Source organism: Pusillimonas sp. DMV24BSW_D (genome assembly GCF_011388195.1).
In the GTDB taxonomy this organism is placed as follows: Bacteria; Pseudomonadota; Gammaproteobacteria; order Burkholderiales; family Burkholderiaceae_B; genus Neopusillimonas; species Neopusillimonas aestuarii.
In genome coordinates, this window is the sequence record NZ_CP049990.1 from 2,220,539 (window position 1) to 2,276,387 (window position 55,849).

General features: G+C 53.3%; 57 protein-coding genes (2 of these 57 cut by a window edge). 40 read left to right on the forward strand and 17 right to left on the reverse strand.

From position 1 onward, the window contains the following. The 3 genes in view from glnA to ntrC are tightly spaced (at most 10 nt apart) and all read left to right on the forward strand, a layout consistent with a single transcriptional unit that may run on beyond the window. Positions 1–417: the end of a type I glutamate--ammonia ligase gene (gene glnA, locus G9Q38_RS10800; RefSeq protein WP_114421624.1), read on the forward strand. The gene continues 996 nt to the left of window position 1, outside the view; only the last 417 of its 1,413 coding nucleotides appear in the window; the start codon falls outside the window, past its left edge; it ends in the stop codon at positions 415–417. A 10-nt stretch (positions 418–427) separates the two neighbouring features. Continuing rightward, positions 428–1,510: a nitrogen regulation protein NR(II) gene (glnL, locus tag G9Q38_RS10805; RefSeq protein ID WP_228276116.1), complete on the forward strand. Its 1,083-nt coding sequence runs from the start codon at positions 428–430 to the stop codon at positions 1,508–1,510. Then, positions 1,507–3,006: a nitrogen regulation protein NR(I) gene (gene ntrC / locus G9Q38_RS10810; RefSeq protein ID WP_166130825.1), complete on the forward strand. Its 1,500-nt coding sequence runs from the start codon at positions 1,507–1,509 to the stop codon at positions 3,004–3,006. The genes glnL and ntrC overlap by 4 nt, the downstream gene beginning before the upstream one ends. A gap of 1 nt (position 3,007) precedes the next feature. On the opposite strand, the gene smpB is transcribed toward ntrC, so the two are convergent. After that, complete coding sequence (gene smpB, locus G9Q38_RS10815) at positions 3,008–3,466, reverse strand: SsrA-binding protein SmpB (protein ID WP_114421626.1); 459 nt, start codon at positions 3,464–3,466, stop codon at positions 3,008–3,010. Positions 3,467–3,526: 60 nt separating this feature from the next. On the opposite strand from smpB, the gene G9Q38_RS10820 reads away from it, so the two are divergent. From G9Q38_RS10820 to G9Q38_RS10830, 3 genes are read left to right on the forward strand one after another with little or no spacing between them, the layout of a single operon-like run. Beyond that, the gene (locus tag G9Q38_RS10820) at positions 3,527–3,958 is read left to right on the forward strand and encodes a type II toxin-antitoxin system RatA family toxin (RefSeq protein ID WP_166130828.1); all 432 of its coding nucleotides are present in this window, start codon (positions 3,527–3,529) and stop codon (positions 3,956–3,958) included. Beyond that, positions 3,951–4,283 (forward strand): RnfH family protein, encoded by a 333-nt coding sequence (locus tag G9Q38_RS10825; RefSeq protein WP_166130831.1) that lies wholly within the window; start codon positions 3,951–3,953, stop codon positions 4,281–4,283. Before G9Q38_RS10820 ends, G9Q38_RS10825 begins: the two co-directional genes overlap by 8 nt. Then, complete coding sequence (locus tag G9Q38_RS10830) at positions 4,264–5,391, forward strand: enoyl-CoA hydratase/isomerase family protein (RefSeq protein WP_166130833.1); 1,128 nt, start codon at positions 4,264–4,266, stop codon at positions 5,389–5,391. Before G9Q38_RS10825 ends, G9Q38_RS10830 begins: the two co-directional genes overlap by 20 nt. 16 nt (positions 5,392–5,407) lie before the next feature. Here the strand turns inward: G9Q38_RS10830 and ygfZ are convergent, their stop codons facing one another. After that, positions 5,408–6,406, reverse strand: coding sequence for a CAF17-like 4Fe-4S cluster assembly/insertion protein YgfZ (ygfZ, locus tag G9Q38_RS10835; protein WP_166130836.1), 999 nt, complete (start codon positions 6,404–6,406; stop codon positions 5,408–5,410). Positions 6,407–6,535: 129 nt separating this feature from the next. Here ygfZ and mltG point away from each other — a divergent pair, with 129 nt between their 5' ends. The 5 genes from mltG (at position 6,536) to G9Q38_RS10860 (ending at position 10,936) form a co-directional block, all read left to right on the forward strand. Next, positions 6,536–7,546 carry an endolytic transglycosylase MltG gene (gene mltG / locus G9Q38_RS10840; protein ID WP_166130839.1) on the forward strand — a complete coding sequence of 337 codons (1,011 nt, stop codon included), beginning with the start codon at positions 6,536–6,538 and terminating at the stop codon, positions 7,544–7,546. A 2-nt stretch (positions 7,547–7,548) separates the two neighbouring features. Beyond that, a complete protein-coding gene (gene tmk / locus G9Q38_RS10845; protein ID WP_166130842.1) occupies positions 7,549–8,184 on the forward strand; it encodes a dTMP kinase in 636 nt (211 codons plus the stop codon). An 11-nt stretch (positions 8,185–8,195) separates the two neighbouring features. Further along, a complete protein-coding gene (holB, locus tag G9Q38_RS10850) occupies positions 8,196–9,230 on the forward strand; it encodes a DNA polymerase III subunit delta' (protein WP_166130844.1) in 1,035 nt (344 codons plus the stop codon). Between the two features lie 61 nt (positions 9,231–9,291). Next, entirely contained in the window at positions 9,292–10,086 is a 795-nt protein-coding gene (locus G9Q38_RS10855) for a TatD family hydrolase (protein ID WP_166130847.1), read from the forward strand. Then, positions 10,079–10,936 carry an ankyrin repeat domain-containing protein gene (locus G9Q38_RS10860; protein WP_166130850.1) on the forward strand — a complete coding sequence of 286 codons (858 nt, stop codon included), beginning with the start codon at positions 10,079–10,081 and terminating at the stop codon, positions 10,934–10,936. The genes G9Q38_RS10855 and G9Q38_RS10860 overlap by 8 nt, the downstream gene beginning before the upstream one ends. Before the next feature lie 24 nt (positions 10,937–10,960). Here G9Q38_RS10860 and trxA read toward each other — a convergent pair whose 3' ends face one another. After that, a complete protein-coding gene (gene trxA / locus G9Q38_RS10865; RefSeq protein WP_166130853.1) occupies positions 10,961–11,350 on the reverse strand; it encodes a thioredoxin in 390 nt (129 codons plus the stop codon). Between the two features lie 107 nt (positions 11,351–11,457). Next, positions 11,458–12,753 (reverse strand): NCS2 family permease, encoded by a 1,296-nt coding sequence (locus G9Q38_RS10870; RefSeq protein WP_166130855.1) that lies wholly within the window; start codon positions 12,751–12,753, stop codon positions 11,458–11,460. A gap of 144 nt (positions 12,754–12,897) precedes the next feature. On the opposite strand from G9Q38_RS10870, the gene tsaD reads away from it, so the two are divergent. Further along, positions 12,898–13,935, forward strand: a complete 1,038-nt coding sequence (tsaD, locus tag G9Q38_RS10875; protein ID WP_166130858.1) for a tRNA (adenosine(37)-N6)-threonylcarbamoyltransferase complex transferase subunit TsaD — start codon at positions 12,898–12,900, stop codon at positions 13,933–13,935. Between the two features lie 8 nt (positions 13,936–13,943). On the opposite strand, the gene plsY is transcribed toward tsaD, so the two are convergent. Continuing rightward, on the reverse strand, positions 13,944–14,606 hold the full coding sequence (gene plsY / locus G9Q38_RS10880) for a glycerol-3-phosphate 1-O-acyltransferase PlsY (RefSeq protein WP_166130861.1): 663 nt from the start codon (positions 14,604–14,606) through the stop codon (positions 13,944–13,946). A gap of 119 nt (positions 14,607–14,725) precedes the next feature. Between plsY and surE the strand changes: the two genes are divergently transcribed. From surE to rlmD, 6 genes are all read left to right on the forward strand, one after another. Continuing rightward, complete coding sequence (surE, locus tag G9Q38_RS10885; RefSeq protein WP_119442739.1) at positions 14,726–15,484, forward strand: 5'/3'-nucleotidase SurE; 759 nt, start codon at positions 14,726–14,728, stop codon at positions 15,482–15,484. Next, positions 15,469–16,308: a protein-L-isoaspartate(D-aspartate) O-methyltransferase gene (locus tag G9Q38_RS10890; protein WP_166130864.1), complete on the forward strand. Its 840-nt coding sequence runs from the start codon at positions 15,469–15,471 to the stop codon at positions 16,306–16,308. Before surE ends, G9Q38_RS10890 begins: the two co-directional genes overlap by 16 nt. Before the next feature lie 10 nt (positions 16,309–16,318). Then, entirely contained in the window at positions 16,319–17,116 is a 798-nt protein-coding gene (locus G9Q38_RS10895) for a peptidoglycan DD-metalloendopeptidase family protein (RefSeq protein ID WP_166130867.1), read from the forward strand. A gap of 14 nt (positions 17,117–17,130) precedes the next feature. Continuing rightward, positions 17,131–17,904: a 3'-5' exonuclease gene (locus tag G9Q38_RS10900; protein WP_166130869.1), complete on the forward strand. Its 774-nt coding sequence runs from the start codon at positions 17,131–17,133 to the stop codon at positions 17,902–17,904. Positions 17,905–18,011: 107 nt separating this feature from the next. After that, positions 18,012–18,569: a hypothetical protein gene (locus G9Q38_RS10905; protein WP_166130872.1), complete on the forward strand. Its 558-nt coding sequence runs from the start codon at positions 18,012–18,014 to the stop codon at positions 18,567–18,569. Positions 18,570–18,633: 64 nt separating this feature from the next. Then, a complete protein-coding gene (gene rlmD, locus G9Q38_RS10910; RefSeq protein WP_166130875.1) occupies positions 18,634–19,947 on the forward strand; it encodes a 23S rRNA (uracil(1939)-C(5))-methyltransferase RlmD in 1,314 nt (437 codons plus the stop codon). Here rlmD and argH read toward each other — a convergent pair. Beyond that, complete coding sequence (argH, locus tag G9Q38_RS10915) at positions 19,944–21,365, reverse strand: argininosuccinate lyase (protein WP_166130878.1); 1,422 nt, start codon at positions 21,363–21,365, stop codon at positions 19,944–19,946. The genes rlmD and argH overlap by 4 nt on opposite strands. Before the next feature lie 72 nt (positions 21,366–21,437). Here argH and G9Q38_RS10920 point away from each other — a divergent pair, with 72 nt between their 5' ends. The 6 genes from G9Q38_RS10920 to G9Q38_RS10945 all read left to right on the forward strand — a co-directional run bounded on the left by G9Q38_RS10920 (position 21,438) and on the right by G9Q38_RS10945 (position 25,787). Further along, positions 21,438–21,776, forward strand: a complete 339-nt coding sequence (locus G9Q38_RS10920; RefSeq protein WP_114421643.1) for a P-II family nitrogen regulator — start codon at positions 21,438–21,440, stop codon at positions 21,774–21,776. Between the two features lie 52 nt (positions 21,777–21,828). Further along, the gene (locus G9Q38_RS10925) at positions 21,829–22,728 is read left to right on the forward strand and encodes an amino acid ABC transporter substrate-binding protein (protein WP_166130881.1); all 900 of its coding nucleotides are present in this window, start codon (positions 21,829–21,831) and stop codon (positions 22,726–22,728) included. A gap of 26 nt (positions 22,729–22,754) precedes the next feature. After that, complete coding sequence (locus G9Q38_RS10930; protein WP_166130884.1) at positions 22,755–23,495, forward strand: amino acid ABC transporter permease; 741 nt, start codon at positions 22,755–22,757, stop codon at positions 23,493–23,495. A gap of 9 nt (positions 23,496–23,504) precedes the next feature. Continuing rightward, complete coding sequence (locus G9Q38_RS10935; protein WP_166130886.1) at positions 23,505–24,194, forward strand: amino acid ABC transporter permease; 690 nt, start codon at positions 23,505–23,507, stop codon at positions 24,192–24,194. 15 nt (positions 24,195–24,209) lie between these two features. Beyond that, a complete protein-coding gene (locus tag G9Q38_RS10940) occupies positions 24,210–24,944 on the forward strand; it encodes an amino acid ABC transporter ATP-binding protein (RefSeq protein ID WP_166130889.1) in 735 nt (244 codons plus the stop codon). Between the two features lie 84 nt (positions 24,945–25,028). Beyond that, the gene (locus tag G9Q38_RS10945) at positions 25,029–25,787 is read left to right on the forward strand and encodes a pseudouridine synthase (RefSeq protein ID WP_166130892.1); all 759 of its coding nucleotides are present in this window, start codon (positions 25,029–25,031) and stop codon (positions 25,785–25,787) included. On the opposite strand, the gene G9Q38_RS10950 is transcribed toward G9Q38_RS10945, so the two are convergent. After that, positions 25,760–26,662: a 23S rRNA (adenine(2030)-N(6))-methyltransferase RlmJ gene (locus tag G9Q38_RS10950; RefSeq protein WP_166130895.1), complete on the reverse strand. Its 903-nt coding sequence runs from the start codon at positions 26,660–26,662 to the stop codon at positions 25,760–25,762. The two genes, G9Q38_RS10945 and G9Q38_RS10950, sit on opposite strands and share 28 nt — an antisense overlap. A gap of 168 nt (positions 26,663–26,830) precedes the next feature. Here G9Q38_RS10950 and G9Q38_RS10955 point away from each other — a divergent pair, with 168 nt between their 5' ends. Then, positions 26,831–28,804, forward strand: coding sequence for a SurA N-terminal domain-containing protein (locus G9Q38_RS10955; protein ID WP_166130898.1), 1,974 nt, complete (start codon positions 26,831–26,833; stop codon positions 28,802–28,804). On the opposite strand, the gene G9Q38_RS10960 is transcribed toward G9Q38_RS10955, so the two are convergent. Further along, positions 28,774–29,448, reverse strand: a complete 675-nt coding sequence (locus G9Q38_RS10960; protein WP_166130900.1) for an arylesterase — start codon at positions 29,446–29,448, stop codon at positions 28,774–28,776. The genes G9Q38_RS10955 and G9Q38_RS10960 overlap by 31 nt on opposite strands. On the opposite strand from G9Q38_RS10960, the gene G9Q38_RS10965 reads away from it, so the two are divergent. The 3 genes from G9Q38_RS10965 (at position 29,447) to G9Q38_RS10975 (ending at position 31,923) form a co-directional block, all read left to right on the forward strand. Beyond that, positions 29,447–30,118 carry an ABC transporter ATP-binding protein gene (locus tag G9Q38_RS10965; protein ID WP_166130903.1) on the forward strand — a complete coding sequence of 224 codons (672 nt, stop codon included), beginning with the start codon at positions 29,447–29,449 and terminating at the stop codon, positions 30,116–30,118. The two genes, G9Q38_RS10960 and G9Q38_RS10965, sit on opposite strands and share 2 nt — an antisense overlap. Before the next feature lie 75 nt (positions 30,119–30,193). Continuing rightward, entirely contained in the window at positions 30,194–31,066 is an 873-nt protein-coding gene (locus tag G9Q38_RS10970) for a DMT family transporter (RefSeq protein ID WP_166130906.1), read from the forward strand. Beyond that, the gene (locus tag G9Q38_RS10975; RefSeq protein ID WP_166130909.1) at positions 31,063–31,923 is read left to right on the forward strand and encodes a peptidoglycan DD-metalloendopeptidase family protein; all 861 of its coding nucleotides are present in this window, start codon (positions 31,063–31,065) and stop codon (positions 31,921–31,923) included. Before G9Q38_RS10970 ends, G9Q38_RS10975 begins: the two co-directional genes overlap by 4 nt. Positions 31,924–31,927: 4 nt before the next feature. On the opposite strand, the gene G9Q38_RS10980 is transcribed toward G9Q38_RS10975, so the two are convergent. Genes G9Q38_RS10980 through G9Q38_RS10995 form a run of 4 tightly spaced genes read right to left on the reverse strand, consistent with a single transcriptional unit; the run spans position 31,928 to position 35,466 of the window. Further along, positions 31,928–34,213, reverse strand: a complete 2,286-nt coding sequence (locus G9Q38_RS10980) for a RelA/SpoT family protein (protein WP_166130912.1) — start codon at positions 34,211–34,213, stop codon at positions 31,928–31,930. A gap of 20 nt (positions 34,214–34,233) precedes the next feature. Then, positions 34,234–34,437 (reverse strand): DNA-directed RNA polymerase subunit omega, encoded by a 204-nt coding sequence (gene rpoZ / locus G9Q38_RS10985; protein WP_114421656.1) that lies wholly within the window; start codon positions 34,435–34,437, stop codon positions 34,234–34,236. A gap of 32 nt (positions 34,438–34,469) precedes the next feature. After that, complete coding sequence (gene gmk / locus G9Q38_RS10990) at positions 34,470–35,105, reverse strand: guanylate kinase (RefSeq protein ID WP_166130915.1); 636 nt, start codon at positions 35,103–35,105, stop codon at positions 34,470–34,472. 34 nt (positions 35,106–35,139) lie between these two features. Further along, positions 35,140–35,466 (reverse strand): hypothetical protein, encoded by a 327-nt coding sequence (locus tag G9Q38_RS10995; protein WP_166130918.1) that lies wholly within the window; start codon positions 35,464–35,466, stop codon positions 35,140–35,142. Between the two features lie 64 nt (positions 35,467–35,530). On the opposite strand from G9Q38_RS10995, the gene G9Q38_RS11000 reads away from it, so the two are divergent. The 11 genes from G9Q38_RS11000 (at position 35,531) to G9Q38_RS11050 (ending at position 48,665) form a co-directional block, all read left to right on the forward strand. Further along, positions 35,531–36,328, forward strand: coding sequence for an exodeoxyribonuclease III (locus G9Q38_RS11000; RefSeq protein WP_166130921.1), 798 nt, complete (start codon positions 35,531–35,533; stop codon positions 36,326–36,328). 1 nt (position 36,329) lies between these two features. Next, positions 36,330–37,103: a class I SAM-dependent methyltransferase gene (locus tag G9Q38_RS11005; RefSeq protein ID WP_166130924.1), complete on the forward strand. Its 774-nt coding sequence runs from the start codon at positions 36,330–36,332 to the stop codon at positions 37,101–37,103. 44 nt (positions 37,104–37,147) lie between these two features. Next, entirely contained in the window at positions 37,148–38,116 is a 969-nt protein-coding gene (locus G9Q38_RS11010) for an ABC transporter substrate-binding protein (RefSeq protein ID WP_166130927.1), read from the forward strand. 13 nt (positions 38,117–38,129) lie between these two features. Beyond that, positions 38,130–39,023, forward strand: a complete 894-nt coding sequence (locus G9Q38_RS11015) for an ABC transporter permease (RefSeq protein WP_166130930.1) — start codon at positions 38,130–38,132, stop codon at positions 39,021–39,023. Between the two features lie 2 nt (positions 39,024–39,025). Next, positions 39,026–39,820 (forward strand): ABC transporter ATP-binding protein, encoded by a 795-nt coding sequence (locus G9Q38_RS11020; protein ID WP_119515655.1) that lies wholly within the window; start codon positions 39,026–39,028, stop codon positions 39,818–39,820. 157 nt (positions 39,821–39,977) lie between these two features. Continuing rightward, the gene (locus tag G9Q38_RS11025; RefSeq protein WP_166130933.1) at positions 39,978–41,228 is read left to right on the forward strand and encodes an efflux RND transporter periplasmic adaptor subunit; all 1,251 of its coding nucleotides are present in this window, start codon (positions 39,978–39,980) and stop codon (positions 41,226–41,228) included. A 63-nt stretch (positions 41,229–41,291) separates the two neighbouring features. Then, positions 41,292–44,462 carry an efflux RND transporter permease subunit gene (locus tag G9Q38_RS11030; RefSeq protein WP_166130936.1) on the forward strand — a complete coding sequence of 1,057 codons (3,171 nt, stop codon included), beginning with the start codon at positions 41,292–41,294 and terminating at the stop codon, positions 44,460–44,462. Then, complete coding sequence (locus G9Q38_RS11035; protein WP_166130938.1) at positions 44,459–45,913, forward strand: efflux transporter outer membrane subunit; 1,455 nt, start codon at positions 44,459–44,461, stop codon at positions 45,911–45,913. The genes G9Q38_RS11030 and G9Q38_RS11035 overlap by 4 nt, the downstream gene beginning before the upstream one ends. Further along, positions 45,910–46,641 carry a pyridoxine 5'-phosphate synthase gene (locus tag G9Q38_RS11040; protein ID WP_166130941.1) on the forward strand — a complete coding sequence of 244 codons (732 nt, stop codon included), beginning with the start codon at positions 45,910–45,912 and terminating at the stop codon, positions 46,639–46,641. The genes G9Q38_RS11035 and G9Q38_RS11040 overlap by 4 nt, the downstream gene beginning before the upstream one ends. A 36-nt stretch (positions 46,642–46,677) precedes the next feature. Then, positions 46,678–47,250, forward strand: a complete 573-nt coding sequence (locus tag G9Q38_RS11045; protein WP_166130944.1) for a nitroreductase family protein — start codon at positions 46,678–46,680, stop codon at positions 47,248–47,250. Then, positions 47,247–48,665 (forward strand): dihydrolipoyl dehydrogenase, encoded by a 1,419-nt coding sequence (locus tag G9Q38_RS11050; RefSeq protein WP_166130948.1) that lies wholly within the window; start codon positions 47,247–47,249, stop codon positions 48,663–48,665. Before G9Q38_RS11045 ends, G9Q38_RS11050 begins: the two co-directional genes overlap by 4 nt. 5 nt (positions 48,666–48,670) lie before the next feature. Here the strand turns inward: G9Q38_RS11050 and G9Q38_RS11055 are convergent, their stop codons facing one another. The 5 genes from G9Q38_RS11055 to G9Q38_RS11075 are packed head-to-tail and all read right to left on the reverse strand — an operon-like array spanning position 48,671 to position 54,660. Further along, positions 48,671–49,330 (reverse strand): SCO family protein, encoded by a 660-nt coding sequence (locus tag G9Q38_RS11055; RefSeq protein WP_228276117.1) that lies wholly within the window; start codon positions 49,328–49,330, stop codon positions 48,671–48,673. 2 nt (positions 49,331–49,332) lie between these two features. Continuing rightward, positions 49,333–51,399 (reverse strand): M3 family metallopeptidase, encoded by a 2,067-nt coding sequence (locus G9Q38_RS11060; protein WP_370523854.1) that lies wholly within the window; start codon positions 51,397–51,399, stop codon positions 49,333–49,335. 2 nt (positions 51,400–51,401) lie between these two features. Continuing rightward, complete coding sequence (folD, locus tag G9Q38_RS11065) at positions 51,402–52,274, reverse strand: bifunctional methylenetetrahydrofolate dehydrogenase/methenyltetrahydrofolate cyclohydrolase FolD (protein ID WP_114421672.1); 873 nt, start codon at positions 52,272–52,274, stop codon at positions 51,402–51,404. Further along, positions 52,271–52,900 carry a response regulator transcription factor gene (locus tag G9Q38_RS11070; RefSeq protein ID WP_114421673.1) on the reverse strand — a complete coding sequence of 210 codons (630 nt, stop codon included), beginning with the start codon at positions 52,898–52,900 and terminating at the stop codon, positions 52,271–52,273. The genes folD and G9Q38_RS11070 overlap by 4 nt, the downstream gene beginning before the upstream one ends. Beyond that, positions 52,897–54,660: a PAS domain-containing sensor histidine kinase gene (locus tag G9Q38_RS11075; protein ID WP_114421744.1), complete on the reverse strand. Its 1,764-nt coding sequence runs from the start codon at positions 54,658–54,660 to the stop codon at positions 52,897–52,899. The genes G9Q38_RS11070 and G9Q38_RS11075 overlap by 4 nt, the downstream gene beginning before the upstream one ends. A gap of 272 nt (positions 54,661–54,932) precedes the next feature. Here G9Q38_RS11075 and aceE point away from each other — a divergent pair, with 272 nt between their 5' ends. Further along, positions 54,933–55,849, forward strand: the 5' portion of a protein-coding gene (gene aceE / locus G9Q38_RS11080; RefSeq protein WP_166130951.1) for a pyruvate dehydrogenase (acetyl-transferring), homodimeric type. The gene runs 1,798 nt beyond the window's last position; only the first 917 of its 2,715 coding nucleotides appear in the window; it begins with the start codon at positions 54,933–54,935; its stop codon lies beyond the right edge, outside the window.

A 55,849-nucleotide genomic window follows, 5' to 3' on the forward strand; every position in this document is an offset into this window, starting at 1 on the left:
AAGTTGGCTTATTCAGCCCGCAACCGTTCGGCTTCCATCCGTATTCCTTACGTGGGAAGCCCGAAAGCGCGCCGTGTTGAAGCCCGTTTTCCGGACCCTTTGGCGAACCCATATCTGGCTTTCTCCGCGTTGCTGATGGCCGGTCTCGATGGTGTGCAAAACAAAATCCATCCCGGCGATCCGGCCGACAAGAACCTTTATGATCTGCCTCCCGAGGAGGACGCAAAGATCCCAACGGTGTGTGCATCGCTTGAAGAGGCTGTTGCTGCGCTGGATGCTGATCGTGAGTTCCTGACACGCGGTGGCGTGTTCAGCAACGACATGATCGACGCGTATATCGATCTCAAGATGGCTGAAATTACGCGGTTGCGCATGACGTCTCATCCGGTTGAGTTCGACATGTATTACAGCCTATAAGGGATAGGAAATGGCAAGTCGTGACAAAGCCATGATCGACAGTTACGACTTGCTTGCCACCGCCGTTTTGTTGCTGGATGACAAAGGGGAGGTGGTCCATGCCAACAACAGCGCCGAGGAGCTGTTCGGCCTGTCTCGAAGGCAACTTAAAAGCTTATCGGTAGCGGTGCTGTTTGGTCCTGATCCCATTTTGCAAGGGCGTTTTCAGGAAGCCTTGCAAGGGCGGTTCGGGATTTTGCGGCAAGACAGCACGATTCGGGCACCGGGAGGCCAGTCGATATCGGTCGGTTTGGCCTTGGTGCCGCTTGATCATCAACCATGGGCGGCCTTGCTGGAGGTTCGGGGTTTTGATCAGCACGACACGCTCGATCGCACGCTTCAGCTTACCCGTGAGTTAAGCGTCCAACGAGAATCCCTTAGAAACCTGGCCCACGAGGTCAAGAATCCCTTGGGGGGGATTCGTGGAGCGGCGCAATTGCTTGAGAGCGAGCTGGGCGATTCTTCACTGCAGGAATATACCGGCGTTATTGTGGCCGAGGCGGATCGCCTGGGTGCCCTGATTGATCGTTTGATTGCGCCGCAAGGTGAAGGCTTGGTCACGACGCAATTTAATGTGCACGAAGTGTGTGAACGCGTCTACACCCTGGTGAAGGCGGAATACGCTAATCAGATTGAGTTCGTGCGCGATTACGACGCGTCGGTACCGGATATTGAAGGAGATCAGCCGCGTCTGGTACAGGCTTTTTTGAATGTTGTGCGAAACGCGGCACAGGCTTTAACTGAACAACGTAACCCAGACCCTGAAGCACCGCCTTGCCTGACATTACGCACGCGTATTGGTCGTCAACTAACCCTGGCGCGGCAAACGGTCCGGCTTGGAGTCATTGTGTCGGTGATCGACAATGGGCCGGGTATCGCAACAGAGTTACGGGAAAAAATTTTTCATCCGCTGGTAACGGGTCGCGCCAGCGGCAGTGGCCTTGGCTTAAGCCTGGCTCAAGAGTTTGTACAGCAGCATGGCGGCGTGATCGAGTTTGACTCCCGTCCGGGGCATACGGAATTTCGCCTCATTCTACCGTTGGAGCAGTCATGAAACCGGTCTGGATAGTTGATGATGATCAAAGCATTCGCTGGGTGCTTGAAAAGGCGCTGGCACGCGAGGCCATCCCCACGCAAGCGTTTTCCAGTGCCGATGAAATGCTGGATGCGCTAGCAGGTCAGGCGCCGTCGGTTTTGGTCACTGATGTGCGCATGCCGGGGAAAGACGGATTGGCTTTATTACAGGAAATCAAAGCGCGCTATCCCGACTTGCCCGTGATTGTCATGACGGCGTATACCGATCTGAGCAGCACCGTGTCGGCATTCAAGAAAGGCGCTTTCGATTATCTGGCAAAGCCTTTTGATATTAATGACGCCGTCGCCTTGATTCAGCGGGCCATGCCGATATCATCGCATTCCGATGCCCCGGCTCCTGAAACAAACATGCCTCACGTCGAGCGCGCAGAGCCTGATACGACGTCGCAGGTCATGATGAAATCGGCATCGGTTGCCATGCAGGAAGTGTTTCGCGCGATAGGTCGTTTGGCGGTGTCACCGGCCACCGTGCTGATTACCGGTGAGTCAGGCACAGGAAAAGAATTGATAGCACGCGCTTTGCATACGCATAGTCCGCGGGCCTCAGGGCCGTTTGTGGCGCTTAATGCCGCAGCGATCCCACGCGACCTGCTTGAGGCGGAGTTGTTTGGTCATGAGAAAGGTGCATTTACCGGTGCCACCCAGCAGCGCCGGGGCCGGTTCGAAGAGGCTAATGGCGGTACGCTATTCCTTGATGAGATCGGCGATATGCCGTTTGAGTTGCAAACACGTTTGTTGCGCGTGCTGGCCGAAGGCAGTTTTTATCGCGTGGGAGGCTCTCAGGCGATAAAAGTCGATGTACGCATTGTCGCCGCCACGCATCAGCCGCTGGAACAACGCGTGGCGCAAGGGCAATTTCGTGAAGATCTTTTCCACCGTCTGAATGTGATTCGTTTGAGGTTGCCGCCGCTGCGCGAGCGTAAAGAAGACATTCCCGCGCTAACGGAGTTATTTCTCGCAAACAGTGCTCGCGCGCTAGGGGTAAAGCCCAGGCGTTTAACGACGTCGGCAATGGAAACGCTCCAGGCGTTTGATTACCCCGGAAATATCCGGCAGCTCGAGAATTTTTGCCATTGGCTTACTGTGATGTCTTCGGGGCAGACGGTCGATATAAAAGATTTGCCGCCCGAGGTATTGTCTGCGGCGGGCCAGGCGGACAACAGCGAGTCGGCGCTGAGTACAACGTCGACTTTTAATGAAGTACAACCTCCGATTACAACAAGCAACGATCAGGCCGATTGGGTGAGTCTGCTTGTAAAAACAGCCCGAAGCAAGCTGGAGCGCAACGAACCTGCGATTATGGCGACGCTAACACGAGAGTTCGAAAGTGCTTTGTTGAAAACGGCGTTAAGCCATTGCCGTGATCGTAAAGCGGAAGCAGCCCAGCGCTTGGGCATAGGACGCAACACACTGACACGTAAGTGTCAGGAATTGGATGTATATACCGATATGTAAGTTAATCGCGATTACGTGTGTCGTGCTTCATTAAACGTTCTTTCTCGCGGGCCCAGTCTTTATCGCGTGCAGTGTCGCGTTTGTCGTGGTGCTTTTTACCCCGGCCCAGCGCAATATCCAGCTTGATGCGACCGTTTTTGTAATGCAGGTTCAAAGGCACCAGCGTGTAGCCCCGCTGTTCGGTTTTACCAATCAGCTTATTGATTTCTTCCGCTTTTAATAGCAGCTTGCGGGTTCGGGTGGCGTTGGGATGGATATGCGTTGAAGCAGTTTTTAGCGGGCTGATATGCATGCCAATAACAAAAATCTCGCCATCGCGCACAATGACGTAGCTTTCCTTTAGCTGTACTTGCCCGGCGCGGATGGCTTTTACTTCCCATCCTTCCAGAACAAGACCGGCTTCAAAGCGGTCTTCAATGAAATAATCGTGCCGGGCCTTGCGGTTTTCAACAATGCTCATGAATAAGTAAAGCTATAGAAGGTAAAATCAACCTTACATTCTAGCGATTAAAAAGATTCAATGCATACAGTTCAAAGATCAGTCCTGGTTCCTTACACGTGCGCGCAAATGTTCGATTTGGTCGCCGATGTTGAAAAGTACCCACAGTTTATGCCTTGGTGTGGCGGGGCGAGTGTTCAGTCGCGCGATGAACATGGCATGCAAGCGTCCATTACCATTAGTTTTGCGGGTATTCGGCAATCGTTCACGACACGCAACGAACACGATTACCCCCGTCAGATTACATTTAATCTGGTCGATGGTCCTTTTTCCGAGCTGACGGGCAAATGGGAGTTCATAGAATTGTCCGCCGATGCCTGCAAAGTGGTGTACACCATGCAATATGCGTTTGCGAATCGGGGCCTGGAGCGTGTTGTCGGCCCGGTTTTCAACCGCATTGCCAGCAGCTTTATCGATTCCTTCACCCAGCGTGCCCAAGCTTGCTATGACTGAATCGCACACCTGCGACGCTTCGTATATTCATGTTGAGGTAGTATTTGCGCAACCCGACACGATCTGGCGGAAAACGCTTCAAGTGCCTATGGGAACCACAGCGCGTCAGGCGCTGGATCAAAGTGGTTTTGACCAGGCATTTCCCAACGGAGTGAGGCAGGTTGGTGCGATGGGTGTCTATGGTCAGCGCTGCCGAGACGATTATATTTTGGCAGACGGAGACCGGTTGGAACTATATCGACCCTTGCAGTTTGATCCCAAAGAATCGCGTCGTCGGCGTGCAATGCATAAACAACGAGTGAAAAATGGAAGCAGTTCTGTTTGAGCAGATCTCCGCCGCCAACGGTAGTGAGGTTGGCGTGATTGTTTTGAATCAGCCCAAATGGCTGAATGGGCTGTCGCTTGAAATGGCGCGGGCGATTACACGGCAATTAGCGCTTTGGCGCGATGATGATCGTGTGCGAGTCGTTCTATTGCGGGGGCAGGGTGAAAAAGCCTTTTGCGCGGGTGGGGATTTGCAATCTTTTTATCGTCATATTCCCGAACCGGGAATGCCGATTTGGTCGTCTGAGTATTTGCGGACCTTTTTTCGAGATGAGTATATTCTCGATTACATGATTCACACGTATCCAAAACCCATCGTCTGTTGGGCAAATGGTTATGTCATGGGTGGCGGTGCGGGCTTGATGATGGGTTGCAGCCATCGGGTTGCCACTGAAACAACTCGATTTGCCATGCCGGAAATCAGTATTGGTGTTGTGCCCGATGTGGGCGCAAGCTGGTTTTTGAACCGTATGCCCGAGTTTTTCGGACGCTTGCTTGGTATGACGGGTATGAGTATCAATGCGGCGGATACGCTTTTTTTGGGGTTAGCGCAGTACGTTGCACACAGCAGTCAGTGGGATCAACTTTTACACGATGTTCAGGCCGAGTCCTGGGGTATGCATCGTGAGGTAAATGATGTTTTGCTTGAGCAGGTAATTCGTCGGTTAACATTCGAAGATATCCCTGACGGTATGATGCAACGCAGTGCAAAGGCGATTCAATCGGCATGCAGCGGGCCGGATTTCTTCACGATTTACGGCAATATTCTGCGGTGGGAGTTGGGGGATGAAGAAGTCCTTGGGCAGGCGGCACAGCGCATGAAAGCGGGCTCTCCCGGTTCCGTGCGACTGACTTTCGAGCTGTTGAAAAAGGGGCGCTTTCTTAGTCTTCCCGACGCTTTCAGGTTGGAATATATTGCGGCGTTGAATTGTGCCGGCAACCCTGATCTAAAAGAAGGGATTCGTGCCCTGTTAATTGACAAAGATCGCTCGCCGGCCTGGATGCCCGCCACCATTAATGAAGCCGATGCGGGCTTTGTCGCGCGTTATTTCGAGCCGCCTTGGCCGCCGGGTGAAGCGCACCCGCTGGCTTCCCTGGGGGCCGGCTAGGCGGGTGCCTTAATTATTATTGTTCGCCGGGCTCAATGCTATAAGGCAAACTTGCCGGCGTTATTACCGGGCCATTGGGTTCGCCCAGCCGATACTGTGCCTGATCCATGTCGGCCAGTTTTACCTCAATCAGTAACTGTGCCTGCGTGTCGTCGTGAGCTGCGTTTATAACGCGCCCTGCGGGCGAGTCGGGGTGTGCCGAATGTGCATCGAATATATCTTGCCCGGCGAGCGATGCGATATGCTCGACTGCCACATGGGCAGTGCCGCGAGCCATTCTGCGTTTGACCGTACCCCGGTAATGACTGCGTGCCACGACTTCCTGGCCCGGATAGCAACCTTTGGTAAAACTTACGCCGTTTATCAGATCAAGATTCAATGTTTGGGGAATAAATGCTTCTTGTGTTGCATGCTCAACCCAGGGCAGGCCGGCCAGAATGTCGGATGTTTGCCATTTGCTTAACGCGTTTGCATTGGGTTCTAACGCAGGGGATTGCGTTTCGGCGGGGATGAACCACCACCTTTGCGACTCCGGATGGCTTTGCGGCGCGGCAATGCTAACGCCGCCGGGGTGTGCAATAACCCGATAAGGCTCAAAGGCATCAGGTAGTGCCCCCAGGTTCAGTCCGTTGATTTCGGGTACGGCGACATTGGCCGCCGTGTTGCCGCTTTCCAGCTTGAGTCCGATCGCTTCAGTGGACAAGCGACGGATTTTTACTTTCGAGCGTAAAACAAACATGGTTAGACGTTTGACCAGAGCGTCGGCAATGTCTGCCTTTACAAGGGCCTGGAATACAGGCTCATTGTTTTCGGTGTCGGGCATTTTCCATAAAACAAGCGTCGCGAGCGTTCTGCCTTTTGGGTTGCAATAAGCGGCCAGCATGGCGGTATTGATGGTAGCGACCATAACATCGTTACTGAGCTGACCCTGCAAAAACACCGGGGTGTCGACACCTGAAAATTCAAGGATAGCCAAGTCGGAAAGTACGGTAGCGGAACTGACGGCAAGATTCATTGCGGGCCCACAAATAATAAGGAAAATGAAGTGTTCAACGCTTTATGATAGCGGTCTTTGTCTTGCGTTGCAGAGCACCTTGCGGTGCTTGCGTACAATAACGCTGGTTATATAACTTATAGTGGCGCCATGTTGAAAATTATCAAGTCCTGGTTGCTTTGGTCGGTAAGTCTTTTAATCATGCTGGCCGGGCTGGTTGCGGGCGCTGCCTGGTATTGGGCAACGTCACCGGTAACGATGCAAGTTGACCCTGTCGATTACCGTATTGAGTCGGGTACGGGTGTGCGCGGCGTGGCGCGCGCCATGAGCGATGCAGGTATTCAGATAAATGAAGATTTATTTGTGATGATGTCCCGTTTAACCGGCCGTGACATCATGATCAAGGCGGGAGCCTATGAAGCGACACGAGGTGATTCGCCCTGGACGCTACTTGAGCGCATGGCCAACGGCGATATGACACAAACGCGTATTACATTGCTGGAAGGCTGGACATACCAGCGCATCCGTGAAGCGCTGGCAGCGCATCCCGATGTTCGTCAAACATTGAGTGGCGTCGATGATGCTCAGTTGCTTGAGAAGCTCGGGGTAGAGTATTCCAGCCCGGAAGGCCTTTTCTTTCCTGATACTTATGTTTTTACGCCGGGTACAACTGATTTCGACATTTTGCGGCGGGCTCATGTCGCGCAAAAAGCTTTGCTCGATAAGTTATGGCCACAACGTAACGCCGATATCCCGCTTAAGACACCTTATGAAGCGCTGATTATGGCATCGATCATTGAAAAAGAGACCGGGCACGCGGCAGATCGCGATCGGGTCAGTGGGGTGTTTGCCAACCGGCTGCGTTTGGGGATGCCGTTACAAACCGACCCTACAGTGATCTATGGCATGGGTGATAAGTACCAGGGCAGAATCCGAAAGCGGGATCTTACTACCGACACCCCCTGGAACACGTATACACGAAATGGTTTGCCGCCTACGCCCATCGCCAGTAGTGGTCGTGCCGCGCTGGAAGCCGCGTTGAATCCCGAGCAGCACAAATTTCTGTACTTTGTTTCAAGGGGCGACGGAACAAGCGAATTTTCAAAGAACTTGCGCGAGCATAATCGTGCCGTTGCAAAATACATTTTGGGGCGAGACTGATCATGGCGCAAAAAAAAGGCATGTTTCTCACGCTGGAGGGCCTGGATGGCGCAGGTAAAAGCACCCATGTTCCCTGGCTGGTTCAGGAATTGTCCCGGCGAGATATCAATGTGTTGAACACACGAGAGCCCGGTGGCACGCAGTTGGGGGAACAACTGCGTGAGATATTGTTGAGTCAGCCAATGACGCTGAAAGCGGAAACCCTGCTGATGTTCGCCGCTCGCGCCGAGCACGTTGAAACTGTTATTAAGCCCGCGTTGGCACAAGGGCAATGGGTGTTGTGTGATCGCTTTACTGATGCAACTTTTGCTTATCAGGGTGGCGGCCGTCAATTAGGTGGCGGAGCGGTGAACGCGCTTGAAGATTGGGTTCACCCCGATCTGCAACCCGATTGCACTTGGTTTTTCGACGTGCCATTGAGTGTGGCGCGAGAAAGGTTGGCCCGGTCGCGCGATCTAGACCGTTTCGAGAAGGAAGGAGCCGACTTCTTCGAGCGAACACGTGCTGCTTATCATGAACGTGCTCGGCAATTTTCGGCTCGCATCAGGGTGGTGAACAGCGCGCGCGCTATTACCGACATTCAAACCGAACTGGCCGAGCAACTGGATCAGCTGCTAACGCGGTGGCGTTCAGGCTGAGGGGCATGGATATGGCGTTGCCGCAGTTCCTTCCCTGGCAAAAAGAGATCGCACGAACATGGCTGGCCGGGCGAAACAATTTCGCCCATGCGTGGCTTATCCATGGCTTGGCCGGTATTGGCAAGCAAAAGTTTGCTTTGGCCGCTGCGGCTGCGCTGCTATGTGAGTCGCCGCAAGAGCAAATGGCCTGTGGTCGTTGCTCAGCATGCCAGTGGGTCGCGGCAGGCAGTCATCCCGACTTGCGGCGTATCCGCCCAGACGCGATTGCCGCCCTTGAAGGGGATGAAACAGAGGATGACGCAGCAACACCTAAAAAGTCATTGTCGCGTGAGATCCGTGTTGAACAGTTGCGGCAGTTGCACCACTGGTTTAACACGGCAACACATCGAGGCGGTTTCCGCGTTGCCGTACTTTATCCGGCAGAGTCGTTAAATATGATTTCCGCCAATGCCATGCTGAAAGTGCTCGAAGAGCCACCGCAGGGCACAGTGTTTTTGTTGGTGTCTGATACACCGGACCGTTTGTTGCCCACGTTGGTATCACGTTGTCGTCGGTTCCCGTTGTCAGTGCCAGCGCCTGAAACGGCGCAAAAGTGGCTTCAACAGCAGGGGCTCGCAGAGCCGCATAGTTGGCTTGCAGCTGCAGGCGGTGCGCCTTTGAAAGCGCTCGCGTTGTCTGTTGAATCCGATACGGCATGTCCGGTATGGTTGCGGGCGCTTGTTGTTGGTTTGACGCAAGACAAGGAAGGCGACCCAGGCGGGGTTGCCGACGCGCTTGAAAAGCAGCCTGTCACTATGTGGGTGGATGCTCTGCAACGCTGGTGGCTTGATTTAATGCTTGTCGCGCAGGGTGTTGAGCCCCGGTATTATCCAGAACTCACCACGTTTACCCGGCAAATCGCATCGCGTGTCAGTGCGTCGACCATGGCTGAAATGGCGCGCTGGCTGGTGCAGCAGAAAGCGGTGTCAACGCACCCATTAAGTACGAAGTTGTTTATTCAAACCGCACTTCAACGAGTGGTTCTGGCTTGTCGGCAGGCCGGCTGATTACGACACGTTAAGCGCGTTAGAATAGTACGTTTCAGTTTTAGAAAACGGGTTGTTATTTATGTACGTTGACTCTCACTGCCATCTGGATTTTCCCGCCCTGTCGGAGAATCTAGATACCATTTTGGCCGACATGAAGCGTAATCAGGTCAGTCATGCACTGGTAGTTAGTGTGAACTTGCCCGACTGGCCACGTCTAATCGAGATGGTTGAGCCGCATCCAGAGCTTTTTGCCTCTGTGGGCGTACATCCCGATTACGAAGATACAACTGAGCCAACCGTTGATGATCTGGTCGATCGGGCCGGTGCCAACGACAAGGTCGTGGCAATTGGTGAAACCGGCCTTGATTATTTTCGTTTAAGTGAGCCTTTGAATTGGCAAAGGGAGCGGTTTCGTACGCATATCCGGGCAGCGCGCACCAGTAATTTGCCTTTGATTATTCATACCCGCGCGTCGCGTGAAGACACGCTGCGTATTATGCGGGAAGAGGGTGCGGCTGAGTGCGGCGGCGTAATGCATTGCTTTACCGAGTCTCTGGAAATGGCGCGTGCGGCAATCGACATGAATTTTTATATTTCTTTGTCGGGGATCGTCACGTTCAAGAAAGCCCAGGAACTGCAAGAGCTTGCCAAGGTACTGCCGCTTGACCGCTTACTAATAGAAACCGATTCGCCGTATCTTGCACCGGTGCCGTATCGCGGAAAAACCAACGACCCCTCCAAAGTCATTCACGTCGCGGAAAAAATAGCCGAACTGAAAGGTATACCGGTCGCGCAGGTCGCCCAACAATCCACCGAGAATTTTTTCCGCTTGTTCGGAAAAGTTCCTCGCCCTGCGGAGCTGACGCATGTCTAAAATCAACCGCCCCCATCATTTCCGTTTTTTAACAAGCCTGGCACTTGCGGGTGTATTGCTTACCGGAACGGTGGTGAATGCAGCATCGGCTAATTGGTGGATTGATATCGCCAATGACCGGGTCGAGGCAGTAAAGACGGAGCTGGCACTGGGTGAGGACCCCAATGTGCGCAACGAAAAGGGGCAACCCGCCATTATGCAGGCCATTCAGGATCAGGCCTGGGGCGTTTATGATTTACTGGCCCGACATCGCGATCTGAATCCTAATATTGCCAATACTTACGACGAAACCCCGTTAATGTATCTGGCCATAGTAGGCGATGTCGAGCGCGCCAGGGCTTTGATCAAACGCGGTGCGAAGGTTAATCGTCTGGGCTGGACGCCGCTACATTATGCCGCGTCGAAAGGCCATATTGAAATGGTGAATATGTTGATTCAGGCAGGGGCCATCGTTGATGCACCTGCACCTGACGGTACAACGCCCCTCATGATGGCGGCCTATTCGGGCGACCAGGAAACGGTAAGGGCGGTTTTGGCTGCAGGTGCCGAACCAACGACTCAAAATCTTCAAAAGCTGGATGCCGCCGATTGGGCGCGAAACAAAGAGTTCACCTCGCTGGCCGACCAGCTTGAAGACCTGATTCAACGTACGTTGGCACAGCGCGGTTCGGGTCGTGCCCGGAGCGCAGTACCCGGTATCGTGGGTACCACACCCCCTAGCAAAGTTCCAAGCGCGCCTTCCGCCGCTAAAGCAACGCTGGAACCTTCCAGTACGCAAGCAGAAACCGGCAGTTCCACTTCACGCTATTTCGACCTCGATCGCTTCGAGCGCGACGACAATCAGTTTTAACTGCGTGCGCCCGGGGCCGGTGAGTTATTGCGGCCCTGGGTTTTGCTCTTGTTGCTGTTGCTGGGCTGCGATTTCAGCGTGAACCTGTTCCATATCCACGCTTTTCACCTGGGTTAATAATTCTTCCAGTTGGCTGGCTGAGAGGGCTCCCGCCTGGTTATATAACAGAACTTGTTCGCGGAAAACCATTAAGGTGGGAATGGAACGAATACCCAAAGCGCCGGCCAGTTCCTCTTCGTCTTCCGTATTCACTTTCGCAAAAGTGATGTCGTCGTGTTGTTCGGATGCTTTATCGAAAACAGGTGAAAAAGTCTTGCAGGGCCCGCACCAGGGCGCCCAAAAATCAACGATAAGCGGTTTGCTATCAAGAACGGCTTGTTGAAAATTATCTTTGGTGAGTTCTATTGTGCTCATGAGACTCCTGAAATAAAAAAGCGGCTATTGAAGCCGCTTGTAAAAATGGGTGTTTTGCGTTTTACCAGTGTACTGGTTTGTTTGCGTTATTGCATCTCTCGTTTGTATTAATGTCCGCCAAAGAAGGCATATTTAATAACAAACAAGATGGCCACGATGAGTGTTGCCATATGGATTTGGTTGAAACGACCACTGAGTACTTTTAAAGCAACGTAGCTGATGAACCCGAATGCCAAACCATTTGCAATAGAGTAGGTGAATGGCATGGCAAGCGCGGTAAGTGCAGCGGGCGTGGCTTCGGTGGCGTCGTCCCACTGTACATCGGCGACTTCGCGAAGCATTAAACCGGCAACATATAACAGGGCGGGTGCTGTCGCGTAGGCAGGTACCGAGCCGGCAAGCGGTGCCAGAAACAAGGCCAGCAGGAACAGAATGCCGATAGTAAGCGCGGTAAGGCCTGTGCGCCCGCCGGCTTGTACACCAGAGGTGCTTTCAATATAGGCTGTAGTGCTGCTGGTACCCAGGAATGAACCGGCCACGATGGCGGTACTGTCGGCCATCAGCGCGCGACCCAGGCGGTTGGGCTTGCCTTCAGGCATGAGGTTCGCACGTTTGGCGACGCCGATCATGGTGCCGGTTGCATCGAAGACCTCGACCAGTACAAGAACCAAAATGACGTGCACAAAACCAAATTGCAGCGCGCCCATGATGTCGAGTTGGAAGAAGGTTGGAGCCAGGCTGGGTGGCATGTCGAAGATGCCGCCAAACTGGGTGTAACCCATAATAATTGACAGAATGGTGATGGCCAGGATACCGATCAGGATCGCGCCGCGCACCTTCAGGGCGTCGAGTGCACCGATAATGAAAAGCCCCAGAATCGCGAACAAAGCTTGCGGTGAGGTTAGGTCGCCCAGTGTTATGAGGGTGGCGTCACTGCCCACTACGATACCGGCGCTTTTTAGTGCGATCAGGCCCAGGAACAAGCCGATACCGGCCACAATACCCGAGCGTAGCGATTTGGGAATTCCTTCAATAATCCAGGTACGAACACCCGTAACCGTAAGAATGACGAAAATAATGCCGGAAATGAATACGGCCCCCAGTGCTTGTTGCCAGGTGTAACCCATGGCACCCACCACAGTAAACGCGAAGAATGCGTTCAAGCCCATGCCCGGCGCCATACCGATAGGCCAGTTGGCCAGGAAAGCCATAATAAGAGAGCCAAGAGCCGCTGCCAGGCAGGTAGCAACAAATACCGCGCCGCCGTCCATGCCTGTGGTGGACAGGATTTGCGGGTTCACGAAAATAATGTATGCCATAGTAAGGAACGTAGTCACCCCGGCTAAAATTTCCGTTCGGACGGTAGTTCCATGTTCACGCAGCTTGAATAAACTTTCTAGCATGCAAAAGCCCCCCCTTATTAGTGTTAGGCAAAAAAATAAATCGGTTTAAACATAAAATAATGCGACGATGCAATTCTAAGCCTTTATTGTTCTGATTTGTAGCTGTTTGTAGTCGGAATAACCCCAAGTTGTACACTGCGATAAATGATAGTAATTGGATATGAAAGTTCTTGTGATGAAACCGGTGTGGCGCTGGTGTGCTCCAGGCGCGGCCTGATTGCGCATGCATTGCACAGCCAGGTTGCTATGCACAGTGAATATGGCGGGGTTGTACCGGAATTAGCTTCACGCGACCATATACAGCGTATTTTGCCGCTTACGAACACGGTATTGGAAGAGGCGCAGTTATCTTTGAGCGACGTTCAGGCTGTTGCCTATACGGCCGGTCCGGGTTTAGCTGGGGCCTTGTTGGTTGGGGCATCGGTCGCGCGATCAATTGCCTGGGCGCTGGGGTTGCCGGCGATTCCGGTACATCATCTTGAAGGCCATTTGCTGTCGCCCCGTCTGGCCGATCCTGCGCCCGAGTTTCCCTTTGTCGCCTTATTGGTGTCGGGTGGGCATACGCAATTGATGCGGGTGGACGCCGTTGGCCAATATGAAATGCTGGGCGAAACGCTCGATGATGCCGCTGGTGAGGCTTTCGATAAATCGGCCAAGCTGATGGGGCTGGGTTATCCTGGTGGCCCTGCCTTATCGCGTTTAGCGCAAGAGGGCGACAGTACGGTTTACTCATTGCCAAGACCCATGTTGCATAGCGGCGATCTTGATTTTAGTTTTAGCGGCTTGAAAACTGCAGTGCTGACACAAATGAAAAAGCTGGAGTCGGCCGCAGGAGCGGGTGAGGTAACGCATCAGCAAAAGGCCGACCTTGCGGCGGCTACTGAGGCGGCTATCGTCGATGTTCTGGCCGCCAAAGCCATTCGTGCCATGGATCAAACCGGTATGAAACGTTTGGTGGTGGCCGGCGGAGTTGGGGCTAACCGGCGCTTGCGTGAACAGTTGCACAAAGCAATACATCGTCGCGGCGGGCAGGTTTTCTTTCCACCGTTGGCATTATGCACCGATAACGGCGCCATGATTGCTTATGCCGCATCGCAGCGTATTAATGCCGGCCTTGCCGACCTAACCGTGGGAAATCATGCTTTTACGGTACGTCCGCGCTGGCCGTTGCAGGACATATGATGCCTCATTCAGCTTTTGGGTTTTCCACCTTGCCCCTTAGATTTGCCGATTTTCGGCTCCGTTCCCTTCATTAACCGGGTAATGTTCGCGCTGTGGCGATAACACAGCACGACTGCAATGATAATTAATACAAACGTGACGCTGCCTTGTAAACGCCATGCAATGTTGGCGCCGAATAAATAGTAAAGCGGCGCAAAAATAGCAGCCAGCACGGCCGCCAACGATGAATAGCGGCTTGCGTAGGCCACAATCAGCCAGGTTGCCAACGTGGCTAGCGCCAACACAGGCTCCAGACCGGCCAGCACGCCTAATGCCGTTGCAACGCCTTTGCCGCCTTTGAATTTCAGAAATATCGGATACACGTGGCCAAGAAACGCCGCCAAGGCGGCAGCGGCAGGCAGGCCGGCACCCAGACCGAACTGCGCTGCCATTAAGGTGGCCAGAAATACCGCCACCCAGCCTTTCAGCGCGTCTCCAACCAAGGTAAAGATGGCCGCTTTTTTATTTCCCGTTCTAAGAACATTCGTGGCACCGGGGTTGCCTGACCCAAAAGTGCGGGGATCGTCCAGCCCCATGAGCCGGCTTACGATAACCGCAAACGAAATTGAGCCAATGATATAGGCGCCAAAAATAACAACAAGGCTAATCAGAACGGAGGTTGCGGATGCCATCAAGGTTATTCCTTTGTCACAATTGCAAGGCATTCTACCCCGACTCTGTTTTACCAGCCAAAGTCATGGCAAGCGGGTACAATTGGCAACGTTTTCTTAAGTACTGAGATGGAATGCAAATGCGGATACTGGTGTCAAACGACGATGGCTACAACGCGCTCGGAATCGAGGCTTTGGCCAAAGCCTTGCATGGGCTGGGCGAACTAACCGTTGTTGCGCCGGAAACCAATTGCAGCGGGTCTTCCAATTCCCTGACACTGAATCGACCGTTGTCCGTGCGTCAGGCGCCGAACGGCTATTTCTTCATCAATGGCACACCGTCCGATTGCGTTCATATTGCCTTAACGGGTTTGCTTGATTTTCGTCCCGATCTGGTTGTTTCCGGTATCAACAATGGGGCAAATTTAGGTGACGACACCCTGTATTCAGGTACCGTTGCTGCGGCGACCGAGGGCTATCTGTTTGGTATTCCCGCTATAGCTTTTTCTTTAGTGAAAAGGGGTTGGGAGCATTTGGAGACGGCGGCGCAGGTGGCGCGTCAAATCGTCGCGCATCACGTCGAGCAGCCAATCGATGCAAAGGTATTGTTGAACGTCAATATTCCCGCCGTTCCTTATGAGGCGCTCGATGGTATCCATGTTACCCGTCTGGGCAAACGTCATCCGTCTGAGCCGGTTGTGAAAACCACCACACCTTACGGCGATCCGGTTTATTGGATCGGGCCGGTGGGCAATGTCTCCGACGCGGCGTCTGATACGGATTTTGGGGCAATCGAAAACAATCGTGTTTCTGTTACGCCTTTGCGTCTTGATCTTACGTACCATGAACAACTCGACGCAGTGCGAGGTTGGGCGGGGCCGCTATGCGTAAACCGGTAAACTCCTTTCCCTTCGCGACGGGAACTACAAACCGGTTCGGTCGTTCCCGAATCGGTCATGGGCTTACGGCGCGCAACAGCAATACCCGGATCAGCCCGCCGGGTATGGGGCCACGTTCCAGCGCGCCTGCTGAATCCAAAACCTTAACTGAAGCAACCGGCGCACTGGGGCAAGGCAATTTGGGCTTGAATTCCGAGCGTTTGCGCGCCCAAATGGTTGAGCGTGTTCGGGAACAGGGCATTACCGACCCACGGGTGCTCAATGCCATGATGGCCGTGCCGCGTCATTATTTTGTCGATCAGGGGTTGGCGAGCCGGGCGTATGAAGACGCTGCTTTGCCAATCGGTTTCGGGCAAACGATTTCCCAGCCCTGGGTAGTGGCACGCATGATTTCCGCCGTTTGCGAAGAGTCGCTGCCCAAACGGGTGCTTGAAGTGGGCGCGGGTTGCGGTTATCAGGCTGCCGTGCTTGCTCAAATTGTGCCCGAGGTTTACGCGATCGAACGCATCCGCGGTTTGTACGACCTTGCGCGTGAACACCTTCGAACGCTAAAGTTAAATACCCGGGTAAGGCTTTCGTTCGGTGATGGTATGCTTGGTTTGCCCAAATCGGCCCCGTTCGATGCTATTGTTGTTGCGGCAGCCGGTTTGCATATTCCACAGGCGTTGCTTGATCAGCTGGCTGTCGGGGGCCGGCTCATTGCACCTGAGGGCACGTCGGCGCAGCGTTTAGTACTTATTCGGCGTACCAGCTCTACCAGTTGGCATCGCCAGGAATTGGAAGCGGTTCGTTTTGTTCCTCTTCGTTCAGGAACTCAGTTGTAGGAGATGATTTATGGTTGCAGGAACGTCCGGGCTCTCGGCATTGTTGGTTGCGTCGCAGTTTTCCAGGCGCATGCCGCGCATCTGGTTGGTCATGGTCGTTATGTCCATGGCAGTGCTGGCGGGTTGCGCGTCCCGGGGAACCCAGGCACCCGTTGCCGATATGTCCAGTGGGTCGGCATCCGTTCCGTCAAGCGGGCTATATGTTGTCAGGCCTGGTGACACCCTGTACAAAATTTCGCAAATGTATAACGTTGATGTCAGCACTTTGGTGCAACTCAACAATATCTCCGACCCCGGTCAATTGCGTGTCGGCCAAACCTTGCGTTTACGCGGCGACGCGCCCCAGGTGGCAAGTGGTGGGGGAATGGGTTCCAATAGTGGCGCGGCGGTTGAGCCGGCCAAAGCCTCCGAACCTGCACAACCGTCGCGTGCCGGTGATGCCGGCCTAATATCATGGGGCTGGCCCGCTCAAGGCAAAGTGATTCAGGGTTTCAGTTCCAATACAAAAGGTGTTGATATCGGCGGTAACGTTGGCGATCCGGTGATTGCTGCGGCGTCGGGCAAAGTCATGTATGCCGGAAATGGTGTTCGTGGCTTAGGCAACCTGGTGTTAATCGGTCACAGCAACAGCTTTATTACTGCGTATGCACATAACGAAAAGCTGCTGGTGAAAACCGGGCAGGAAGTTAAGAAGGGCGATCGCATTGCATTAATGGGGCAAACTGACACCACTAGCCCACGCCTGCATTTCGAGATCCGGCGTAGTGGCACGCCTGTTAACCCGCTGGCCTATCTTCCCGAGCGGTAAACTGGGGCGCTTTAATGATTCCCACCCTCGTTTTCGATCTTGAAACCATTCCGGATGCCAATGGACTCAGGCAACTGAATGATTGGCCCGACACTTTAAGTGATATGGAAGTGATCGAGAAAGCGCTGGCGCAAAGGCAGGCGTCGCATGGTACCGACTTCCTGCCCTTGCACTTGCATAAGGTCGTGGTGGTAGGGTGTGTTTTTCGCGATGCCCAGGGTTTTCGAATCAAAACATTAGGCCAACCGGGCGACCCAGAGGCTTCTCTCATTACGGGTTTTTTTAAAACAATTGAACGGTATACCCCGCGGTTGGTCAGTTGGAACGGATCGGGCTTTGATCTTCCGGTGTTGCATTACCGTAGTCTTATTCATGGGGTGCCGGCGCCCCGTTATTGGGACACGGGTGAAGAAGACCGCGATTTCAAATTCAACAACTACATTAGCCGCTACCATAATCGCCATATCGATTTAATGGATTTACTGGCGAAATATAATGGCAGGGCGAACGCCCCGATGGACGACCTTGCCAAATTATGCGGCTTTCCCGGTAAGTTGGGGATGGACGGCAGTCAGGTATGGCGGGCATGGTCTGAAGGTCGCCAGGACGAAGTCCGGGCCTATTGCGAAACCGACGTAGTGAACACGTGGTTATTGTTTTGTCGGTTTCGTTTGTTGCGTGGTGAGCTTGATGCACAGTCTTACCAGGATGAAATTGACCTTGTACGTGAAACGCTTGCGACTTTAAGTGGCGACCACTGGGTCGAATATCTGAGCGCCTGGGCCTAGACGCCGATTTCGAAACGCGCTGAAACGAAAGTGCTTGTTTGTGCAACAGGTTTGAAATCAGTTTGCGCGCATGATGAAGGCTCTTATCATTATGAAGGAGCAGTATTATGCCCGGCAAAAAATCCCGTCTTGCCTACTCTTTGGCTACAGTGGCAGCCATGGTTGCCCTGCAAGCCCCGCTTGCTGTGGCCGCAGAGCCCAACAATGCAGAAACGCAGGTTGATCGCAGCGGAAAGCATGATCGATACGCGCATCAACGTCACGCACGTTCTCAACAACGTGATATCGCATTCATGATTCCCGGCTACGGTCCAGTTGGGAAAAAAACATTTGATTCGCTGAAGCTTACCGATTCGCAGCAACAAAAAGTCAACGCAGCGCAAGCTGAACAGCAAGCACTTAGGGCTGCGCATAAGAGCACGATGAAATCGAATATGCAGGCGCGCTTTGCACAACTCGAAGAAGGGCGGATTGATCCGCGCGCGGCGCTGCAGGCAATGCAAGCAACCCAGCAAGAGATGTCTCAACGTCGCTTGGATGTCGCCGAAAAATGGTTGCAAGCTTGGGAGGCGCTTGAAGCCGACCAACAGAAGGTGCTCACTCAGGCGTTGGCCGATCGGCATGAGCATAGAAAAGACAAAATGCAACGTCATTCAGCTTCCTGATTCGACTTGGCGGCGTTAGGGTGTCAAAATTCGGTCCTTGCCGGTTTTGTTTGCCCTAACGTTTATGTCTGAAGAAATATTATCAATTGAATCACTCGACCTCGAGGCACGTGGTGTCGCTCGTCTTGATGGCAAAGTCGTTTTTGTTCAAGGCGCTTTGCCGGGAGAGCGGGTGGAAGCAAGAATAGTGCGGCGAAAGCCCTCATTCGACGTCGCTCATACCGAAAAAATTCTGAAATCTTCGTCCCAACGCGTCACGCCGCGATGTCCGCATTATGGTGTTTGTGGTGGTTGTGCCATGCAGCATCTTGATGCCGCCGCCCAGGTTGCAGTGAAGCAAAGAGCGTTGGAAGATGCGTTATGGCATATTGGCAGGGTGCATCCGGGGCGAATGTTAACGCCGATGCATGGCCCGACGTGGGGTTATCGTTATCGGGCCCGTTTATCGGTTCGTTACGTCCAAAAAAAGGGCGGCGTGTTGGTGGGCTTTCGTGAGAAAAAAGGGGCTTATGTTGCCGATATGCACGAGTGCCACGTTTTGCCGTCGCACGTGTCCAACTTGATTACGCCATTGCGCAAGTTGGTGGGGGCACTTTCAATTCCCCGCAGCATTCCCCAAATTGAAGTTGCAGTCGGTGACGATATCGTTGTTCTTTTGATGCGCCACATGGAAGCATTGAGCGAACAGGATCAGCAGGTTTTGAAGCAGTTCGCCGATGCGCACAACGTAAGCTGGTGGTTACAGCCCAAGGGCCCCGATACGGTTCATCCCCTTAATCCAGACGACGTCAATTGTCTGTCGTATCGTTTGCCGGAGTTTGGGTTGCGCATGGGATTCAAGCCAACGGACTTTACTCAGGTAAATCATGCGATAAATCGCGCGCTGGTCTCGCGAGCCTTGGCTTTGCTGGATATTGCGCCGGAACACCGTGTACTTGATCTGTTCTGTGGTTTGGGTAATTTCACTTTGCCTTTGGCAACGCGGGTGGCTGAGGTGATGGGTGTAGAAGGCAGCCAAGCGTTGGTCGACCGAGCCAATGGGGCGGCACGTGACCATGGCTTGGAACAGAAGGCACAGTTTTCTGTTCAGAACCTGTTTGAGGTTGACGCCGGATGGTTGAAAGCCTTGGGTCGGTTCGACCGGTGGTTAATTGACCCGCCTCGTGACGGTGCCGAAGCCATTGTGCAATCATTGGCACAGCTTGATGCATCGCTTCAACCAGACAGAATCGTGTATGTCTCGTGCAACCCCGCCACGCTGGCGCGTGATGCGGGGATTCTGGTGCGTGATGCGGGTTATCGACTTGAGGCTGCCGGTGCGATCAACATGTTTCCCCATACAGGGCACGTTGAGTCGATAGCGGTTTTTCAGCGTTAGTTTTGTGTTTCCTGCAGTATCCGGTTGGCTTCTTCTCGAACACGCTCTGGGGCTGTGCCGCCGATATGATTACGAGCGGCGACGGATCCTTCCAATGTCAGTACGTCGAAAATATCGCTTTCAATTGAGGCATGGAACGACTGCAACTGTTCCAGAGGCAGGTCGGCCAAATCGCAATTCTGCTCTTCGCACGTGCGCACCGCCAGCGCAACGGTTTCGTGAGCATCGCGAAAGGGCAGGCCTTTTTTCACCAGATAGTCGGCTAAATCGGTGGCAGTGGCGAAACCTTGCATGGCGGCGGCGCGCATGGCGTCGGCCTTCACGGTAATACCGTTCACCATGTCGGCGAAGATCGTTAGCGTATCGCGTATGGTGTCGGCGGCATCGTACAGCCCCTCTTTGTCTTCCTGATTATCTTTGTTGTAGGCCAGGGGCTGTGCTTTCATCAACGTTAGCAAAGCAACCAGATGGCCGTTTACGCGTCCGGTTTTGCCGCGTGCCAGCTCCGGGACATCGGGGTTCTTTTTTTGTGGCATGATTGAGCTGCCGGTGCAAAAACGGTCGGCTAGCTGAATAAAGCCCACCCGAGGGTTCATCCAGATGATTAGCTCTTCCGACAGGCGTGACACATGCATCATGATAAGTGCCGCGGCAGCGCAAAACTCGATTGCAAAGTCGCGGTCGGAAACGGCGTCGAGTGAATTACGGCACACCGAATCGAACCCTAGTGTGCGAGCAACCCTTTCGCGGTCAATAGGATACGATGTGCCGGCCAAGGCGGCAGCGCCCAGTGGCAAGCGGTTGACCCGCTTGCGGCAGTCTTGCAAGCGCTCGGCGTCGCGGGCGAACATTTCGGCGTAGGCCAGCAGATGATGTCCGAATGTAACGGGTTGTGCAACCTGCAGGTGCGTGAAGCCGGGTAAAATTGTTTCGGCGTGCTTGAGGGCCAGTGCCGCGAGATTGTGGCGCAATTGGCGCAGCAGTTCCAGCGAAGTATCAATTTCCGCGCGCAGCCAAAGGCGGATATCGGTGGCAACCTGGTCGTTGCGCGACCGGCCCGTATGAAGCCGTTTGCCCGCATCGCCAATTAGCTCAACCAGCCGTTTTTCTATGTTCAGGTGTACATCTTCAAGGTCGATCGACCATTCGAACTTGCCATCCTGAATTTCTTGCAAAATTTGCTGCATGCCACGCTGTATTGCCTGCAGATCGTCGGTACTGATAAGCCCGATCGATTCAAGCATATCGGCGTGAGCCAATGAGCCTTGAATATCGACTTGGGCCATGCGCTGATCGAAGCCTACAGAGGCGGTATATCGTTTTACAAGATCCGAAACAGGTTCGGAAAAACGGGCGGACCAGGCTTGGCTCTTGTTGGCAAACTGGTCGTGGGGCGGAGTAGAAGCATTTTTTGACATAGTGCGCAATTATAAGGTGAGCGTGCGATAATTTTACCCAGAGACACTTTATTCTTACCGGAGCACCGCTTTATGAAGCTGATTACGGCCATTATTAAACCGTTCAAACTCGATGAAGTACGCGAGGCGCTTGCCGAAATCGGCGTCAGTGGCCTCACGGTTGCCGAAGTGAAAGGGTTCGGGCGTCAGAAAGGGCATACCGAACTGTACCGCGGCGCCGAGTACGTTGTGGATTTTCTGCCCAAGATCCGTATCGACGTCGTGTTGCCGGCCACGATGGTCGAAGAGGCGGTCGAGGCCATTATCAAGGCGGCGCACACCGGCAAAATAGGTGACGGCAAAATTTTCGTCATGCCGGTTGAGCAAGCCATTCGTATTCGAACCGGCGAAAGCGGAACCGAAGCACTCTAAATCGGTTGCCGCGATTGCTTGCTTGCGGTTAAGTTGTAAAAAAGGAGGACAAATGAAATCAGCATCATTGGTACTGGCACTCACTGTTTTTGTTACCGGCATGGCGGCGGCGCAAACTGAAAGTCGCCTCGACAGAATTCAGTCCGATCAGCAAATAACGTTGGGCTACCGTGAATCGTCGATTCCATTCTCCTACCTCGATGGCGACCAAAAGCCGGTCGGGTATTCCATGGATATTTGCCGAAATATCGTTGAGGCGGTCAAACAAGAGCTCAAGCTGAGTACATTGAACGTTCGTGAAGTCCCGGTGACGTCGTCCACGCGCATTCCTCTGGTGGCCAATGGCACGGTCGACCTGGCCTGTGGGTCCGCCACGAACAATGCACAGCGTCAAGAACAGGTCAGCTACGCGCCAACCACGTTTGTAACGGCAACCCGGTTCGCCGCCCTGAAATCGTCTAATGTGAAAGCGCTTGAAGACCTGAAGGGCAAAACGGTTGTTTCTACCGCCGGCACCAGTAATCTGCGCTGGCTGACTCAGGCGAATGCCGAACAAGATCTGGGTTTAAGGATTATTCCAGCCAAAGATCACTCCGAGGCGTTTCTTACCGTGAATAGTGGTCGTGCCGCTGCTTTCTTTATGGACGATATTCTTCTGGCCGGGCTGGTGGCCAACTCGCGCAATGCCAACGACTGGATGATTAGTTCGAAGGCGTACACAACCGAACCTTACGGCATTATTCTTCCCAAGAACGACGCACGTTTTAAGCAGGTTGTTGATAAAGCGGTTATTGCCATGATGAAAGATGGGCGTTTGGAAAAAATCTATGATAAATGGTTCATGCAGCCGATTCCGCCACGTAATATCAATTTGAATTGGCCCATGACGGATGCCCTTAAAAAAGTCATGGCGAACCCCACTGATTCGCCTGATCCCGCAACTTATCAATAACGATCCCGGCCAGGAAAAATGTCCGCATGAATTACAACTGGAACTGGTCGGTTTTTTGGGATCTATCACCTGGCGGCAGCGGTACGTATATGGACACCCTGATACAGGGGTTGTACTGGACGCTGGCCGTTTCCATGGCTGCCTGGGTTCTCGCGCTGGCGTTAGGGGTCGCGGTGGGTGTTTTCAACACCAGCGGCCACCGCGGGCTTGAGCGCTTGTGCCGTGGTTACGTTGAGTTGTTTCGCAACGTTCCGCTCTTGGTTCAAATGTTCCTTTGGTATTTCGTTTTTCCGGAAGTTCTGCCAGATGCGTGGGGTGATTACATTAAAACGGCAGACCCGGTAATGAGCACCTTTTGGACAGCCGTTGTGTGCTTGGGGCTGTTCACCTCGGCGCGGATCGCCGAGCAGGTTCGGGCGGGTATCGAATCGTTACCTCGCGGTCAAACATTGGCGGCGACCGCCCTGGGGCTGACACGAAAACAGGTGTATCGTTACGTGTTGCTGCCGATTACAGGGCGCATGATTCTTCCCCCACTGACTTCCGAGGCACTGAATTTAATCAAAAACTCTTCGGTCGCGTTCACGATTGGCCTACTCGAAATTACCGGCGCAGCGCGCTCGATGCAGGAGTTCAGCTTTCAGATTTTTGAGGCTTTTGCCGCCGCAACGGTTTTGTATGTGCTCATTAATATTGTCGTTGTGATTCTGATGCGCTGGGTCGAGAAAATGGCTCGGGTACCCGGTTTCATGGGCGCTGCAAAATAAGGATGGGCCATGCAGGGTTTTGATTTCCAGGTTGTTTTCGACTCCTTGCCGTACTTGCTCGGCGTTGGAATGGTTTTCACGTTGAAGCTGACAGTGCTGGCAACCATTTTTGCCTTGATCCTGGGCACTTTACTGGCCATGATGCGGTTATCGTCGAATCGCCTTGTTTCGGGCGTGGCCGGCAGCTATGTGAATTTGCTCCGGGCGCTTCCGCTTATTCTTATCATTTTCTGGTTTTATTTTCTGGTTCCCTATATTGTTGGTTGGTTAACCGGCGAGGGGCGCCCGGTTCCCGTGGGTGGGTTCACGTCGGCACTCATTACATTTACGTTGTTCGAAGCGGCTTATTTCTGCGAGATTATGCGCGCGGGCATTCAATCGATTCCACGCGGCCAGGTTGAAGCGGGTTATGCGTTGGGGCTTAATTATTTTGGTGTGATGCGGCACATTGTCTTACCGCAGGCTTTTCGCAATATGGCGCCGGTGTTGTTAACCCAGGTTATTGTGCTGTTCCAGGACACATCGTTGGTTTATGTTTTGTCTTTAACCGATTTCCTCGGCGCTGCGAATATTGTGGCGCAACGTGACGGGCGCCTGGTGGAAATGTTTGTGTTTGCCGCAATCGTGTATTTTGTCATTTCCTACCTGGCCTCAAGGTTGGTGCGGATTTTGCAGGCACGCACCGCATTCGTGCGTTAAAGGAGTGCAGGTTTAATGATTGAGTTCAAAAATGTCAGCAAGTGGTATGGTGATTTTCAGGTTCTGAAAAATTGCACTACTTCAGTTGCCAAAGGTGAAGTGGTGGTGGTTTGCGGACCCTCGGGGTCGGGCAAATCAACCTTGATTAAAACGGCCAATGCATTAGAGCCGTTTCAAGAAGGTGAAATTAGAATTGATGGTGTGTCGGTGGGCGCACCTGGTACGAATTTGCCGGCATTACGTGCAAAAATCGGCATGGTATTTCAGCACTTTGAACTCTTTCCGCATTTGTCGGTACTGAGCAATCTTACCTTGGCGCAAGTGAAAGTATTGAAACGGTCGCAGGCGCAGGCGCAAGCACGTGCTCGTGAACTGCTGCAGCGGGTTGGGCTTGAAGAACATATCAACAAGTTTCCAGGGCAGTTGTCGGGCGGGCAACAACAGCGGGTTGCGATTGCCCGCGCGTTGGCAATGGACCCTATTGCCATGTTGTTTGATGAACCCACATCGGCCCTTGATCCCGAAATGGTAAACGAGGTGCTTGATGTGATGGTGGACTTGGCGCGAGAGGGCATGACCATGATGGTTGTAACGCACGAAATGGGTTTTGCGCGCAAGGTTGCCGATCGGGTCGTATTTATGGACCAAGGGCAAATTGTTGAAGACTGCACTAAAGACGAGTTCTTCGGACAGCCCGAAGCCCGCTCGGAACGCGCCAAGCATTTTCTGTCTAAAATTTTGGCTCACTAACTCCCCTTACATTCACTTCTGTTTGCTTATCGATTTGTGCTTGCAGCAGAAGTGCAATTTTGGCTTTTCCGGCTTGATATCAACATGGCGAAATCCTTTTCAAAGCAGGCGGACGATAAAGTCCGCATTTCCAAACTAATGGCGCAGCGCGGATTATGTTCGCGTCGTGAGGCCGACGCCTATATAGAGCGCGGTTGGGTTCGCGTCGACGGACAAGTCGTTTCCGAACTGGGCAGTAAAGCCTATCCGCATCAAACCATCACCTTGGCTCGTCAGGCGCAGCAGCGTCAAACCGCCCGCGTGACCATTTTGCTCAACAAGCCCGTTGGTTATGTTTCCGGGCAGGCTGAAAGCGGTTACCGGCCGGCTGTTACTTTAATTACCCAGCACAATCAGTACCAACGCGGCAAGTCTCCTATTCGTTTTGAGCGCGATCATTTGAGGGGCTTGGCACCCGCGGGTCGGCTGGATATCGACTCACAGGGTTTGCTGGTCCTGACTCAAGATGGGCGCATTGCCCGTCAGTTGATCGATGAGCATTCCGATATCGAAAAAGAGTATCTTGTGCGGGTGGAAGGCCGTTTGTCAGCCGGGGGGCTCAAAATGCTGAATCACGGCCTGAGTCTGGATGGTCAACCCTTAAAGCCTGCGCAAGTGAGCTGGCTTAACGATGATCAATTGCGCTTCGTGTTGCGTGAAGGGAAGAAACGTCAAATTCGCCGAATGTGTGAAATGGTGGGCTTGAAGGTTGTGGGGCTTAAGCGTGTTCGTATGGGGCGTATCGTGTTGGGCGACTTGCCACAAGGCCAATGGCGCTATTTGCCCGAGGGCGAGCGTTTTTGAGCCCCTTTTGATGCTTGTTTTTGAGCCTCATTTGCACGCAGCGTAAAAGTGGCAAACTTATCTTGTGCCAGTGTTTCCACCAGCCACGGCAGCGTGTTTTTCAGTGACTTTTGAAGCGTCCAGGGTGGATTCACGATAAAAAGACCGCTTCCGTGCAAACCCAGCCCATCACGTGACGGTCTGTGTACAGTGAGTGACGCGTTCAGCCAGTTAACGTCATGCAGGCGTTCCAGTGCACGCACCATCTCGGTGGCTTCGCGGCGCTGGACCAGCGGGTACCAAATCAAATAGCATCCTGTTGGAAAGCGTTTCAAGGCTTCCTGAAGACATAAGAAGGTTTTACGATAATCGGACTTGTCTTCGTAGGAAGGGTCGATGAGTGTCACGGCTCGTCGGGTGGGGGGGGGTAGTAGCGCCTTTAGTCCGGCGAATCCGTCGCGCTCATAAGTTTGAATCTTTTTCTGGTCTTCCGACGCCAATGACGCAATGTTAAGCCCCAGATTCCTGAACTCTGTGGGGTGAAGCTCGAAAAGACGAAGACGGTCTTTGGGACGTAAAAGGCTTAGAGCGAGCCAGGGGGAGCCGGGGTAAAAGCGTGCCTCACCGTCGGGATTGAATTGCTCGATGGTTTCCAGGTAACGTGCAATCATGGGTGGCGGTTTCGCCCCAAGCAAGCGATCAAGGCCGCTTTCGTGCTCGCTGTTCTTTGAGGCCCACTCATCAGTCAGATCATAAATGCCGGCACCGGCGTGGGTGTCGATCACCCAGTAAGGAGCATCTTTCTGGTTAAAGTAATCAAGAACCTGCACCACGGTGGCGTGTTTGATGACGTCGGCATGGTTGGCTGCGTGGAAAGCGTGGCGATAACTGAACAAAATAAGCCTTGTAACAAAGAAAGCCCGAATTCGTTATTGTAGTCGTTCGGCCGCCTGTAAGCGGGGGCAGACGGTGGTAAACTCGCTGCACTAGAACATGGCTGTTAATAAAACGGTAGCGTCGGCGTTTTTGTGCACGCCGGCCCAGAGACTTTATAGGTTCGATGAATGTTTGATTTTATTCGTTCGCATCAGCGTCTGATGCAACTTGTGTTGTTGATTCTGATTTTCCCTTCTTTCGCGTTGGTTGGAATCAGCGGATACACGAATTATGTATCGGGTGATGAAGACTTGGTGCAGGTTGGCGACGCCACGATCACGCTCCAGGATTTTGAAGCTGCGCAACGAAACCAAACGCAGCAATTGCAAGCGCGTATGGGGGCTGCCTTCGACCCCTCGGTACTTGAAACGCCGCAAGTCAGAGAGAGCTTGTTGGAGTCGCTGATCGACCGGGGCGTTATCATTGATACCGCGCAACGGGAGCATTTCAGCGTATCCGACACGGTTTTGCGGCGTGCTATTTCCGCTATTCCTGAGCTGCAGGTCGATGGTCGCTTTTCGCCTGAGCGTTACAACGAAGTGCTCGCGTCAATGGGTATAAGCTCACGTGATTTCGAGCAAAGCCAGCGTTCCGAACTGGCTTTGCAACGTGTTTTGGGTCCTATCGCGTTTACAGCCAACGTGCCGGCTACCGTCGAGCAGTACCTCTCCAAAGCGTTAACGGCTCAACGCACCGTGCGGCTGGAAGTGTTTGACGCGGCCAATTATGAAGCAGATATTCAGGTGGACGAGGCAGACATTCAGGCCTGGTACGAGAATAATCAAGAACAGTTGCGTGTGCCTGAGTACGTGAAAGCCGATTACCTCTTGTTGAACGAGGCGGCGGCAATGGCGGCGGTTGCGTCGCCCACTGAGCAGCAATTACAGGATTATTACGAACAGAACAAGCGTCGTTATGTCCTGCCGCCGCGTGTGCAGCTCAGCCATATTCTGATTCAGGCCGGTGCCGATGCAAGTGCAGACGAAAAACAGGCGGCACGTAAGAAAGCGGAAGAGATCGCCACCCGTGTTGCCCAGCAACCGGAACAGTTTGCTGATATCGCGCGGGAATCTTCGGAAGATATCGGTTCTGCTAACCAAGGTGGGCAGTTGGGGTGGGTTACCCGTGGCACGTTGCCGCCTAACCTCGAGCAAGCGGTGTTTTCACTCGACAAAGGCGAGGTTTCCGGTGTGGTCGAGGGGCCTGATGGTTTCCATGTGTTTTTGGCCAACGACGTGCAAGCAGAGCGCGGCGAAACCTTTGAGCAGGCAAAAGCCAAAGTTGAAGCGGAAGTTCGCCGTCAACTAGGTGCCGAGCAGTTTGCCGACATGGCTTCCCGTTTGCGTGATTTGGCCTATGACAACCCTCAAAGTCTTGAACCCGCTGCGCAGGCGCTGGGTCTGGAGATTAAAAGTGCATCAGGCATTGGCGCCGACCGCTTGCTGGCGGCCCGGCAGGTGAAAGGAAACGCCGCCTCGGCAGGGGAGGACGCCACGCTACTCGAAGACCCGCGTGTGCGTCGGGCCTTGTTTTCCAACGCGCTGATGGCGGAAAAGCAGAATTCCGGTGTGATCGAAATCTCTCCCGACACCATGTTGGTGGTCCGGGTGAACGAAGTTGTACCCTCCCACATTCAGCCGTTGGAAGATGTGAAAGAGGTTATTCGACAAACACTGGTTCGTGAGCGGGCCGCGCAAGCGGCCATTAAGGCAGGCGAAGCCGCTTTGCAGGCTTATCAAAACCAAGCCGATAAAGCCGAAGCGCCGGAAGGTTTTGGTACGGCTCAAACAATCAGCCGCTCCAATCCGCAGGGTGTCAACCCGGAAGTGTTGTTGGCTGCCTTCGATGTTGCTTCAGGTTCGTTACCCGCTTATACCGGTGTGTCGGGTGATTCGGGCTACGTGGTTGTTCGGGTGGAGTCGGCCGAGCAGGGCGAAGCCAATGAAAATCTGAACGTTGCGTTGCAACGCGAGCTTGATATGTTGTGGGCCCAGGCTGAAGAACGGGCGGTTTTACGCGAGTTGCGCAAAACCGTGGGTGTTGAAATGCTGCCTGAAGCTCAGAACGTGGTTCAGGAAGGGCTTGACGACGAAGACGCTTGATTGCTGTTGAGCAACGGTTTCAGGTAAGTCCATACATGCTCTGCCAGAATGGCCTGAGCGGACTCATTGGGATGAATGCCATCGTCTTGAAAGTAATTTCGGTCGGTGGCAATGTCTTCAAGTAGAAAGGGCACCAGTGCAGTTTGGTGTTCTTTCGCCAAGTCTTGAAAAAGGTTGTAAAACGCTTTCGTGTATGTCGGCCCGTAATTAGGTGGAATGCGCATGCCGATCAGCAAGGTTTGCGCGTTGGCCTGTTTAACCTGAGCAATCATTTGTGTCAGGTTTTCGCGTGTCATATCCAGCGACAAACCTCGCAAGGCATCGTTACTGCCTAATTCAATGATCACAATCGAAGGTTGATGCTTCTCGAGCGCATCGGGCAGACGTGTTAAACCGCCACTGGTGGTATCGCCACTGATGCTGGCATTTCTGACCCGATATCCGGCCGATATTTCATCCAGTTTTCGGTTAAGGTGTTCTACCCATCCACTTCCTCTTTCTATGCCGTATTCGGCGGCAAGGCTGTCGCCGATAACCAGAATCGTTTGTTCGTTTTGTTTCGAGGTTTCAGTTTGCGCCGCAGCGGTCTTGATGTGAATCAGGCAAAATAGAGCAGCAAAAATCATTAAGCAGCGAGTCAGCATGAGTTTGGTTAATTCCGTTGAAGTTCAAAACCTTTGCCAGCGCGTCACTGATCGGGGCGGCGAGCTGACAATTCTCGATAATATCAGTCTGAATGCACACCCGGGCGAGGCCATTGCTATTACGGGTAGTTCGGGTTCGGGTAAATCCACGCTGCTTGGACTCATGGCGGGGTTGGATGTTCCCACGTCGGGCTCTGTGCATTTAATGGGACACAGTTTATTTTCTCTGGACGAAGAGGGGCGTGCTGCATTGCGGGCACGGCATATTGGTTTTGTCTTTCAGTCGTTTCAGTTGTTGCCCAATTTAACCGCACTTGAAAACGTGATGTTGCCGCTGGAGTTGTCAGGGCATCCGGCACTTGAGGCGGCCACCCGGATGCTTGAAAAAGTCGGGTTGAAAGATCGCCTTCGCCACTATCCCAAAACCTTGTCGGGGGGTGAGCAACAACGTGTTTCTCTGGCGCGGGCCTTCGTCGTTCAACCCGACATTCTATTTGCCGACGAACCCACAGGAAGTCTGGATGAGCAGAATGGGCAAATCGTTATTGAATTGATGTTTCGTCTGCTGAAAGAACAGTATGCAACGTTAGTGATGGTGACACATGACCCGGCCGTTGCGGCTCGTTGCGACCGCCAGCTTAGGTTACAGGGTGGCCGGCTGGCTACATGATTTTTTGTTATAAGCATAAAACAATGCTGTGCCTGTGGTATGTTACGTGCGGAAGTTTTAAGGGAAGCACGTGAAATGATGGTTTTTTTTGCAGCACTGTTTGTTTTTATATGGTCTACCGGGTTTATTGTAGGTAAGGCCATCGTACCTTATGCCGACCCCACCTTATTCCTTTTTGTTCGAATTTGTATAGCAGCCGTGTTGTTCACCGGCGTCGCGTTTTACGGGCGGGTAACCTGGCCGCCATGGCGGGAAGTGCATAAGCACATGATCGCAGGTGTATTGCTGCAAGGGATGTATTTATCGGGTATTTTTTGGGCGATTGCAGGGGGTGTTCCCCCTGCCATTATGGCGCTCATGGGGGCTTTGCAACCACTCCTGACCGCAGCTATTGCCATTCCGCTTCTCAAAGAGGTTCCCACAAAACGTATCTGGATCGGCCTGACCATGGGGATGGTCGGTGTCTTTTTCGTTATACAACCCGCGTTAAATAATGATGGAGTCAATGCCTTTCCTTTATGGGCATTTTTGGTGGGTGTTGCAGCAATTCTGGCCATTACTTTTGGCACAATTTTGCAGAAAACCTCTATTTCCCAAGTGGATATTCGTGTGGCGTTGTCGCTTCAAAATTTCGGGACACTGATCTTTCTAGGCATTTGTGTTCTTGTTTTGGGAGCCGATCGTTGGGTTTGGTCGCCCGAGCTTTGGGCGTCTTTATTGTGGGCGGCTTTTGTTTTAACGGGTATCGGCACCGTTTTGCTTATTTATATTATTCGGCGCGGGCAGGCGGCAACGGCGTCTTCGTTGATGTTTCTGGCGCCGCCCCTGGCAGCTATAGAAGCCTATTTTATGTTTGGCGACACGTTAGGACCGATTCAGTTACTGGGTTTCATCGTGGTGCTAACGGGCGTTATTATTTGCAATACACGTAAGGGTGCCAAAGCATGACCTTATTGTCGTTAACACGCTTGCTTGCGCTTATAACAGCGTTATTTATGGCCGCACCGGTATGGTCGCAAGCGGACGGCTATATCGCGAGGTCGTTGCATCACGCCTTTCCCGGTGGTGTTGCTGTGTTGCCGTTGGGGTCGCATGCGCAGCCGCCGCAGGCGTATTACCGCGATCGTCCTGTGATGGTTTTGAAAGACACCGATGCGCAATGGGTGGCGGTTGTAGGTATTGGGCTTGAGGTTTCACCCGGCCCGGAAAACATTCAGGTAAAAGATACCGCAGGCACGTTATCCGTGGTGTCGTTTAACGTGGCCCCGCGCGAATACAAGGAACAACACATCAAACTGCGTAATCGCAAACATGTGAATCCCGACCCTGAGCAACTCAAGCGTTTCGAGCGGGAGTATCAACAGCAGATTAACGCGTATGCGCAGTTCAGGACTACGGGTCCCAGCAACATTTTGCTCGACGAACCCGTTAGCGGCCCATTGTCCAGTCCCTTCGGATTACGGCGTTTTTTCAATGGTGAAGAGCGAAACCCACACTCAGGGCTTGACTTTGCGGTTCCCAAGGGAACACCGGTGAAAGCACCCGCCAACGGAGTGGTCACGATTGTTGATGAGTTTTTCTTTAATGGAAAAACCATCTTTCTTGATCATGGTCAGGGTTTAATTACCATGTACTGTCATTTGTCGGCTACCGATGTTGCGGTAGGCCAAACCATACAGCGGGGGCAGGTCATTGGTAAAGTAGGCGCAACCGGCCGGGTAACGGGCCCGCATTTGCACTGGAATGTTAGTTTGAATGGCGAAAGGGTTGACCCAGCCATTTTTATAGGGAAAGTGTCCCGTTAGGTGTTTAACCTTTTACACGTACAATTTTCTGTACTTGCTGCACGTGCCGGATAGCGCGGATAACCTGGGCCAAGTGCTTGCGGCTGTCTACTTGAATCGTTAAATGCAAGAGCCCGGTAGCAGCCGCTTCTTCCTGCATTGTCAGATGCAGAATATTAGAGCCGGCATCGGTAATTTCGGCCGCCAGACGCCCAAGTACGCCACGTTCGTTAATGACTGTCACGTCGAGCCGGGTGTTTAGGTGGCGTGCCGTATCGTTGGCCCATGCTACCGGAATCCAACGTTCCGGCTCGCGGGCTCGCTGGCGCTGCGCAACAGAACAATCGGCCATATGAATGACCAGCCCATGGCCCAGGCGAATGCCGCCGATAATGGCGTCACCCGGAAGCGGACCACAGCACTGTGCCAATTGAACAGCTTGCCCTTCATTGCCATGAATCAGAATAGGGGTTGCCTTGGCCGTGGTAATTTCATCAACGGCTGCCGCAGTAGTGGCCAGGATGGTGTTCTCAGGGGCAAAACGGCGCGCCACAACCGCCGCCAGACGCTTGCCCAGGCCAATATCAGCCAGGATTTCCTCGCGCGACGCCGCGCCTGAACTTTTGGCGAGCTTTTCCCAGTTTAGGTCATCGTCCTGTGGGTATGCCGCTCCGATTTGATCGAACGCCTGCATGAGCAGACGCTGGCCAAAGGCAACTGATTCTTCATATTTCACTGTGCGCAAGTAGTGCCGGATTTCCGATCGGGCACGACCGGTGCGCACGTAGTTCAGCCATTGGGCGCTGGGGCGCGACGCGGGGGAAGTGACAATTTCAACCTGGTCGCCGCTTTTCAATTCCGTGCGTAAAGGCGAGAATTCGCCGTTGATTTTCGACGCGATTGCCTGGTTACCAATATCGGTGTGGATTGAATAGGCAAAATCGACCGGCGTGGCCCCACGGGGCAATGAAACAATTTTCCCTTGGGGTGTAAACACGTAAACGGCGTCGGGGAACAGGTCGACTTTTACGTGCTCCAGGAACTCGCCTGAGTCGCCCGTTTGGCTTTGAATGTCGAGCAGCGACTGAAGCCATTGATGGGTGCGCTTTTGCAGGGTGTTAAGCTCACTATCGTCGTTCTTGTAAAGCCAATGCGCCGCCACGCCTTCTTCGGCAACCCGGTCCATGTCGCGTGTGCGAAACTGGAATTCAACAGGTGTGCCATAGGGCCCCAGTAACGTAGTATGCAGTGACTGATAGCCATTCAGCTTTGGTATGGCGATGTAGTCTTTGAATTTGCCGGGCACCGGTCGATACAATTGGTGCAGCGTCCCAAGAGCCAGATAGCATTCAGGCAGGGTGTGAACCACCACCCTAAACCCGTATATGTCGAGCACGTCAGAAAATGATTTCTTTTGCTCGACCATTTTTTTGTAGATGCCGAACAACGATTTCTCGCGGCTGGAAATTTCAGCTTCGATACCTGCGGCAGGCAGTGCCACCTTAACGGCTTCGGTAATTTTGCCCAACACTTCCCGGCGGTTACCGCGCGCTGACATAACGGCTTTTTTCAAGACCTCGTAACGATTGGGGTAGGTAGCCTGAAAACAAAGGTCTTGAAGCTCACGGAAAAGCGCATTTAACCCCAGCCGATGGGCGATCGGGGTGTAAATTTCCATGGTTTCGCGGGCGATGCGCCGCCGCTTTTCAGGGCTGACCGCGTCGAGCGTGCGCATGTTGTGCATGCGGTCGGCCAGTTTGATCAGGATAACGCGAACGTCGCGCGCCATGGCCAACAGCATTTTGCGGAAGCTTTCTGCCTGCTGTTCGGCTTTGGTTGCGAACTCAAGCCTGTCTAGTTTTGAAAGACCGTCGACAATTTCCGCCACATCGGGGCCAAAGCGTTCGGCCAATTCCTGCTTGGGTACGCCGGTGTCTTCCATGACGTCGTGCAAGAGCGCAGCCATGAGTGAATCGGCGTCCAGCTTCCAGCCGGCACAGATTTCGGTGACGGCAATGGGATGGGAAATGTAGGGTTCTCCGCTGGCGCGGAACTGGCCCAAGTGGGCCTGATCTGAAAAACGGTAAGCTTCTTTTACACGCTCGATGTCTTTTTCATCAAGGTACTGACTGATGATTTGCGTTAACGGCGCAAGCGAAGCAATGGGGGGGGAAGCGGGTGTGGCATGTGCCGGTAACGTTGGCGTACTGGCGCGAACTTTAGTTTTTTTGGCGCGTTTACGCAGCCGCGGACCCTTCCGGAGGACAGCCAGAAGGCCGGAAGAGGCACCACGAAGACTGGTAAACGCCATACATCATCCTTTTAGCGGGATCAGGTGGGAACTTTGCGCAGCATGTCTAACCCTGTGACACCGGCTGCGATTTCACGCAAGGCCGTTACAGTGGGTTTATCTTTGGATTCAATGCGTGCTTCATGACCCTGTGCGAGCTCACGGGCACGGTAGGTGGCCGCCAGCGTAAGATTAAAACGGTTTGGAATTTTGTTCAGGCAATCTTCAACAGTAATGCGGGCCATAATTAAAGTCCTTTAAAAACAAAAGGTTGAATTTAAGATTCGGTGGGGCTGATACCCAATTGAGAGAAGAGTTCTGCGTGCCGCGTAGCCTGCGCGGGATATCGCAACCTAGCGGATTCCACAATGTGGGAAAGTTGGTTTAAAGCTGTGCTAAATTCTTGATTAATAATAACATATTGGCAGTCTGAAGCGTGGGACATTTCACCGCCGGCAGCCAGTAATCGTTTGGTAATGACCTGGGGTGCGTCTTGGCCGCGTTTTTTCAGGCGAGTCTCAAGTGCTTCAATAGAGGGCGGCAAGATGAAAATGCCAATAGCATCGGGGTAATGCTTTTTTATTTGGCGCGCGCCTTGCCAATCGATCTCAAGTAATACGTCGTGCCCGTTTTGGGTTGCTTGTTCAATGCGGTCGCGCGGGGTGCCGTAGAAATTGCCGTGGACCTCGGCCCATTCAAGCAGTTCGTTATTGTCACGCATGGCTTTGAAGGCCTCTTTAGAGACAAAACGATAGTGTTCCGCATCGACCTCCCCAGGTCTGGGTTCACGGGTGGTGCACGAAATAGACAAAACAATTGAGGGGTCGCGCTCGAGCAGGCCGTTGACCAGGCTGGATTTGCCTGCGCCGCTGGGGGCTACCACCATTAAAATTGAACCGGAAGTCATTGCCATGGCTGTATTTTGGTTGGCGAGGCTGGCAAGTTTATCATTCCGGCGCGGCGTCTGGTTGGCCCAGAGCGGCCAGTGTTGCAAGACATACGCTTTCATCGACACAAAGAAAAACCGCAGCGTCGCCGGGGTTCATGTTGAAGGCCAGATCGTCGACTTCTTGTACGGCTTGCGCCTCGGTTCCCACCGCCGTTACGTGCCAGTCGTTTGCCTGGACGTATTCTTCTTCGGAAACCAGTTCGGCCATTTTCTCGATGCTGGGTTCGCTAACGGCGACGTAAGCTTTGAACGAGAGTTCACCCATTTCGACCTGAAGTATCAGACCCTGTGGAAGGGTCGCTAAAATAGTGCTTTGCGCTTTCATTTAAGGATTGTAGCGCAACGGGTGCTAAGCTGAACCCCACTTTAGCAATAGGAAATAGAGAGTCATGAAACTGGCGACATGGAATGTAAATTCGCTGAAAGTACGTTTGCCGCAGGTGCTTGAATGGTTGGGCACGAGTGGAGTCGATGTCTTGTGTCTGCAGGAATTGAAGATGCCGCACGACAAGTTCCCCTTGGCGGAATTTGAAGCAATTGGATATCAGGCGTGCTGGGCAGGGCAGAAAACATATAATGGCGTGGCGGTGATTTCCCGCGACCCGGCCCGTTCAGTACAAATTAATATGCCGGGCTTTCCCGACGATCATCAGCGCCTTATTGCCGTCACCTTACCGAGCCCACAGGGCGATATTCGTGTTGTGAGTGTGTATTGCCCGAATGGGCAGGCAGTGGGTAGCGACAAATACACCTACAAACTGGCATGGTTTGCCGCCTTGCGTGAGTGGCTGGTTACCGAGCTGGCCACACACCCGCGCATGGTGGTGCTGGGCGACTATAACGTCGCGCCGGCCGATGCCGATGTACATGACCCGGCAAAATGGGAAGGTGATGTATTGGTTTCGCCACCGGAACGGGAGGCCTTTGAGGCGTTGTTGAATTTGGGTTTTACTGACGCTTTTCGTCATTTCCCCCAGGAGGAGAAAATGTTTAGCTGGTGGGATTATCGGCGAATGGCATTTCGCCGGAATGCGGGTCTGCGCATCGATCATGCGTTGGTTTCGTTGGCCCTGCTGCCTTTCTGCACGGCATGTGAAATAGATAAAGCACCGCGTCGTAACGAGCAGCCTTCTGATCACACGCCCGTTATTGTGACGCTGGACTTGCCCGTTGAAAAAGGGGCTTAACATGGCGCCTCGCAGCGGGCCGGGTCCCGACGACGCTCCGGTGATGTCGGAGCAGCAGGGTGTGCGCTATCTGCACTTCGGTTCCGATTGGGTTCAGGGTGCCATGCGCGTGCGCCGGCCGGATGAGCTGGTGCTAGCTTACACACAACAAATGATGGCCTGGTTGTTGTTCCTGGAGCCCGACGCAAGCGATGAGTTAGCGATGTTGGGGCTTGGAGCGGGGTCGTTAGCGCGGTTTACCCATCGATACACAACAAGTCGTCTTCATGTGGTGGAATGGAACCCACAGGTAACCGCCATTTGTCGCGCTTATTTTCGTTTGCCCGAGTCGGGTCGAATGAAGATTTGGCATGAGGACGCGGCCGACTGGGTGGAGCGCCCTGACGTAGTGGGTCGATTCCGATCGTTAATGGTTGATTTATACGATGCCCAGGCGCAAGGCCCGGTGTGTGACAGCCAAGCGTTTTATGACGCTTGTTTTAGTGCCTTGGAAGATGCCGGTATGCTGGTGGTGAATTTATTTGGGCGCCATAGCAGTTTCAAGCGCAATATCGATCATCTGCATAAAGCCTTTAACGGTCGCCTGCTCTTGCTGCCCGAAATTGATGAAGGTAATCGCGTTGCAATGGCATTTAAAGGGCCTTTGCTGGACGTTTCGGTTGCGCAGTTCCTGGCTCGCGCAGCGCAGGTCCGACACCAGTATGGTTTACCTGCTGAACAGTGGGCGCGTTCTTTGTTGGCCGATGCGAACCGGCACGGACGCGTTGTCGTTTGAAATCAACTCATTAAAATAGATCAACTTTAATCAGGAGCGTCTTCATGATTCAACTCAAACTTGTTCGTCCGTTGCTGGGCGCGCTGCTGTCTTTATGCGCAGCAATGCCCGTTGCAACGCAAGCGCAATCGGTTGCCGTTACCTCTATTGTGGAGCATCCGGCGCTTGATTCCATTAAAGATGGTGTAAAGGCGGCACTGGAAGAGGCAGGATTTACCGAAGAAAAAGGGTTGAATTGGCAGTTTCAAACCGCCCAGGGAAATACGGCCATCGCCGCTCAAATTGCCCGTAAGTTTGTCGGTGATCGCCCCGACGTCATCGTCGCCATTGCTACGCCGTCGGCCCAGGCCGTCGTCGCCGCCACGCGCGATATTCCTGTCGTGTATTCCGCCGTTACCGATCCAGTGGCAGCACAATTGGTGGAGTCGTTCGAGCCCTCAGGAACCAATGTCACCGGCGTGTCGGACATGCTTGATCTGGAGCGTCAAATTGAGCTGATTCGTGCGGTTGTGCCCAACGCCAAAACAGTGGGTATGGTGTATAACCCCGGCGAGGCCAATTCCGCGGTTGTGGTTAAGCAGATGCGTGAAATGTTGCCCGAATATGGTATGACGCTTATGGAAGCCAGTGCGCCACGCACCGTTGATGTCGGCGCGGCGGCACGCAGTTTAATCGGCAATGTTGATGTTATCTACACCAATACCGATAACAACGTTGTCTCTGCTTACGAAGCATTGGTAAAAGTGGGCAACGATGCGCAAATTCCTCTGGTGGCTTCCGACCCCGATAGTGTCAAGCGAGGCGCTGTTGCTGCGCTTGGCGTGAATTATTACGACTTGGGTTTGCAAACCGGCGCGATGGTGATCGACATTCTGAAAGGTGCCGAGCCGGGCGAAATGCCTTCGCAGCTTAGCGAGGGACTTGAGTTGCATGTGAATCTGCAAGCTGCAACCAAACAAGGTGTAACGCTCTCCAACGATTTGATCGATTCGGCAGCCAATGTGATTCGCTGACGCGGAGTAAAACATGTCGCTTTATTCAATGTGGGGGGCACTGGAGATTGGCTTGATCTTCGGGCTGGTCGCGCTGAGTGTACTGCTTTCCTTTCGCATCCTGCGCTTTCCGGATCTCACCGTAGACGGCAGCTTTCCGTTGGGTGCTGCTGTGGCGGCCGTTCTGATTCAGGCTGATTGGGACCCTTTTTTGGCTACGCTCATGGCAGTACTGGCCGGTGCGTTGGCCGGGGCGCTTACAGCGTGGTTGAACATTCGCCTGAAGATCATGGATTTATTGGCCAGTATTCTGGTCATGATTGCCCTGTACTCGATTAACTTGCGCATTATGGGCGCGCCTAATATTCCGCTCATTATGGAACCCACTGTTTTCAGTGTGCTGCAACCTGAGCAGGGAATAAGTGATTATGTTTTTCGATCTTTGCTAATGATCATGATTGTGGTCATAGTTAAGTGTGCGCTCGATGCTTATTTGGTGACGCGTTCGGGTCTGGCCATGCGCGCAACAGGCTCGAACCCACGCATGGCACGAGCTCAGGGCGTGGCAACGGGTGGGATGGTTATTTTAGGCCTGGCCATTGCCAATGCCTTATGTGCCCTGGGCGGTGCCTTGTTTGCCCAGTCTCAGGGCGGCGCCGATATTTCGATGGGGATCGGTACCATTGTGATCGGTCTGGCGGCGGTGATCGTGGGGGAGAGTATCTTAAGCTCGCGCAAATTGTTCTTCATGACGCTGGCAGTCATTGTTGGTGCGGTTCTGTACCGTTTTTTTGTCGCGTTGGCGCTCAACGCCGATTTTATCGGCTTGAAAGCACAAGATTTGAACCTGATTACGGCAGTGCTGGTCACGGTTGCCTTGGTTATTCCACTTTTGCGTAAGCGCTTGCGAGTGCGCGGGGGAGGTTGAATATGCTGAAGGTCGATAATTTACACGTTACTTTTAACCCTGGCACACCCATTGAGAACAAAGCATTGCAAGGCTTGTCATTGGAAATTCCGTCCGGACGATTTGTGACGGTAATCGGGTCGAACGGCGCGGGCAAGTCAACCTTGCTAAATGCAATTTCAGGTGATTTGTTTACTGATAAGGGACGCATCCAGGTTGATGATCAAGATGTTACGCGGATGCCTGTTTGGGAACGGGCAACACATGTGGCCAGGGTGTTTCAGGATCCCATGGCGGGTACTTGTGAGGATTTGACGATCGAGGAGAACTTGTCGTTGGCGACAAGTCGAGGTGCGCCGCGAGGTTTACGCCGAGCTGTGAAAAAATCGATGCGCGAGGCGTTTCGCGCGCGCTTGGCCTCGCTGGGCTTGGGTCTTGAAAACCGGTTAACCGATCGCATTGGCTTGTTGTCGGGCGGGCAGCGCCAAGCCGTCAGTCTACTTATGGCAACCTTGCAACCTTCGCGCATTTTGTTACTCGACGAGCACACGGCGGCATTGGATCCGCGTACGGCTCAATTCGTGCTTGATTTAACCTGTGACATCGTGGCGCAACACAAACTCACCACACTCATGGTAACCCACAGCATGAAACAAGCGCTTGAAGTGGGGGATCGCACGGTGATGCTGCATCAGGGCAAGGTTGTACTCGACGTTCAAGGTGATCAGCGCAAGAACCTCGATGTTCCCCAGTTATTGCAGTTGTTTGAGCGTGTACGCGGTGAAATAGTGTCAGACGACACTTTATTACTGGGTTGAAACCGGCCTTTTCTTTTCATTATGATGAGGCGGCTTTTGAAATTCTTTGAAATCTTTTTTATTACTGTACAGGCTGGTTTCGTTTTATACTTTCTTTTTTCCAAACATTACAGATATTGCAGAACCTGTTAAAAGGTTTTGTTGCTGGAGCCGTTCAATGCTTAAACCCCGACTCTCTGGCTGGCAGAGAACCAGTGTTATTGTGCTTCTCTCGGCCGGCTTGCTTGCTGCGTGCAGTGAGGAGCCAGAACAGAAACAACAGGGAATGAAAATACCCGTCAATGTGGTTACTGTTGAGCCTACTTCAACCGAAGTAACGGTAAATTTGCCAGGGCGGGTTGAGGCCATTAAAGACGCACAAATCCGTGCACGGGTAAATGGCATTGTTACCGATATCAAATTCGAGCAAGGCGGCGATGTTGAGCAAGGTCAGTCGCTCTTTACCATTGATCCCGCTCCTTATCAGGCGGTGCTCGACGGCGCCAAGGCACAGTTGTTGCAGGCACAAGCCGACGCCAAAAGCGCCCGCCTTCTCGCACAGCGCTACGCGCGTCTTGTTAAAGATAACGCAGTAAGCCGTCAGGAGTACGATAACGCTCAGGCCGCCGCCGCCCAGGCCGAGGCAGCAATTGCAGCAGGCAAAGCGGCTGTTCAATCGGCGCAAATTGATCTGGGCTACACCGAGGTTGTGTCGCCGATCGACGGTCGTATCGGCAAATCTTATGTTACTGAAGGGGCGTTGGTGAGCGCTACGCAGGCGACTCAGTTGGCTCTTGTGCAGCAACTCGACGAAGTTTATGTCGACATCACACGCTCAACATCAGAAGTCATGCAATTACGCAAGGCGCTGGAAAGCGGCATGCTTGAGCAAGCCCCCGATGGGTCGGCAAAGGTTGAAGTGATGCTTGAAGACGGCACACTGTATCCCGAGTCAGGCAAACTGTTGTTTTCCGGCGTTACCGTCGATCCAGCTACAGGTCAAGTCAGTTTGCGTGCGGTCTTTCCCAATAAGGATGAAATTCTGTTGCCCGGTATGTATGTGAGGGTGAAGCTTGGGCAGGGTGTTGATCGCAAGGCGCTTTTGGTGCCGCAGCAGGCTGTACAACGTAGCCCCGATGGCAGCAGCACACTGATGCTGGTGAAAGACGGCAAAGTGGCGGCAACACCGGTAACGGTTGGGCCGCTCCTCGATAACAAATGGTTGATTACCGACGGTTTATCGGCGGGCGACGTGGTTATTGTGGCGGGTTTCCAAAAAATTCGTCCTGGTGCGCCGGTGCAGCCGATTCCCTGGAATCCTGATCAACCGGCGGGTGCGGCGGCAGGGCAACAGCCTAATGGCGCGGCCAAGGCCACCCCGAAAGAGGGTGGCGGGCCTTCCGGTACTTCCGGCGAGTCCTCCAAATAACGCACACCAACCCATGCGGGCGTCTTGGTATCGGCGCTCGGCGGACAGACAGAGATCCAGCAAATGCCTCAGTTTTTTATTGAAAGACCTATTTTTGCGTGGGTGGTTGCGTTGGCCATCACCCTGGCCGGCCTGGTCGCGATTCCGAATATGGCGGTTTCGCAGTACCCCGACGTCGCGCCACCCGAAATTAGCATCCGTGCAACCTATCCCGGGGCGTCGGCTGAAGATGTGTCAACGACGGTTGCCAGCGTTATTGAAGATGAGCTTAACGGGGCAACGGGGCTGATTTATTACGAGTCAGTTAGTGATTCTTACGGTTCTGCTGAAATTACCGCCACGTTTGCTCCTGGCACCGATCCTGACATGGCGCAGGTTGATGTACAGAATCGTATCTCTAATGTTACGGCGCAGTTGCCTGGGGCGGTAACGCAACAGGGTTTGCAGATCCGTAAAAGTAACTCTAACTTTTTGTTGGTGGTGGCCCTGTCGTCCGATGATGGCTCCATGAGTCAGGTTGAGTTGGCCGATTACATCACCCGCAATATCCAGAACCCTATTTCAAGGGTGCCGGGCGTAGGTGATTTCCGTTTGTTTGCCGCGCCCCGTGCGATGCGCATTTGGGTCGATCCCGACAAGCTCGTGGGTTTCAATTTAAGCATGGCCGAAGTGAATGCTGCGGTGGCTTCGCAGAATACGCTTGTTTCGGCGGGTATTCTGGGTGCGCCACCCAACCCCAATTCACAGAGGGTGTCCGCTCCAATTGTCGTGAACGGTGAGTTGAAATCGGTTGAGCAGTTTGAAAATATTGTGCTGCGCTCAAATCTGGATGGTGCAACCGTCAAGCTTAAAGACGTTGCACGCGTTGAGATTGGTGAAGACAACTATCAGTTCGGTGCGCGTTTGAACGGCAAGCCAACGGCCGCCTTTGCCATTTCCTTGGCGACCAACGCCAACGCTTTGTCGACTGCGGAAGGCATTAAACAAACCATGAAAGAACTCGAGCAGTTCTTTCCTGTCGGGGTGTCCTATTCCATTCCCTACGATACGACGCCCTATGTCCAGCTTTCCATTGAACAGGTCGTGCATACCTTGTTCGAAGCCATGGTGCTGGTGTTTCTTGTGATGTTCCTGTTCCTGCAGAACGTGCGCTATACGCTGATTCCGGCACTGGTGGTACCGGTGGCCGTGCTGGGCGCCTTCGCAGTCATGCTGGCGTTGGGCTTCTCAATTAATGTTCTGACCATGTTTGCCATGGTGCTGGCAATCGGGATTCTCGTTGATGACGCCATTGTGGTGGTCGAAAACGTTGAAAGGGTGATGGTGGAGACCGGCAAGTCACCAAAAGAGGCAACGCGTCTTGCCATGCCTCAGATTAGCGGGGCTGTGGTCGGGATGACGCTGGTCTTGTCCACGGTCTTTTTCCCACTCGCTTTCATGAGTGGTTCCGTGGGCATTATTTATCGGCAGTTCGCCATCGCCATGGCGGTTTCCATTTTGTTTTCCGGTTTTTTGGCGCTCAGTTTTACGCCGGCTTTATGCGGCACCATTTTGAAGCCCGTTGCCAAGGGTTCGCACCAGGAAAAGAAAGGGTTTTTCGGCTGGTTTAATCGATCGTTTGACCGCGTAACGCACCGGTATGAAGGTTGGGTGGGGCGAAGCTTAAAACGTACCGGTCGCCTGATGATTGTGTACCTTGTCCTCCTGGGCGCGCTGGGCTTCATGTACGATAAATTGCCAACGTCGTTTTTACCTGATGAAGATCAGGGTTACTTGATTACGAATATCGAACTGCCCTCGGGTGCCACGGCCAACCGCTCAATGGATATCATTGAAAAAGTTGAAAAATATTTCAGTGAACAGCCGCAAGTGGCAAATATCGTTACAGTTCAGGGGTTCAGCTTTAACGGTAACGGTTTGAATGCCGCGTTGGCGTTCGTTCCGCTCAAGCCGTTTGACGAGCGTCCAGGGCCGGAAAATTCGGCGCAGACGGTGGCCGGGAAAGCCACCCAGTCGCTATTGTTCGGCTTGCCCGATTCCATGGTGTTTTCTTTGGTTCCCCCGGCAATTTCGTCATTGGGCAACGCAACGGGTTTCGACTTGCGTTTGCAGGACCGGGGCGGCTTGGGCCAGGCAACCTTAATGCAGTCGGCCCAGCAATTATTGCAACTCGCTAACGAGAGTTCGATATTAACGGACACCCGTATTACGGGACTGAGTCCTGGTCCGCAATTGAAGATTTCAATCGATCGGGATAAGGCTGCTGCGTTAGGGGTCAGTTTCAGCGAAGTGTCGACGATGCTCAGCACCGCGTTGGGCTCGTCTTATGTGTCCAAATTCCCGAACCAGGGACGCATGCAGAATGTTTGGGTTCAGGCAGAGGCTGATCACCGCATGAATATTAACGACATCATGACACTGAATGTGAAGAATGCCCAGGGCGGTATGGTTCCGATGTCGGCACTGGTTGATGTTGAATGGGACCAAGGGCCCGTGCAGGTGGTGCGCTATAACAGTTATGAGTCCGTTCGAATCGGCGGGGGTGCCGCGGCGGGTTACTCCACGGGTGAAGCCATGGCGGAGGTGGAGCGCCTGATTCAACAACTGCCGCCTGGCATTGGCTTTGAGTGGACGGGTCTGTCTTATCAGGAACGGCAGGCAGGCGCACAATCATTGATTTTGATGGGTTTGGCCATGTTGGTTGTGTTCCTTTTGCTGGCGGCGCTTTATGAAAGCTGGGCAATTCCGTTGTCGGTGATGATGATGGTGCCTTTGGGCATGTTGGGTGCGGTGACACTGGTCAGTTTGCTGGGCATGTCGAACGATGTTTACTTCCAGGTCGGCATGATTACGGTCATGGGCTTGGCCGCCAAGAACGCAATTCTTATTGTTGAGTTCGCCAAAGACGCTTATGCAGATGGGAAAGGGCTTGTTGAGTCAACGATTGAGGCGGCTAAATTACGTTTCCGACCTATTCTCATGACGTCATTTGCATTCATGTTGGGCGTTGTACCGTTGGCAATTGCAACTGGGCCGAGTTCCGCCAGCCAGAATGCGGTAGGTCTAGGCGTATTGGGAGGCATGTTGGCGGCGACGCCGCTGGCAATGGTATTTGTACCCACGTTTTTCGTCGTTATTATGACGCTGTTCAAAACCCGTCCCAAGAAACTGGGTAAAACCGGGGGTGCGTCGCATTCGGAATCAGAAGCAGCTACATCGCAGGGGCAGTCATGATCAAGCGTAATTTTCACTATCGGCTTTTACCGATCGCCGTTGCTCTCGTTCTGGCGGGTTGCTCCCTTTCGCCTGATTACAACCGACCCGCCGCTCCCGTGCCGGAGACGTATCCCAACGCTTCTGAAGGGTTGCAAGAGGAAAATGCCGTTCCAGCCGCCGATCTGGGCTGGCGGCAGTTTTTTCAAGACCCTCAGTTAAAAGCGCTGATTGAAATCGCACTCAATAACAATCGCGATTTGCGTGTGGCGATTGAAAGGGTCGAGGAGTCGCGCGCGTTGTACGGCATTCAGCAAAGTGATCGCTTTCCCACCATTGGTGCCGGTGCCAATGCGTCAATTCAGCGTATGCCGGAAGAGTTGCGTGCCGGTGGGGCGTCTGCTCCCAGCGTAAGCCGTATGTATCAGGCGGGTGTAGGGATTACGGCGTTTGAGCTGGATTTATTCGGTCGCGTTAAAAATTTAACCGAAGCCGCTTATCAACAGTATTTGGCCAGCGAGCAGGCACGGCGCACTGTGCATATTTCATTAATTGCGCAGGTTGCCGAAGCGTACTTTCGTTTGCGGGCAACCGAACTGCAGCGCCAGATCATCGAGCAAACACTTAAATCGCGCAGCAATTCATACGACTTAATCAAAAAGCGTTTTGATATCGGCGTGGCCGGTTCACTCGACTTGTATCAGGCAAAAAGTCAGCTCGATCAGGTGAGGTCGGACCTACAGGAAATTCGCCGTCTGGAGCAACAGGCACAAAATGCCTTGTTGTTGTTGCTGGGTGATACGCCGGGCCCAATGTTGCCTGAATCAGCACCGTTTAGTCGCGATCAACTGATGGCGCAAATCCCGGTCGGCCTGCCGTCTGATTTATTGACGCGCAGGCCCGACATTATTGCGGCGGAAAATAATTTATTGGCGGCTAATGCCAATATTGGCGCGGCAAGGGCTGCGTTTTTCCCTAATATTTCGCTAACGGGCCTGCTCGGTTTTGCCAGTAACGCGATGGGGGGGTTGTTCAGTGGCAGCAATCGTTTCTGGTCGTTTACGCCCGAGCTAACCATGCCGATTTTTGGTGGCGGTGTCAGCGGTAACCTTGATTTGGCAGAGGCACGCAAGAATATCGCGATAGCCCAGTACGAGAAAACGATTCAGGTGGCGTTTCGTGAGGTTGCCGACGCGCTTGCCGGTGAGGCAACCTATGCTGAACAGCTTGATGCATTGCGCGACTTGGAAGAGTCGGCCTCTGAGTCATTACGTATCGCACAACTGCGTTACGAGAACGGTATCGACAGTTTCCTGCAAGTACAAACGGCTGAAGTGACGCTATACAACGCTCAACGTTTGTTTCTTGATACCGGCATGAATTCGCTCATGAATCGGGTTGAGTTATACAAGGCATTGGGTGGCGGTTGGAACGAAAATACGGTTCAAACTGATCAAGAGTCCTCAACATGATTGAATTGGGTGTCAATATCGACCACGTAGCGACGCTGCGTCAGCAGCGGCATACGACGTACCCCGACCCGATTCAAGCTGCCGTGCGCGCGGAGCAGGCGGGAGCCGATTTAATTACGCTACATTTGCGTGAAGATCGTCGCCATATTCAGGATGCCGATGTCTATGCTATTCGTCAGGTTCTGCTTACGCGAATGAACCTGGAATGTGCCATTACGGCTGAAATGCTTGATATCGCCTGCGCGGTGAAGCCCCATGATGTTTGCCTGGTGCCCGAAAAACGCGAAGAACTGACAACGGAAGGGGGCTTGAACGTTGTCGAGCATTTCAACCAGGTGCAGCATGCGGTAAACCAATTGCATCACCAGGGTATTCGAGTGTCGCTTTTCATCGATCCGGAGTCCGCTCAAATTGAAGCGGCGGCGAAAGCGGGCGCCCGAATTATAGAATTGCACACAGGAAATTATGCCCATGCCGCCCAAGGGTCAAATGAGCAAAAACAAGAGCTGGAACGCACGCGTCGCGCCATTGCACATGGTGTATCGTTGGGGTTGCGCGTGAATGCCGGGCATGGTTTGCATTACGAAAATGTGCAGGCCATAGCGGCATTACCGGGGTTGGCCGAGTTGAATATCGGCCATGCCATTGTGGCCCGCGCGGTTTTTGACGGCTGGGAGAAAGCCATTCGCGATATGAAGGCGTTAATTATTCAAGGTAGTGCGGCTTAAGTCGCACGCTTGAGCGTTGAAACAAAGGAATTGAGCATGTCTACTTCTGCGGTGGATTATTTATTATCACGGCGATCCGTTAAGTTTGTTCAAGCGCCGGCACCGTCTGAGCAGCAATTGGAACAGATTTTGCAGGCGGCCATGTCAGCCCCCGATCATGGACGTTTGCGGCCCTGGCGTTTTTCGCTTATTCAGGGCGATGCCATTATGAAACTGGCCGATTTGTCGATTGAGGCAACCCGCCGCGCCGGTAAGCCGCTTACCGATGAGAAAGAGGCGTCGATACGCAAATGGCTGTCGAAAGTTCCTTTGCTGATAGCCATTGCATGCCGGATCGATCATAGCAATACCCGTATTCCCGAGCACGAGCGGATGCTGGCGGTTGGTGCCGCCGTCATGAATATGCTTAATGCGATTCACATGCAAGGCTATGGTGCATTCTGGAGTACCGGGCTTGGAACTTATGTTGATGAAGTGAATGAAGCGTTGGGTTTCGACGGCCTCGATTATCGTTTTATGGGTTATCTGGCAGTGGGAACACCGATCGAACCCGCAACGGCTGCGCCTGAACGTCCTGATTTCAAGGAGTTCGTGACCGAGTGGAAATGAAGCATTTGAATACCGATATCGCCATCATAGGGGCGGGAACGGCCGGTATGTCGGCCTACCGAACCGTGAAGGCGTCTGGTTTGGCGTGTTTGCTGATTGAGGGTGGCCCATACGGTACAACTTGTGCCCGAGTCGGTTGCATGCCTTCAAAATTGCTTATTGCAGCGGCGGAAGCTGCACATCATGCACGCCATACTGCAGAATTCGGTGTTCATGTTCAAGGCGAGGTTCAGGTTAACGGACGCGAGGTCATGAGTCGTGTCCGGCGTGAGCGCGATCGATTCGTGGGGTTTGTCCTTGAAGCTGTTCAGGGGTTTGACCCGGCCGATCGTTTGCTGGGCTCTGCGCGATTTCTGTCCAACACAGAACTGCAGGTCGGCAATCATACCCGCGTTACGGCTTCACGCATTATTATCGCTACCGGCTCGTCACCCGTCATCCCGCCCATGTATCAGGGCCTGGGAGATCGTTTGGTGGTGAATGATGATGTATTCAACTGGGAAAAGCTGCCTGAAAGTGTGCTTGTTGTGGGCCCGGGTGTTATTGGTATGGAATTGGGGCAGGCATTGTCACGTCTTGGGGTGCGTGTTCAACTGGTGGGGCGCAGCCCGTCGGTAGGCGGAATTGCCGACCCACGGGTGCTGGAATCGGCGTTGGCGGCGTTTCACAACGAGTTGAGCCTTGCACCGTGCGCTGAAGTTCATTCGGTTGAGAAGCAGACGCATGGTGTGCGTGTGTGCTTTACGCCTAAAGGCGGCGCACGGCGCGAAGAAACCTATGAGTATGTGTTGATGGCGGTGGGGCGTAGTCCTAATCTCGACTCGCTCGAACTCGCTAACACCTCAGCGCATTTCAATGACCGGGAAAAGCCGGTTTTTGACACCGGTACTTTACAGATCAAAGACACACCTATTTTTCTCGCCGGCGATGTGAACGGCCAAATGCCGCTTTTGCATGAGGCGGCGGACGATGGGCGTTTTGCCGCGTTGAATGCCGTTCATTATCCCCAAGTTGAAGCGTTCAAACGGCGGGCGCCCGTTTCCGTGGTCTTTACGGACCCGCAGCTAATGTGGGTGGGCCGGCGCTTTAATCAATTGGACCCTGCCGAAACAGTTGTGGGGGAGGCGAGTTTTGCCAACCAGGGGCGAGCTCGTGTCATTCTTAAAAATAAAGGGTTGCTGCGCGTTTATGCTGATCGCTGTTCCGGGCAATTTCTGGGCGCCGAAATGGCAGGGCCGGCTGCTGAACATCTGGCTCATCTTTTAGCCTGGTCTCATCAGCAAAAGCTCACCATCAGGCAAATGCTGGCAATGCCGTTTTATCATCCAGTTATCGAGGAAGGCTTACGTACGGCCTTGCGCGACGCCGACGGCCAAGTGTGTTGTGATCCCGCTGACCCTTCGGTAGGCGGCTAGGTTTGTTATTGCAATAAAGTACGTACGCCGTCGGTTAATACGTCAACCGATTCGGAGTCGGCGGCAAGGTAACGCGCTTTGCCATTTTCATCGAAAATATAAATGCCGCGGCTATGTGCAACCTCGTAGCGCTCCGGGTCGTTGTTGCTGGGTTCTTCTATTTGATAGGCAACCCGGTAGCGCCGTGCGACGTCGGCTATTTGTTTTTCAGAGCCGGTTAAACCGATGGCGTGACTGTCGAACGCCTGCACATATGCTTGCAGTTTTTCCGCGGTGTCACGGTGAGGGTCGACACTGATGAATAAAATACGAACGTGCTCGGCGTCGGGCCCCAGCTTTTGCATAACCTGTGCCAATTGCGCCATGGTAGTGGGGCATATGTCTGGGCAACTGGCATAGCCGAAGAACAACATAACGATATTGCCTCGGAAAGCCTGTGCGGTTAACGGTTCGTTATTCGGGCCGATCAGCTCAAACCTTAAGTCGGGCAAAAAGCCGCGAATGTTGTGTAAGCGGGTAGTTTCTTCCTTGGCGTTGACTGTCTCGACAGGGTTCGCTTGTGCGGTTGTCGTCGGCATGGTCAGGAAAATAGCGCTCGCCAGGATTACGCCAATTATGCCGGCGGAGTAACGCTGGGGTGAAAGCCTTAAAAATGTGCGTTTCATTATCAAACGTCCAAGGGTTGTTCCGTCATGCCACTGTGACGCAATAGGGCGTCAATTCGCGGTTCGCGGCCCCGAAAAGCCTGAAATGAAGCCTGCGCGGGGCGCGAAGCCCCTACGGCAAGAATTTCATCTACAAATTTTGTGCCTATGGGTCCGATCAGTGTGTTTTCCAGACCATGCGTTTCGGCATATTCTTCAAACGCGGCGTAGGCGTCGGCCGACAGCACCTCGGCCCATTTGTAGCTATAGTAGCCGGCAGCGTAGCCGCCTGCAAACAAATGTGAAAACGTATGAGGAAAGCGATGCCATTCGGGCGGGAACAAAACGGCCACGTCTTGGCGAACCGTACTCAATGTGTTCAGCACTTCTTCAATGGCCAACCCGGAACGGTGGTTGTGAATCTGCATATCGAAAAGCGAAAATTCAATTTGTCGCACCATTTGCATGCCACTTTGGAAGTTGCGCGCCGCCAGCATTTTCTTGAACAAGGTATGAGGCAAAGGTGAACTGTCGTCTACACGACCGGATAATTTCTGAATCGAAGCCCATTCCCAACAGAAATTCTCCATAAATTGCGAGGGCAGTTCAATGGCGTCCCATTCCATATTTGAGAACGCCGATGCGCCGGGGTCGTCGACACGTGAAAGCAGGGCATGCAAGGCGTGGCCGCTTTCATGAAACAGGGTGATCACGTCGTCGTGGGTAAGAAGCGACGCTTGATTTTCCTGCGGAGCAGGGAAGTTGCAGGTAAGGTAAATAACCGGGGTGACCAATGTGCCGTCAACACGCTGGCGTGCCCGCTCACTGTCAACCCAGGCGCCGCTTTGCTTTCCCTGCCGCGCGTACAAATCCATCACCAAATAGCCGCATCGGTTTTTATGAAGCAGTACTTCATAGGCCTGTGCATTGTGATGCCACAAAGGTAGTTTCACCGGTTTAAACGTGACCCCGAATAATTGCCCGACAATGTCAAAAAATCCGTTCAGTACTTTTTGTACCGGGAAATACTGACGCACCGACTCTTCGGAATAATCGTAGCGGTTTTCACGCAGGCGCTCCGACAAAAATGGAATATCCCAAGGTTCCAGCGAGGTCATTTGGTAGTGTTCATGCGCAAACGCCTTCAATTGAGCAAGGTCATGTTGTGCATAAGGTTTGGCACGTTTGGCCAGATCCTGCAGAAACGACAGAACCTGTTCGGGCGATTCGGCCATGCGGGTTTCAAGGCGCAGTTTCGCGAAATTCTGATATCCCAACAACCGGGCTTCCTCAGCCCTTAGGCTCAGCAGTTGCTCAATGGCTTGAGTGTTATCGAAACGGGTGTCGCCTTGTTCCGAGGCCAAAGTCCCAAACCCGCGATAAAGGGTTTCACGTAACGCGCGGTCTTGTGCATATTGCATCACCGGCAAGTAGCAGGGCATTTTCAGGGTGAAACGCCAACCCGACTGACCATTCTCTTTTGCCAGGGTTGCGGCGGCACTGATCACGTCGGGGGGAATACCCGCCAATCGGTCGGCATCCGTGACCAAGGTATGCCATTCGTCAACGGCGTCCAGACAGTTTTCTGAAAACTTTTGCGAAATGCGTGCTTCTTCATCGGATAACGCCGCGTAGCGTTTGCGTGCCTCACCTTCCAGTTGAACGCCTCCCAGTCGGAAATCGCGCAAGGCAAGTTCAATAATGCGCTGACGTACCGCCGGCAGTGTTTCATAGTGAGCACTGTTGCGTAGCTTCTGGTATTGGTCGTACAAGCCGCGATGCAGACCAACCCAGGTGGAAAATTCGGTAATTTTAGGTAGACAGCGGTTATAGGCGTCGCGCAATGCGGGGGTGTTGACTACCGCGTTAAGGTGTCCTGCAACCGACCATGCGCGCCAAAGTCTTGCGGATGAAACTTCATGTGGCTCAATGAGCGTATCCCATTCAGCGGGGGTCGCGGGGTCGGCAATGGTTTCAATGCATTGGCGCGTTTGCGCGATCAATTCGTCGATTGCCGGTTCGATAACGTCAGGGGTGATGTGTTCATAATCGATCAATTGATCGATTGGAACAAGCAAAGGGTTGGGCATAATCAGGCTTCTTGCGTAGCAGACAAACTGACGCAGCGTTCGGCTGCCTCAAGCGTATTAACCAATAGCATGGCAATGGTCATGGGGCCTACGCCGCCGGGAACCGGAGTAATGGCACCCGCAACTTCTTTGGCCGACTCGAACTCCACGTCGCCGACAAGGCGGCCGTCGGGGAGCCGGTTGATGCCGACGTCAATGACGGTGGCGCCGGGCTTGATCATGTCACCATTTACCATGCCAGGTTTGCCGGTTGCGACAACCAGGATGTCGGCGCGACGCGTTTGCGCGGCAAGATCACGCGTTTTGGAGTTGCAGAGGGTGACCGTGGCCCCGGCGGCCAACAGCAGCATGGCCATGGGCTTGCCCACGATATTACTGGCGCCCACAATAACGGCTTCAGCACCCCATGGTGAGACGTTCTCGGCTTCCAGCATTTTCATGACGCCATAGGGCGTACACGGGCGAAACAAAGGTTTGCCCGTCATGAGCAACCCCGCATTGCTAATGTGGAAACCGTCGACGTCTTTGGCGGCGGAGATCGCTTCAATGACAATGTGCGAATTCAGATGCGGCGGCAAGGGAAGTTGAACCAGAATACCGTGAATACGCGGGTCGTCGTTCAGTTTGTGTACGACGGCCAATAGCTGCGCTTGCGAGATGTCTTTTTCAAGACGGATGATTTCGGAGTGCAAACCCGCTTTCTCGCATGCGGCGGCTTTGTTTCGCACGTAAACATGCGAAGCCGGATCGTCACCCACAAGCACCACGGCCAATCCAGGCGTCACGCCCTGCGTTTTCAGCGTGGCGACCCGCTGTGCGACTTCCTCGCGAATGCTTGCGGCAAGGGCTTTTCCATCGATAATTCTAGCGGTCATACAACGCCTTCGGAGCGAGACAGGGCAATTTTCATGAGGTCGGCTACGGTGGTCACTTCAAGCTTTTCCATGATGTTGGCGCGATGTGCTTCAACCGTTTTGATGCTGATATTGAGGTCGCCTGCAATTTGCTTGTTCAAACGCCCAGCCACAATGCGTTCCAATACCTGTTGTTCGCGTGACGTCAGCCGGCTGAGAATAGCCTGTTGGCTTTTTTGTTCTTGCAGCTTCGCGGCATCTTCCGTGGCCTGTTCCAGCATGCGGGCCACAATACTGCGCAGGTCGGATTCGTTGAAGGGCTTTTCCAGAAAGTCGACAGCGCCTTTCTTAATAGTGGAGACGGCCATGGGAACGTCGCCGTGGCCAGTGATGAATACGATGGGAAGTGGCGCGTTTCGGGCCAACAACTCTTCCTGGAGTTCCAAACCGCTCATGCCGGGCATTCGTACATCGGCGATTAAAACCGCAACCTGGTCAGCATCGTAAGTATTCAAAAACTCTTCTGCGCCACTGTATGCTTTAACACGATAGCCGTTGGCTTCGAGCAGCCAGCGCAATGAATCGCGCACGGCCTCATCGTCATCGACAATGAAGACGGTATTGGAAACGGTGGTGGTTGTGGTCATGCTTGCAACTCCTGGTGATTCGGGTTGGGCCTGGTTTCGTTATTGTTGGATTCGCCCGCATTGGGCAAGGTAAAGCGGAAAATGGTTCCCCCCTCGGGATTCGCTGTGGCCCAGAGGCGCCCATGGTGGGATTCGATGATAGTGCGACAAATATTCAGCCCCATGCCGAGCCCCTCGGATTTGGTGCTGTAAAAGGGCTCGAAAAGACGTTCAGGATCTTTCAGGCCATGGCCACGGTCGATTACCGCGAACTCAAGAACGGAAGATTGATCAGTTAACACAACGTGGAGTGTACGATATTCGCTATGCTCCATCGCCTCGACACCATTTTTCAGAAGATTCAATAATACCTGTTCTATCAGGATGGGGTCGGCCAGAACGTCGGGAAGCGTGTCGGGTAATGTTTTCTCAATGAGTACTTGTCGCTTGCGCGCGTCGATATCGGCGAAGGCAATGGCGTTGTCAAGGATGCGCGCAGCCGGTACACGCTGGCGACGTGGTTCACTGCGTTTCACAAACTCACGAATCCGGCTGATAATTTTGCCTGCACGTTCGGCCTGCTGTGCACTTTTACCCAACGCATCAAGCAACATTTCGGGCGTGGCCCTATCCGATTTCACCATGGCCGAAGCCGCCATGTTGTAGTTAACAATCGCGGTTAAAGGTTGATTCAGTTCATGCGCCAGCGATGAAGCCATTTCACCCATGGTCATCAAGCGGCTGGTTAACTGAATTTTCTCTTGTTGCATGCGTGACTCTTCCTCGTGCTGACGCCGCTCGGTAATGTCGCGCGCCACTTGAAGCCGCACGCGGCGACCGTCTGTCCAGGCCAGCATGCGATGCTGCACTTCGAACCAGCGTTGAGCGGAAGGGGAGTAGACTTCGATCAGTTCGTCGGTGAAACGGCCCAGGCGTCCACCCAACAGTTCACTGTGACCGCTTGACTGTGCGCCGAAAAAGCGGCGGTAGTTGCGGTTTGCAAAGAGTAGTTCGAGGCCTTCAGGCGTGTCGGCCACAACGGAAATGGCATCATCCAGGCCTTCAAGAACTGTCATGAAACGCTCATGGGCCGCGGTAAGGGCCTCGCGAATACGTTTCGGCTCGGTGATGTCGGTCATGGACGTCATCCAGCCGATTTGTTCGCCGTTTGCATCACGTAAAGGCGATACATACATGCGCGCGGTAAAGCGCGAACCGTCGCGTCGCTGGGCTTCAATTTCCAAGCCGCTGCTTGGGGTTCGACCCGATAACAACAGGTCGAGTGTTTCCTGGTGCTCGGCATACTTGCCGGGAACCCAATACGGGAAAGGGGTTGTACGGCCGATGAGATCGGCTTCATTCCAACCTATCATGCGGCAAAAGGCCGGATTCACGTAAGCGATACGACCCTGCATGTCGAATACGCGCATGCCCGTTGACATGGAGTTCTCCATGGCACGTCGAAAGCCTGTTTCCGCAATGAGCGCTTCTTCTGCTTTAGTACGAAAACGGGTGTAGCGCCATAAGGCCAGCAGGCTGACCACAATTACCAGCGATAAAGCCACAACCAGCATCATGAGCCGTTGCTGGCGAATTTCCTGATCGATTGTTACGAACATGACACTGTCGCTCTGGATTCTTTGCATCCAGAAGAACACGCCCATGACGCAGAGATAAAGGATTAACACCACAAACGGCGTTAACCAGTAAAGACCGCGTCGCTTTTGCGCTTGTTCGTAAAAAGTCGTTGGGATCAGAGATTTCTTGTTAGGAGCAGCCATAGACCAGACACAAAGTTCAATGCTTATTTTACCCTTGTCCTTGAAGTCATTGAAACTGCTTAGTTTCACGTCTTATTTTCATATTATGAAATATCGTGCCATAAAGTGAAATTTTGCTTGCTCAAAGCTGAACACTTTTCTAGAATGGCGTCAGCCTGGACTGACCGGCTTACCAGCCGAACACCCGTTTTCGCAGTGGGCAAAGATCATGCTACAACGGGCGAATGGGTGTGTTGGTCTATATGAAAAGCAAACTAAACAGGAGACTCCTAATGTCATCTCTTGAAAAAATAAATACCGTGGTCGACGAGTCGGATATTGATGCGGTGGAAACCCAGGAATGGCTCGAAGCCCTTGAAGCGGTATTGGAGAAGGAGGGTCCTGAACGTGCTCACTTCCTGCTCGAGCGCCTCATCGATATGGCACGACGCTCCGGTGCACACATCCCGTTTTCGCCCAACACGGCTTATGTGAATACGATTCCTCCCGGTTTGCAGCCTGCTTATCCCGGTAATGTTTCCCTTGAAGGTCGTATCCGCGCCTTTATTCGCTGGAACGCCATGGCCATGGTGGTTCGGGCCAACCGTAAAACCCCTCCTCACGACGGTGACCTGGGCGGGCACATTGCCTCTTTTGCCTCGTTAGCCACCATGATTGGTTGCGGCCAAAATCATTTTTGGCATGCTGAAACGGAAGATCACGGCGGCGACCTGGTTTATTTCCAGGGTCACAGTTCGCCCGGCATGTACGCACGGGCCTATCTGGAAGGGCGTTTAACGGAAGAACAGCTCGACCGTTTCCGTCAGGAAGTTGACGGCAAAGGTTTGTCTTCATACCCGCACCCTAAATTAATGCCGGAGTTTTGGCAGTTCCCGACGGTTTCCATGGGCCTGGGTCCCATCATGGCTATATATCAGGCGCGCTTTCTGAAATATCTGCATGCGCGGGGTATTGCCGACACCAGCAAACGTAAAGTGTGGGTCTTTTGCGGCGACGGTGAAATGGACGAACCGGAGTCCTTAGGCGCGATCAGCATGGCCGCCCGCGAGAACCTCGATAATCTTGTGTTTGTCGTGAATTGCAACCTGCAACGCCTCGATGGTCCTGTGCGCGGCAATGGCAAAATCATTCAAGAGCTTGAAGGCGAGTTCCGCGGCAGTGGCTGGAATGTCATCAAGCTGATTTGGGG

Bases quoted from the DNA above. Each gene is read 5' to 3' on its own strand.
- G9Q38_RS11050 (WP_166130948.1), top strand. From the start codon at position 47,247: ATGAAGCATTTGAATACCGATATCGCCATCATAGGGGCGGGAACGGCC.
- G9Q38_RS10905 (WP_166130872.1), top strand. From the start codon at position 18,012: ATGCCCGGCAAAAAATCCCGTCTTGCCTACTCTTTGGCTACAGTGGCA.
- G9Q38_RS10955 (WP_166130898.1), top strand. From the start codon at position 26,831: ATGTTTGATTTTATTCGTTCGCATCAGCGTCTGATGCAACTTGTGTTG.
- G9Q38_RS10965 (WP_166130903.1), top strand. From the start codon at position 29,447: ATGAGTTTGGTTAATTCCGTTGAAGTTCAAAACCTTTGCCAGCGCGTC.
- G9Q38_RS10825 (WP_166130831.1), top strand. From the start codon at position 3,951: ATGACTGAATCGCACACCTGCGACGCTTCGTATATTCATGTTGAGGTA.
- G9Q38_RS10960 (WP_166130900.1), bottom strand. From the start codon at position 29,448: ATGCTGACTCGCTGCTTAATGATTTTTGCTGCTCTATTTTGCCTGATT.
- G9Q38_RS10830 (WP_166130833.1), top strand. From the start codon at position 4,264: ATGGAAGCAGTTCTGTTTGAGCAGATCTCCGCCGCCAACGGTAGTGAG.
- G9Q38_RS10860 (WP_166130850.1), top strand. From the start codon at position 10,079: ATGTCTAAAATCAACCGCCCCCATCATTTCCGTTTTTTAACAAGCCTG.
- G9Q38_RS11070 (WP_114421673.1), bottom strand. From the start codon at position 52,900: ATGACCACAACCACCACCGTTTCCAATACCGTCTTCATTGTCGATGAC.
- G9Q38_RS10820 (WP_166130828.1), top strand. From the start codon at position 3,527: ATGCATACAGTTCAAAGATCAGTCCTGGTTCCTTACACGTGCGCGCAA.
- rlmD (WP_166130875.1), top strand. From the start codon at position 18,634: ATGTCTGAAGAAATATTATCAATTGAATCACTCGACCTCGAGGCACGT.
- trxA (WP_166130853.1), bottom strand. From the start codon at position 11,350: ATGAGCACAATAGAACTCACCAAAGATAATTTTCAACAAGCCGTTCTT.
- G9Q38_RS10995 (WP_166130918.1), bottom strand. From the start codon at position 35,466: ATGAAAGCGCAAAGCACTATTTTAGCGACCCTTCCACAGGGTCTGATA.
- G9Q38_RS10920 (WP_114421643.1), top strand. From the start codon at position 21,438: ATGAAGCTGATTACGGCCATTATTAAACCGTTCAAACTCGATGAAGTA.
- G9Q38_RS11075 (WP_114421744.1), bottom strand. From the start codon at position 54,660: ATGGCTGCTCCTAACAAGAAATCTCTGATCCCAACGACTTTTTACGAA.
- G9Q38_RS10945 (WP_166130892.1), top strand. From the start codon at position 25,029: ATGGCGAAATCCTTTTCAAAGCAGGCGGACGATAAAGTCCGCATTTCC.
- G9Q38_RS10890 (WP_166130864.1), top strand. From the start codon at position 15,469: ATGCGTAAACCGGTAAACTCCTTTCCCTTCGCGACGGGAACTACAAAC.
- G9Q38_RS11040 (WP_166130941.1), top strand. From the start codon at position 45,910: ATGATTGAATTGGGTGTCAATATCGACCACGTAGCGACGCTGCGTCAG.
- G9Q38_RS11035 (WP_166130938.1), top strand. From the start codon at position 44,459: ATGATCAAGCGTAATTTTCACTATCGGCTTTTACCGATCGCCGTTGCT.
- holB (WP_166130844.1), top strand. From the start codon at position 8,196: ATGGCGTTGCCGCAGTTCCTTCCCTGGCAAAAAGAGATCGCACGAACA.
- smpB (WP_114421626.1), bottom strand. From the start codon at position 3,466: ATGAGCATTGTTGAAAACCGCAAGGCCCGGCACGATTATTTCATTGAA.
- G9Q38_RS11015 (WP_166130930.1), top strand. From the start codon at position 38,130: ATGTCGCTTTATTCAATGTGGGGGGCACTGGAGATTGGCTTGATCTTC.
- G9Q38_RS10895 (WP_166130867.1), top strand. From the start codon at position 16,319: ATGGTTGCAGGAACGTCCGGGCTCTCGGCATTGTTGGTTGCGTCGCAG.
- G9Q38_RS10970 (WP_166130906.1), top strand. From the start codon at position 30,194: ATGATGGTTTTTTTTGCAGCACTGTTTGTTTTTATATGGTCTACCGGG.
- ygfZ (WP_166130836.1), bottom strand. From the start codon at position 6,406: ATGAATCTTGCCGTCAGTTCCGCTACCGTACTTTCCGACTTGGCTATC.
- G9Q38_RS10975 (WP_166130909.1), top strand. From the start codon at position 31,063: ATGACCTTATTGTCGTTAACACGCTTGCTTGCGCTTATAACAGCGTTA.
- G9Q38_RS11025 (WP_166130933.1), top strand. From the start codon at position 39,978: ATGCTTAAACCCCGACTCTCTGGCTGGCAGAGAACCAGTGTTATTGTG.
- glnL (WP_228276116.1), top strand. From the start codon at position 428: ATGGCAAGTCGTGACAAAGCCATGATCGACAGTTACGACTTGCTTGCC.
- G9Q38_RS11005 (WP_166130924.1), top strand. From the start codon at position 36,330: ATGGCGCCTCGCAGCGGGCCGGGTCCCGACGACGCTCCGGTGATGTCG.
- G9Q38_RS11055 (WP_228276117.1), bottom strand. From the start codon at position 49,330: ATGAAACGCACATTTTTAAGGCTTTCACCCCAGCGTTACTCCGCCGGC.
- G9Q38_RS11020 (WP_119515655.1), top strand. From the start codon at position 39,026: ATGCTGAAGGTCGATAATTTACACGTTACTTTTAACCCTGGCACACCC.
- tmk (WP_166130842.1), top strand. From the start codon at position 7,549: ATGGCGCAAAAAAAAGGCATGTTTCTCACGCTGGAGGGCCTGGATGGC.
- G9Q38_RS11045 (WP_166130944.1), top strand. From the start codon at position 46,678: ATGTCTACTTCTGCGGTGGATTATTTATTATCACGGCGATCCGTTAAG.
- gmk (WP_166130915.1), bottom strand. From the start codon at position 35,105: ATGGCAATGACTTCCGGTTCAATTTTAATGGTGGTAGCCCCCAGCGGC.
- G9Q38_RS11060 (WP_370523854.1), bottom strand. From the start codon at position 51,399: ATGCCCAACCCTTTGCTTGTTCCAATCGATCAATTGATCGATTATGAA.
- rpoZ (WP_114421656.1), bottom strand. From the start codon at position 34,437: ATGGCCCGCATTACTGTTGAAGATTGCCTGAACAAAATTCCAAACCGT.
- G9Q38_RS10940 (WP_166130889.1), top strand. From the start codon at position 24,210: ATGATTGAGTTCAAAAATGTCAGCAAGTGGTATGGTGATTTTCAGGTT.
- G9Q38_RS10925 (WP_166130881.1), top strand. From the start codon at position 21,829: ATGAAATCAGCATCATTGGTACTGGCACTCACTGTTTTTGTTACCGGC.
- plsY (WP_166130861.1), bottom strand. From the start codon at position 14,606: ATGGCATCCGCAACCTCCGTTCTGATTAGCCTTGTTGTTATTTTTGGC.
- G9Q38_RS10855 (WP_166130847.1), top strand. From the start codon at position 9,292: ATGTACGTTGACTCTCACTGCCATCTGGATTTTCCCGCCCTGTCGGAG.
- G9Q38_RS10980 (WP_166130912.1), bottom strand. From the start codon at position 34,213: ATGGCGTTTACCAGTCTTCGTGGTGCCTCTTCCGGCCTTCTGGCTGTC.
- argH (WP_166130878.1), bottom strand. From the start codon at position 21,365: ATGTCAAAAAATGCTTCTACTCCGCCCCACGACCAGTTTGCCAACAAG.
- mltG (WP_166130839.1), top strand. From the start codon at position 6,536: ATGTTGAAAATTATCAAGTCCTGGTTGCTTTGGTCGGTAAGTCTTTTA.
- folD (WP_114421672.1), bottom strand. From the start codon at position 52,274: ATGACCGCTAGAATTATCGATGGAAAAGCCCTTGCCGCAAGCATTCGC.
- G9Q38_RS11000 (WP_166130921.1), top strand. From the start codon at position 35,531: ATGAAACTGGCGACATGGAATGTAAATTCGCTGAAAGTACGTTTGCCG.
- G9Q38_RS10870 (WP_166130855.1), bottom strand. From the start codon at position 12,753: ATGCTAGAAAGTTTATTCAAGCTGCGTGAACATGGAACTACCGTCCGA.
- G9Q38_RS10900 (WP_166130869.1), top strand. From the start codon at position 17,131: ATGATTCCCACCCTCGTTTTCGATCTTGAAACCATTCCGGATGCCAAT.
- tsaD (WP_166130858.1), top strand. From the start codon at position 12,898: ATGATAGTAATTGGATATGAAAGTTCTTGTGATGAAACCGGTGTGGCG.
- G9Q38_RS11030 (WP_166130936.1), top strand. From the start codon at position 41,292: ATGCCTCAGTTTTTTATTGAAAGACCTATTTTTGCGTGGGTGGTTGCG.
- surE (WP_119442739.1), top strand. From the start codon at position 14,726: ATGCGGATACTGGTGTCAAACGACGATGGCTACAACGCGCTCGGAATC.
- G9Q38_RS10930 (WP_166130884.1), top strand. From the start codon at position 22,755: ATGAATTACAACTGGAACTGGTCGGTTTTTTGGGATCTATCACCTGGC.
- G9Q38_RS10935 (WP_166130886.1), top strand. From the start codon at position 23,505: ATGCAGGGTTTTGATTTCCAGGTTGTTTTCGACTCCTTGCCGTACTTG.
- G9Q38_RS11010 (WP_166130927.1), top strand. From the start codon at position 37,148: ATGATTCAACTCAAACTTGTTCGTCCGTTGCTGGGCGCGCTGCTGTCT.
- ntrC (WP_166130825.1), top strand. From the start codon at position 1,507: ATGAAACCGGTCTGGATAGTTGATGATGATCAAAGCATTCGCTGGGTG.